Genomic DNA, 57,671 nt, shown 5'->3' on the forward strand with positions numbered 1-57,671 from the left:
CAAGCGCTATTGATCTTGGATTAGACCGAGTTCAGGCCGTCGCCTCTAAGGCAAACCTCACCAAACCTGCTCAACATGTTATTACTGTTGCCGGAACCAATGGCAAAGGCTCAACATGTGCACTGATGGAAGCGATTCTATTGGACGCTGGTTACTCAGTTGGTGTCTACAGCTCTCCTCACTTAATTCGCTATAACGAACGTGTTCGTATCAACGGCCAAGATCTATCTGATGAAAAGATGGTTCAGTCTTTCGATTTCATTGAGAAAGAGCGTGGCGAAATCAGCCTGAGTTTTTTCGAATATGGCACTTTAGCGGCGTTACGTGCATTTCAAACTGAAGCGGTTGATGTTGTGCTTTTAGAAGTGGGTTTAGGCGGGCGTTTAGACGCGACCAATATCGTTGAGCATGATGTTTCTGTGATTACTAGTTTGGCTGTCGACCATGTTGACTGGCTAGGTGATGACATCAATGTGATTGGTTTTGAGAAAGCGGGCATTTATCGTAGCGGTAAACCCGCTATCTGTGGTCAACCCAAGCCACCGGCTACGGTTGCAGCGCACGCTGATGACATTAAGGCTGAGTTCTACCAAGTCGGTATTCAATACACTTATGATGTTGACGGTGATACGTGGAACTGGCGCAGTGGTGCATTCCAACTAGAATCGCTACCTATTCCAAGCCTGCCGTTACCTAACGCTGCAACAGCGTTGATGGCATTGGGCACATCAGAGCTTAGTATTAGCGACGTGAACGTGGTTAACGGCATGAAGAATGCGCAGCTTCCTGGGCGTATGCAGCAAATTAGCGAACAACCGGTGATTGTGCTTGATGTAGCACACAACCCGCATTCTGCTGAGTACTTTGCGCAGCAAGTCGCGAAGAAGTATGCAGGCAAAAATTTACACGTTGTAGTCGCCATGCTTCATGACAAAGATATCCCCGCGACATTGGAAGTATTAGCTCCAATAACAACACATTGGTACCCAGCTTCGCTGAACGGCCCACGAGCCGCAACAGCCGCTGAATTGTGTCAAAGCTTACCTGAAGGTGTAGAGCGGTATTCAAACCCTGTTGTAGCGTTTGAAGCGGCTTTAGCTTCTGTTAAAGGTGACGATGTTGTGTTGGTTGTCGGTTCTTTCCATACAGTGGGTGAAGTGTTGGAGCATTGGCAGAAAAAAGGAAACTAAATGGCAAGTAAATTCCAAAGCCGGTTAGTCGGCACCATCATTTTAGTGGCCATTGGTGTGATTGTATTGCCCGATGTACTAGATGGTAAGAAGCTCCACTACAAAGAAGAGTTTGCAAGCATTCCAATTAAGCCTGAGCTTGATAGTAATGTTGAAGTGTTTGAAGTACTCGATCCCGTTGAAGATCAGATAGCGCTACCGGATTCTCCGGTTGAGCAAGTGGTTGAAAGTGGTCGTACTGATAATTCAAACACGCAAACCGCGTCTTCTTCTAATGATAAAGAAGCAGACAAAGTGGCAGTTGTGGTTAAGCCGGTACCTGAAAAAAATGAATACCAAGACAGTGCTTGGATTATTCAATTGATGGCTTTGAAGAATGCTGACAACGCAAAAAACGTTGTTAAGGATCTGCAAAAGCGCGGTTATCAGGCTCACACCAAGCAAGAAAAAACTTTTACGCGAGTAATTATTGGCCCGGATGTCTCTAAATCCAAACTTGAGCGACAAATTAAGGAATTAGAAAAAATTACGGGTTCAAAAGGCCAGTTGCTCAAATTTAAACCGTTAAATCCATAAGAAAACGTTTGCGTCAGCATTTTTTCTGTTAAAATGCGCGCCAACTTAAGATGAAGAATTCATGAATTGGTTAGATTTTGTCATTTTAGGCGTGATCGGCTTCTCTGCCGTGATCAGTTTAGTTCGTGGTTTCGCTAAAGAAGCCTTGTCACTCGTTATTTGGTTTGGAGCATTTTTTATTGCTAGCCAGTACTACGCTAAATTAGCGATGTACTTCACCAATATCGAAGATGAGATGTTTCGAAACGGAACTGCGATAGCAGCATTGTTTGTTGCAACGTTAGTTGTGGGTGCCTTAGTTAACTATGTCATCGGTCAACTAGTTCAGAAAACAGGCCTGTCAGGTACAGACAGAATCCTCGGTGTCGTCTTTGGTGGCTTACGTGGTGTTTTGATTGTTTCTGCAGTGTTGTTTTTCATGGATGCGTTTACTGCATTCCCAAGTTCTGAGTGGTGGAAGAATTCGCAATTGGTTCCAGAATTTAGTCGAATCATTGCGCCGTTCTTCGAGCATTTACAAGCAACATCTAGTTTCTTATCTGGCGCGCTCTAGCGCCAGTTAATGTCGAAAAATCGAGGATTAGGACATGTGTGGTATTGTTGGAATCGTGGGTTCAACACCTGTAAACCAGTCTATTTATGACGCTTTAACGGTATTGCAGCATCGTGGCCAAGATGCCGCTGGTATTTGTACCATAGAAAGCAATCGTTTCCGTCTGCGTAAGGCGAACGGTTTAGTAAAAGATGTTTTTGAAGCAAAACACATGCAGCGCCTACAAGGTGAAGTTGGTATTGGCCATGTTCGTTATCCTACTGCGGGTAGTTCAAGTGCGTCTGAAGCTCAGCCTTTCTACGTAAACTCTCCTTTTGGCATTACGTTGGCGCACAACGGTAACCTGACGAACGCAAACGAAGTTCGTGAGAAGTTGTTCGAAAAAGACCGTCGTCATGTAAACACAACCTCTGACTCTGAAGTTCTACTGAACGTATTAGCTCATGAGATCGATACTGTTAAAGGTAACGTAACTTCAGATGACGTTTTCCGCGCTGTGGCAAATGTGCATCGTACAATTCGTGGTGCTTACGCCGTAACGGCGATGATCATCGGCCACGGTATGATCGCATTCCGTGACCCACATGGTATTCGTCCATTGTGTCTTGGTAAGCGTGAAGTTCAAGGTAAAACAGAGTACATGGTTGCGTCTGAATCGGTAGCACTCGATGCTGTTGGTTTCGACTTCATGCGCGACGTAGCACCAGGTGAAGCTATCTACGCAACGTTTGACGGTGAGCTTTTCACTAAGCAATGTGCAGACAACCCACAACTAAACCCATGTATCTTTGAGTTTGTATACTTTGCACGCCCAGATTCATTCATCGACAAAATCTCGGTTTACAGCGCACGAGTTGAGATGGGTGAGATGCTTGGTATGCGTATTAAAGAAGAGTACGCAGACTTAGACATTGATGTAGTTATTCCAATCCCTGAAACATCAAACGATATTGCGCTACGAATCGCTCAAGCGATCAATAAGCCATACCGTCAAGGTTTCGTGAAAAACCGCTATGTTGGCCGCACATTCATCATGCCAGGTCAGCAACAACGTAAGAAGTCGGTTCGCCGTAAGCTCAACGCAATTCGCTCTGAGTTTAAAGGTAAGAACGTTCTTCTGGTTGACGATTCTATCGTTCGCGGCACAACATCAGAGCAGATCATTGAGATGGCTCGTGATTCTGGCGCAAATAAGGTCTTCATGGTTTCAGCTGCTCCAGAGGTTCGCTTCCCTAACGTTTACGGCATTGATATGCCGAGCGCGACAGAGTTGATTGCTCATGGTCGTGATAACGAAACGATTTGTAAGCAGATTGGCGCAGACGCCTTGATTTTCCAAACGCTACCAGATCTGATTTCTGCAGTGGGCATGGGCAATCAAGACATCTCTCGTTTTGATACTTCTGTATTTAACGGCGAGTATGTAACGGGCGATATCGACCAAGTGTACCTAGATTTCCTAGACTCTTTGCGTAATGACGACTCAAAGGTTCAGCGTGAGATTCAACAAGATCTTGCTAACTTAGAGTTACACAACGAAGGCGCTTAACTAGCGTTTCGTTAGTCATACAGAGTTTCGCTAGCGATACAGAAAATAAAAAACCAGAGCATCGGCTCTGGTTTTTTGTTTATAGAGAAGGGGATTGACCTTAATGAATGTGGTATGCGATCACAAAATCAATAAACAACCTCACTTTCTCTGGTAGATGGTCTTTGTGGTTATAAAGCATGTAAATATCACGAGGGTTAGCGCTCCAGTCTTCTAAGACTTGCACTAAGCTGCCATCTTCAATGTATTCACGAATCATCACGTCAGGCATCAGGGTGATACCTAGGCCTTCTGAGCACGCTTGTCTTACGACATTAAGCGCATTGGCGTTGAAACGGCCTTTCTCGCTATTCACCACCGTCTCTTCATTCGAATTACTCAGCTGCCACTTAATCAGCGGGTAGCCTTTGAGTAGCGAATGGTTCGCTAGCTCTTCAGCATGGCTTGGAGCTGGGTTCTTCGCTAAGTACTCAGGGCTCGCGATAAGAATATCTTTGACTTCACTGATTTTTCGAGCGATTAGGCTTGAATCACGCTGAGGGCCGACTCGGAAAATTACGTCCCACTCCGTTGGATCCAGCTGATCCGCTTGGTTGTTCATCATCAGCTCAATATTGATATCAGGGTATTGAATCATGAATTCACTGAACATTGGCATCATCATGCGCTTGGTCAGGTTTGAGGGTGCCGTAATACGAATCTTACCGGAAGCGCCTTTGCACACGTCAGTTAACTCTTCTGCAGTAGAAGAGAGACGTTGCAACAGCGGAGAGCATTCATTGAAGAAACGTTCGCCTGCCTCTGTTAAAGAAAGTTTACGCGCGTGTCTATTGAGAAGCCTAAGGTTCAAAGAATCTTCTAAGGCTTGGATGCGTCGTGTGATGGTCGCAACCGGAATCATAGTCTTGCGCGATGTTGCGGTGTAGCTCCCATTTTCAACGACGAGTCGAAAGAGGTTTAAATCATCTAATTTCATAAATCCAGACACATTTGTTTACAATCTCATCTAATTTATACGTAACAGTGAGATCAATGTTTGCGTTACGTCAACTCGTTGCACTATTTACAAGTATTCCAACCCTCGTCACGAATTACCAGTAAAGAGTGCAAATTTGTGTATTTAGCATTTTATTACTAAGTTTTATATTAGTTCTTAGAACAGATAACAATAATAATTCGACTTAGTTTTGTGAGGTTATAGATTATGTACAAAACTCACAGTCAGCCAGTAATGACCTCGGCTCAGGAAGTAATTAACCAAAAATGCGTGATGTTGGTTGATGATGATCCTATTTTTCGCCGTATAACCAGCGCGTACCTAGACAAGGTCGGTTATAAAGTGATTGAGGCTGAAAATGGACTGGACGCTTTGCAGAAACTTAGAGACTCAGCGCCAGATTTAATTGTGTGTGACTTATCAATGCCAATACTTGATGGCATAGAGCTTGTGGAAGAGCTCAGTTTAGAGTACCCGTCACTGCCTATGATCGTTGTGTCTGGCACTGATGATATGTCTGACGTGGCGAAAGCCTTGCGATTTGGTATTAAAGACTTCTTGGCGAAGCCGTTAGAGGATCACCGTCACCTAGGAAGTGCGATTGCGAATACATTGACAGATTCGTTCGATAACATTTCAGACCAACGAGATTTTTCGAGCCAATGGTTCTGTGTGGATGATGGGGGAGAGATCCCTGAAGACCAAGAACTGCATTGGCACCTGAATTACCTTCAAGATAACCCAAGCGCAGCAAAAGACTTACTGCATGCGCTGCTTCCAGAGAAAGATACGCGACAAGGCTCATGGCGTTGCAGTTACCGGTTACTGCAATCAACAGAGATGATGCCACTTGTGTTTGACTATGCGTGGATGATGAACGGGCAGTTTGCTTTTTACCTCGTCGATTCATCGTCGTCTGATAATGGCGGCTCCGCGACAACATTGTTAGTGAGAGCGCTGTTCCACGATTACATAAGAAACAGAAAAGATTTTAATGTTGATCTCAAAGATATTGCTGAAATCTTAGAGAAGGGGATTCGTTGCTCTAAATGCTCCACCCCAGTGAATGCCTTGTTTGGTGTTGCTGACCTTGCCGAGGGGACCATCTCCATTTTGCCTGCGGGTCTAGACGGGCAATGGTCGAATGGTGAATTGAATCAATATATTGCAGCAGGTGAGCGCTTGGGTGAGAACTGCAAGAAGAACTTTATTACGCGGGACCTTCCGATCGAACAGGGCTGCCAACTGTCGTTGAGCCTACTTGGAGCGGCAAGTTTTAGTTTAGACATACACCAAGGGTCTACTGATTAACCCTATATTTCCTCGGTTTTTGTGAATAATTGATTAAGGTATAGTTGCGCAAATGGTGTGGCTATGCCTTTTTTGTTAAATGTCGATTTAGCAAAGCGGGTTTGGTTCGCCGGATACTTACCTTCACTAACAAAAACAAGAAGCAATCATGGCAGATAACAAAGACTTTCAAGACCCGTTTAATGTATTCTACTTTTAGGATTTTTAGCCGCATTTTTAATGATTCCATTGCTACCAGCAACACTTACGTTGATCCGTGTATTCAATGGTTACGCAACATTCTAGTTAAGCTGTCGTCGCCGATTGGTGATAGCTAACTCAAGGAGGCCACAATTAGCGTTCGAGTTTTAAGCCTCAATATTGCTGGTGGCCTTTGTATATTTCTCGCAGTTCTAGGGATAGTTTTGCCCGTTCTGCCAACCACTCCTTTTCTCCTTCTTGCCAGCGCATGCTTCATGCGAAGCAATCCGAAAGTTCATAAATGGATGCATGAGCACAAAACGCTGGGTCCTTTGCTGAACAATTGGTATCAACACGGTGCCGTCACCAAACAAGTTAAAACGCGTGGCGTATTCTTTATCTTGTTGAGTTTTGCGTTATCCATCTACTTTGCCCCTATCATTTGGGTCAAGGCTTTCCTAATTTGTGTACTTGTTATTCTTCTCACATGGTTTATGCGACTTCCAACCCATGAGTTGGTTGCTGACAGCAAAGAAAATCACTACCATTAAGCCAGTGTGCCTGCTTGTATAGCGGGCGTTTATTATTTCAGCAATCAGAGTTATGACTCTCGTTGCAATGAATACCAATCGTACCTTTCCTTAATTCCGAGCGTTGATGTTTGATTCGTTAACGAGAGTTTGGAAAGCGGCCTAATGAAGTGCATAAGATTATGAACACAGAAAAAATCTCTCTGATCAAAGCAAGCATCAAAAGCATTCCTGATTACCCTAAAGCGGGTATTTTGTTCCGTGACGTAACAAGCTTGATGGAAGATCCAGTAGCTTACAAAGCGACTATCGACCTGCTAGCGGAAACATACAAGGACATGGGCTTTACTAAGATCGTTGGTACTGAAGCTCGTGGTTTCCTATTTGGTGCGCCTTTGGCACTTGAGCTAGGTGTTGGCTTCATTCCTGTTCGTAAGCCGGGCAAGCTGCCTCGTCAAACTGTGGCACAATCTTATGAGCTTGAGTACGGCACCGACACTCTAGAAATCCATACTGATGCTATCGTTGAAGGCGATAAAGTGTTGATGGTTGATGATTTGCTAGCAACGGGCGGTACGATTGAAGCAACAACAAAGTTGATTCGTCAGCTTGGTGGTGTGGTAGAACACGCTGCATTTGTTATTAACCTTCCAGAAATCGGTGGTGACAAGCGCTTACAAGGCTTAGGTCTAGAAGTGTTTAGCATCTGCGAATTCGACGGTCATTAATCCTTTTCGGAATTATTCATGAGCTATCTTGCGTTAGCGCGAAAATGGCGACCAACCAAATTCAAAGAAGTGGTTGGTCAAGCCCATGTTTTAACAGCATTAGAGAATGCCCTTAGCCAGAATAGGTTGCACCACGCATACCTGTTCAGCGGTACACGAGGTGTTGGTAAAACAACCATCGGTCGTTTGTTTGCTAAGGGACTCAACTGTGAAACAGGCATTACCTCAACACCTTGTGGTGAATGTGCAACCTGTAAAGAAATCGATGAAGGTCGCTTTGTTGACCTGCTCGAGATCGATGCGGCATCACGAACTAAGGTAGAAGATACCCGCGAGCTTCTGGACAATGTTCAGTACAAGCCTGCACGTGGTCGCTTCAAGGTTTACCTAATCGATGAAGTCCACATGCTTTCCAGGCACAGCTTTAACGCGCTTCTAAAGACCTTAGAAGAGCCGCCTGAGTATGTGAAATTCTTGCTCGCAACAACGGATCCACAGAAGCTTCCAGTAACGATCTTGTCGCGTTGTTTGCAGTTCCATCTTAAGCCGATCAGCGTTGATAATATTCACGAGCAGCTCGATCATATTCTTGAACAAGAAGATGTGACGTCTGAATCTCGTGCGCTTGGAATGATTGCTCATGCTGCTGATGGCAGTATGCGTGATGCGCTAAGCCTTACAGACCAAGCTATCGCATTGGGTAATGGCAATGTCGTAACAGATACTGTTGCTCACATGCTCGGAACACTGGATACCGACCAAGCTATCCACTTGCTTGAAGCGATTAGCAGTAAGCAGCCACAGCAAGCGATGGCGTGTATCCAAAGCCTTGCTGAGAACGGTGTTGAGTGGGATGGTTTGCTGAATCAGCTTGCGGCCCAACTGCATCGTCTTGCGATGTTCCAAGCTTTGCCATCTACATTAGATAAGGCACAGCCTGACGCTGAGAAGCTTGAACTACTGAGCAAAGCGCTTAGCCCACAAGACATTCAACTCTACTACCAGATCGTGTTGAAAGGTCGTGAAGACTTACCATTGTCGCCAACCGCTCGCGTTGGTATTGAGATGGTGGTTTTACGCATGTTGGCATTTAGACCAGCTGAACAAGCGGTTGCTACGGCAATCTCGACTCAGTCGGCAAGCCCAGCGCCAGTTCCAGCAGCTCAAGCTCAGAACGTTGCTCAGTCAGTGAGTCAACCTGCGCCAATGGCAGCTCCGAGACAGCCTCAGATGCAACAACAGGCGCCTCAACAGCAAGCTATGCAGCAGCAACCGGTGCAACAGGCTCCGCAGCAGAATCCAGCACAGTATTCAGATTCGCAAGGTTACGCTGATCATTCAGGTAACCAAGGTTATCCAGAACAGGATTACCCGCATAGCCAGTATGACGCGCCTCCTGCTTATGATGAGCGTCCAAGCTACGGTGCAGATCAGCCTCAGCAGCAACAAACGAATTATCAAAACCAGAGCCCGGTTCAACAGCCAAGCGTTGCACCTTCTGCTCCGCAAGAGCAGCCGGCGCGTGCAACTTCGCCTGTGAGTGGTTTACGCCACCAATTACGTTCTCAACGTAGAGGCAGCGCGGCAACAGAAAACAAAGGCTCGGCGCCAAAAAAGGCTAAAGCGACACCAGCTAAAACTTCAGTTCTTGATCGAGTTGCTCAGCAACACGGTGGTTCTGAGCGGGTGTCGCCAGCTTCTTTATCAGCCTCTTCGACAGAAAATGTGACCAACGATAATGAACCTTATCGCTGGAAACCGTCTAAACCTGTAGTGAAAGAGGTGAGCAAAGAGCTTACACCTACTCAGATCAAGCGTGCGTTAGAGCATATTAAGACACCAGAAATGGTCGATAAATTGCTTCAAGAGTCGATTGCTCAAGATGAATGGTCAGCCACGATTCAAAAGCTAGACACAGCCAAGCTTGTTGAACAGTTAGCATTGAACTCAGTGTTTGCTAAAAACGACACATCAATCACTTTAACGTTAAGAGCGAGCCAAGCTCACTTGAATACCGACCGCGCGCAGAGTGAGTTATTGCAGTCTCTCAATACTGTGCTTGGAGAAGAGTGTCATTTGAGTGTTGAAATCGGTGATGGTGGAGAAACGCCGCTAGAATTACGAGAACGACTGTATCAAGGTAAGTTGAAAGACGCGTTTACCGCTTTAGAAAACGATGCCAACGTACAGTTCATTGAAAGACGTTTTGCCGCTGAACTCGACAGAGACAGCGTTCGTCCTATCTAGAACGTTTTCTTGTTTAGTGACCGGCATATCATCCCAGATAAGCAAATCTGAGAACTGAACATCGAGGGGTTGAATCACACTGTTTTAACCCCCATTTAAGCTCGTATAGCTTAATTAATTTTAATAAACCAATTAGACCAGAGAGTATTAACATGTTTGGTAAAGGCGGTATGGGCAACATGATGAAGCAAGCCCAGCAAATGCAAGAGCGCATGCAAAAGCTTCAAGAAGAAATCGCAAATATGGAAGTTACAGGTGAGTCAGGTGCTGGCCTTGTAAAAGTAACGATCACTGGTAGCCACAGCGTTCGCCGTGTTGATATCGATGAAAGCCTAATGGAAGACGATAAAGAGATGCTTGAAGATCTTATCGCTGCTGCTTTCAACGATGCGGCTCGTCGCGTTGAAGAAACTCAAAAAGAGAAAATGGCTAGCGTAACTGGCGGAATGCAACTTCCACCAGGTATGAAGATGCCTTTCTAAGTAACTTATTCTTAAAGGTTAATTCAGGTGGTGGTTTGTGTTGAACAGGCTATTACTTGAACATTAGAACGGTTAAATATGCGTACCAGTCATATGCTGGAGCATTTGATGGAGGCCTTACGTTGTCTACCTGGGGTTGGCCCCAAGTCGGCGCAGCGTATGGCCTTTCATTTGTTACAGCGCGATAGAAAAGGCGGCCTACAATTGGCTGAAGCTCTTAGCCAAGCAATGACCGAAATTGGTCACTGTAATGAGTGCCGTACTTTTACTGAAGAAGATACTTGCCACATTTGTACCAATCCTAAACGTCAGGAAAATGGTCAAATCTGTGTAGTAGAAAGCCCTGCAGACATTGCAGCAATAGAAGCGACTGGCCAATATTCAGGCCGTTACTTTGTATTGATGGGCCACCTTTCACCACTTGATGGTATTGGTCCAAGTGACATCGGTCTCGATGTTTTGGACTACCGCCTGCGTCGTGGTGATATCTCTGAAGTAATCCTAGCGACTAACCCAACAGTTGAAGGGGAAGCGACAGCGCACTACATTGCTGAGCTATGTAATGCCCATGAAGTGAACGCTAGCCGTATCGCTCATGGTGTTCCCGTTGGTGGTGAGCTAGAGCTGGTGGATGGCACCACGCTTTCGCACTCCTTACTCGGTCGTCATAAGATCTAAAAAAGCCGCTTGGTGAAGCATCACTAAGCGGCTTTTTCTTTTATTGCTTTAGACGTTTTTCAGCGCTTAATCTGAACCTCTTACCGCTTTGTATATCATCGCGCCAATCACGGCACCAATAATCGGTGCAACCCAGAATAGCCACAATTGCGAAACGGCCCAATCACCGACAAATACAGCCACGCCAGTACTTCGAGTAGGGTTCACTGAGGTGTTGGTTACAGGAATACTGATAAGGTGAATCAAGGTCAAACAGAGACCAATTGCGATCGGTGCGAATCCAGCCGGTGCTTTCGAATCCGTCGCGCCCATAATCACGAATAGGAATACCATGGTCATGACCACTTCACAGACCAGTGCAGCGGTAAGTGAATAGCCGCCCGGTGAGTGTTCACCGTAACCATTTGAAGCAAAACCAGATGCCGCAGCGTCAAAGCCTGCTTGGCCTGAAGCAATCACAAATAACACACCACCCGCGATAATACCGCCAATGACCTGGGCAATAATGTAAGGTGCGACGTCTTTGGCATCAAAGCGACCACCGCTCCAAAGACCTATTGTCACAGCAGGGTTGAGATGACAGCCGGATATATGGCCAATAGCAAAAGCCATGGTGAGTACGGTTAAACCAAACGCGAGGGAAACCCCGAGTAAGCCGATACCTACATCGGGAAAAGCAGCGGCCAAGACGGCACTACCACAACCCCCTAACACCAACCAAAATGTACCGAACATTTCTGCGATATACCTATTCATAACGATCCTTATTAATCTGTACCAGTATCAACAAGATAGTTTAGATTTCGAAGAATTGTGAAATCTTAGATATATAGGAGGAAGAAAAGGTCAGATAATCTTAGGTAATAGCTTCTAACTCGATCAGGTTATCAAGGGCTTCTTGGTCGGTTTTACCACAAATGACAGGGCAAGCTTTGAATTGGTGACATACCTTCGGGCGTGAAGGTTGACCAAATAATTTGCAGAGATCTTGCTCATTTAATTGGATGCAGCGTACCCCAGCAGGCTTACCATTAGGCATTCCAGGAATAGCAGATGTAATACTTGGAGCGATACAGCATGCTCCACAACCTAGGCGACATTCCATCAAATTAAACTCACTAAATAACAGGGTGCGCGATAGTAGCAAAAAATGATGAGAGTGACAGCTGTTGATTGAATCAAAGAATGAACAATTATTATCCTTGAACTTTTTATGGGCTAGCGGTATAACACGCACCCCAGTAAAAGAGTAAGAAGTAATCCTATGACGAATCCATTTTGGCAAGAAAAGACACTAGAACAGATGACCGAGAATGAGTGGGAATCACTTTGCGACGGTTGTGGTAAGTGCTGCCTACATAAACTAATGGATGAAGATAGCGATGAAGTTTACTACACCAATGTGGCGTGTAGCTGGTTAAACGACAAAACATGTTCGTGTAAAGATTACCCGAACCGCTTCACTTCAGGTGAAGAGTGTTTGAAGCTGACTCGTGACAAGATCGATGAGTTTCACTGGCTACCAGACACTTGTGCTTACCGCCTTTTATCAGAATCTAAGCCGATTCCTGAATGGCACCCGTTGATCACCGGATCAAAAACAGAGATGCATGCAGCAGGTGAAAGCGTTCGTAACAAAGTGGTATACGAAATCGATGTTGTCGATTGGGAAGACCACATCTTGAACCACCCGAACCGCTAGTTAACGAAGACTAGTCAATCACCCGAATAAAAAAAAGGCTCACATTTCTGTGAGCCTTTGTCGTATTTAGGAGGGTCCAAATCAATGGACTGTGTCATGGCTAATGTCAAGCAAGCGGTAAGTCTGCAACCACCTGATTGAACGTGATACGAGCATTCTGAGCTTGCTCAGATAACTCGATCTTTTTCGCTTGTGCGGCACTAAGATTACTCTCGGCCTGCTCAAGTGCTTGTTGTAGGTTCTCTGGTAACTCGTGAGTTTCCATTTGTGAACCTTGTTCTAACACATAAGCGCGAATTTCTTTCTTCACTGCGGCAAGTTCTGTGTAAGCAACACGCTCAAGTTCTGCGGCTTCTTGTGCTGCATCTCTTTCTTTCTCAAACTGAGCCAACGCCATACCTTCAGCAGACCAAGGGTCCATGTCTGGCAGTTCTTCGATGTTGATCGTTGGCTCGATATACGCATCTTGATGGCGTAGGTCGAGGTTAGTCGCACGAACCGCTGAAATCATCAACATGACAGAGATAGCCAGCAGCGGTAAGCCACCAACAATCGCCGCCGTTTGTAGCGTACTTAGACCGCCTAAGAACATTAGAATCGTTGGTAAGAACGACAGAGTAAATGCCCAGAACATACGGTTCCAGCGCATTGGCTCTTCGGTCACGTTATTTTGTACAACAGACGCTAGGATGTATGAGATAGAGTCAAATGTTGTTGCCGTGAAAATGATACACAGCATTGTAAATACAGCGATAACCAGCGTGCTCATTGGCAATTGTGCAAGCATCGAGAAGATAGCTTTGGTTGCGCCTTCCGCATTCAAAATGGCAACGACATCTAGCTCACCAGAAAGCTGCAGTGATAGGCCGTAGTTACCTAAGATCATGAAGAACAGGAAACAACCTAGAGAACCAAAGAAGATCGACCCTGACACCATTTGTTTGATGGTTCTGCCGCGAGAGATACGCGCAACAAACAGACCCATACTCGGTGCAAATACTAGCCACCATGCCCAGTAGAAAATCGTCCAGTCTTGTGGGAAGTGAGTGTTTTCGAATGTACCGTAACCACCAAATGGTTCAGCCCACGTTGCCATCACGAAGAAGTTAGACAGTAGACGACCAATTGAGTCTAAGCCTGTTTCTAACATGAAGATTGTTGGACCCGCGATCAGAACGAAAGCCAGTAGACCCATCGCACCCCAGAAGTTGATGTTACTTAGGATCTTGATGCCTTTTTCCAATCCAGCATAAGATGAGTAAGCAAAAATCGCAGTACACACTAAAAGCACCATCACTTGCGTTAGGTTATTTTTAGGTAGACCAAATAGGTGATTTAGACCTTCAGTGATCAGAGGAGCGGCTAAACCTAATGTTGTTGCAGCGCCGCCTAATAGACCGAAAATGAATAGGATATCAACGATCTTTCCTGGTACGCCTTTACTACGGTGTTCACCAAGAACAGGCATTAATGCGCTTGAAATCTTTAGAACAGGTTGTTTACGTACGTAGAAGAAGTAAGCGATAGGAATTGCCGGGATTAGGTAGATAGACCATGCGATTGGTCCCCAGTGGAATAGGCCGTAGGTCGCAGCCCAGCGTACTGCTTCTTCACTGCCAGGTTCTAGTTGGAAAGGCGGTGATTGGTAGTAGTAAGCCCACTCAATACAGCCCCAATACAAGATACTTGCACCGATACCGCCACAAAATAGCATGGCAGCCCATGATGCAGTTTTAAACTCAGGCTCTTCATCAGCTTCGCCCAGTTTAATTTGTCCCATATCACTGAATACTACGTACACCATAAATGCACAGGCTGCGAGACCTAGAGCAAGATACAGGAATCCGAGTTGATCAGTCATGAATGTTTTCGCAACCGCAATCCAGTCTGCGCCCTGTGCAGGGAACAAAATGAGCGGGAAAACTATCGTGAGTAGGAGTGCTATAGCACCAAAAAAGGTTGGCTTATCGATAAGCTCAAAAGTGTTTTTCACGAGTATTATTCCATTAAAATGAGAGCGGAATTATGGAATGAACTCGTTTTTTAGACCTAATCGGGTCTATTGTCGTAACGATAAATCGCTTTTATTCTAGAGAATGCGATAGGTTGGCAAGGCTAAATGAGTGCGAGAAGAATACCGCCTACGGTTGCCGCTGCGGACAGGTATTGCCCCGCTGAATAAGAACCATCATCTTCTTCTTCAATCTTATCTGGGTGATCCATACCCAAGGCACCATGAGCGAATGACTCAACTTTATCGGTAACTGTCGCGTTTTCTGCTTCGACTTTCTTCGCTTCTTTATCAATTTCTTTTAGGGCAGATAAGAGTGCTTTGCCTTCATCAGAAAGCCTAACCGTATTTTGCTCAACCTTAAGCGGTGTAGGCTTTTCAGCTTCGTTAGCTGAACTCTTAGCGTTCATCTGCGAAGGCGAATACAGCTGAGTATTACTCGTTCCTACTGGCGTCATATAGCTCTCCTTACCTATCCTTAAATATAGTATCGGCAGAGGTGTGAAAAACTTGTGCAATTAATCATCGATAGTGATGTTTTTTTATTCGCACATTACATTTTCGTCTGCTTGGTTAAATCGTCTATTTACTAAGCAAGTCTTGTGCCGATAAGAATGTTTGATTTTAGATAGAGTTAGGATGAATGACGGGAACGTGATCAAGTTGTGACGATGGGCTAATTATCTAGGATTAGCCCATCGACTCTTTAGCTTAGAAGAGTGGATCAACAGATCCTACTCACACTCTAGGCTAGCGCTACGTTTTGACAGATGCTTGTATGCCTTCATTCGGTTCTCTTTCTTTACAAAGCGAGCCGGCGGCGAAAGCACTTCAAGCTGATAATCACCGCTATCCGATGAGATCGCTTCAACCGGGCTGATGATGGCGATTTTTAAATCAGGGTTACGACGTAGAATTGATGCCGCCGTCCCTAAACCACCCTCGGTGTGGAACTTGCCAGCCACGTGAATCACTTGTTTATCAGGGTTTGATGCTAGGTAATCCACAATCGACTCAGCCATGGTTTCGTCCCAGGTAACCTGAGCGGCAAACTGCTTTTCTGTTTGCTCTGGCGTACCGTGATGCATAGAAGCCATGAACTTTTCTTTGTAAGGGCTATCGCCAGTATCCACTTCGGCAGCAATCCATTGGCGTTGCTCGGTCGATAATTGGTCTAGGTAAGGCAATCCTTTACGGCCAATACACTGCACGAATGGCTTTGGTGCATTTGCCGCAATAACATCGACGTCGTTGGCTTTTGCGAACTCAACTAACGCGCGGTAATCACTTTCGTAATTTGGCCAAGCTGCCGCTTGAGACATGAGAATTTGTTCGCCAATTTCGCCGTTTAAGTATTGGTCAAGTGTGGCTTGGTGCTCTCGAGTGAACTGTTCCATTGAAAGCGCAATGTTTGATGTTGCGTTGCGGCGCGCTTTTAAGAAGTCGGTTTGGAAGCGGTGAATGGCAGAATGCGTGTGCCATTCGCCAATTAGAACCACATCAGCGTCAATCAGCTGCTCGGGTAATGCATCGAGAGAAAGTGTTTCGCCTTGTGGAGAAGCGAACTGGTAGTCATAGAATGTGGAAACGGATTCCGTTTGAGCCACTTTTTGAGAAGTGTCTTTTGCAGGTTGACTAGCACAAGCCGTGAGAAGAGTAGCTAATCCGATAAGAATAATACGTTGCATGAAATGCCTCCTTGAAGAACACGCATACTAAAGGAGGCAAGATAAGATTTCAATGCAAACGATAATCAATATCAATTAAATTTGTTTGCGGTACACTCGCAGCATAAAGTCAGCTTCACAGTTGAATTGCTCTGCCTCGGTGAGTTGTAGTTTAAACTCTTCACTCGCCTTCCAAGCAAACGGCGTCATCTGTAGCAGGTCGAATGCATCTGACCCCGATAGTTCCATCATATAGTTTAGTTGCTCTTGATGCTCAAGCGTAAAACCTTCGATCACTTCTGGATCTTCGTCGTGCAAGCGAACGCCATCATAAATTGCATCACGCAGTTGATACAGGTGTCGGCTAGCTGGTGTCACGGTGATCACCACACCATTATCTTTGATGGTGCGTTGTAACTCTTCAGCCTTGCAAGGCGCGTAAATGCGTAGAATTCCGTCTAAGCTGTTTTCAGCAAAGGGTAGGCGATGGCTTGATGCAACTGAGAAGTCGACAGCAGGGTAGCGTTTAGCGGCGTATTTGATAGCAATCTTAGAAATGTCTAGGCCAAAAGTAGCCCCTTTCTTTTCTTGAAGATTCACAGCAATTTCGTTGGTGTAATAACCTTCGCCACAACCAATATCCAATAGGCTAGGCGTCTCTTCTGGTAGATAGCGAGAACACAACGTCACCACCGCTTGGCGCATTGGGTCATAGTGGTTACCTTCAAGGAAGCGACGACGTGCCTGCATCATCTCTTTGTTGTCACCTGGATCTTTTGAGCGTTTGTGGTGCGCAGGCATCAAATTGACGTAGCCTTCTTTCGCTAGGTCGAACTGATGGTTCTTTTCACACTTAAACGTACGATCGTTTTGAGATAAAGGTTGGTGACACAAAGGGCATTGGTAAGTCATGACGATCTCAGAGGCATAGAGTTGGGCGAAGATTCTATCAAAAAGGTCTGCATCAGGCTAAATAAAAAGGCGAGAATATCCGCTTCTAGAATAGTGAGCTTATGGCTTATTACAATAAAAATCAGAGCTTAGGTTTAGGTCACGTTTATCTGCGTTTTTTCTGGGTATCGTCTACGCTTTCCTACTGTTTAATTAGAAGCTGATATGACAAAGAAAATCATTCTAGATACAGATCCGGGCATCGATGATGCAATGGCCATCCTATTTGCGGAAGCACATCCTGATATTGAGTTAGTGGGCATCACTACTGTTTATGGTAATGCGACGATAGACAACGGGACTCAAAATGCCCTTTATCTGAAGCAGAAGTTTGGAATGAAGGCGCTTGTGGCTAAGGGAACGGATAAGCCGTTAATAAGAGATCCTGTTGGAGCCACGGTTGTGGTGCATGGCGAGGCTGGATTTGGGGATGTGAAAGCGCCAAGTTCATTAGATGTTACAGCGCTTGATAAGCCGGCTTACCAGTTCATTATCGATAGTGTTCGAGCTGAACCGGGAGAGATCACTCTTGTGGCGGTTGGCCCTCTTACTAACCTCGCGCTCGCTCTGGAAGCGGACCCTGAAATTGTCGACTTAGTAAAAGAAGTGGTCATTATGGGGGGCGCGTTCGGTGAAAATGACCATCGAGGTAACGTGACGCCATTTGCTGAAGCGAATATCCATGATGATCCTCACGCTGCGGATAAGGTGTTTACGGCATCATGGCCTGTCGTGATTATCGGATTAGATGTCACTGAGGAGAGCTTCTTTACTGGTCAATACCTTGATGATTTACGAGATGATGCTGGAGAGGTAGGGCAGTTTATCTGGGATGTTAGCCGTTACTACTTAAAGTTCTATTCTGAAAAAGTAGGAATGGAGGGTTGTCATGTTCACGATCCTTCAGCCATTGCTTATGTTATCCAACCATCTCTATTTACCTGTCGTAGTGGCTCAGTCAGAGTAGTGACTGATGGCCCCGCTGAAGGGATGACAATTCAGAAAGTTGATCAACGTAAATATATGAATGATGAGTGGAGTTCATTCCCTGCACAAAAGGTCGGCGTTCAAGTGGACAACAATGCTCTATTGTCACTCTATAGAGAAACTTTAGTTCACTATTCACAGCAGTAAAGCTAACTAATCGTCATCGTAGTGTTGTAAAAAATAGCTGTAAAAAAGGCCGGATAAACCGGCCTTTGAAGAGTTTTTTGAGTCGCTTACTGAGCTGAAATCACCGTAATCAACTGGTGGTTTTCGCCAGGCTGCAATGTTTTGCCTGCTTCTAGGCTTGGTGCGTGCAGCGTTGATTCAACACATAACATGGTTAGGTAACCGTCGTCTTGCATATCACCCATACCAGCAGCACCTTCGGCCCACGGGTTCCACAGTACTGCAGAGTTATGACCGTGGTTTTCAACTGTTAGCGTGCGATCCAGCTTCTTGTCAGCAACAAAGATTTGCGCTTCTGGTTGCGTGTAAACGCGGTCAATCGTGTCGGTCAGTACCAGTTCAGATCCACCTTGGCAGATCTTGCCACCTTGCAGGCTATCAATGTACTCAGCACCCATACCAGTGGTGGTTGTGTTGTGGATATCGCCAACGTTTAGGTAAGTGTGTAGTGCACCAGAGAAAGTCCATGGCTGAGAATCAGTGTTCTTCACGTCCAGCGTTACTTTTAGTTGTTCGCCGATCTCAACATTCAAGCGAGCATCAAACTGATGAGGCCATACTGCTAGCGTCTCTTCGCTTGGCTTCAGACCTAAGCTAACAATCACGCCAGCTTCGCTTTCACGGTGTTCAACCAATTGCCATTCACTTGAACGGGCAAAACCATGTGCTGGTGCTGCAATGCGACCAAACCAAGGCCAACATACTGGAATACCACCACGCAGAGCCGTTTTACCATCGAACTTAGCTTGTTGGCTCATCCAAATTAGGTCTTCTTGACCTTGCGGTTGGAATGACACCACATGGCCGCCAAACAGTGAAATCGCTGCGTTTGCTTTATCGTGGATAACGCGAACCAGTTTTACACCTTCGTGTTCAACGATAGTGACGTTGTCAGAAAGTACCGCCAGTGCAGGTAGAGTAGATAAATCCATTACATGATCCTTCTAAGGAAATTGAATTCAAATGCTGACTAGAGTGATGCTTGTGTTTTCATGAGTAACAAGCAGAGTCAGTATTAGAATTGAATTTTGCGTTTGGGCTATCTTGATGAGCTTAGACAGACGCGGTTTAAAAGATAGCAGGCATTAAAAAGGCGACACTAAGGTCGCCTTTTTCAAAGTCTGCTCAAAACAGTCTTCGCTAATGCTTATCTAAAGCGATTTCTAAAAAGAAATTACTTAGAGATGTGAGCGATTAGGTCTAGAACTTTGTTTGAGTAACCGATTTCGTTGTCGTACCAAGATACAACTTTAACGAATTTGTCAGTTAGAGCAACACCAGCTTTAGCATCGAATACTGAAGTTTGAACTTCACCGATGAAATCTTGTGATACTACTTGGTCTTCAGTGTAACCAAGAACGCCAGCCATTTCGCCTTCAGAAGCTTCTTTCATTGCAGCACAAATTTCTTCGTAAGATGCAGCTTCTTTTAGGTTAACTGTTAGGTCAACTACAGATACGTTAGCAGTTGGTACACGGAAAGCCATACCAGTTAGAAGGCCGTTTAGTTCTGGAAGAACAACGCCTACAGCTTTAGCAGCACCAGTTGAAGATGGGATGATGTTTTGAGAAGCACCACGGCCACCGCGCCAGTCTTTAGCAGAAGGGCCATCTACAGTTTTTTGAGTTGCTGTAGTAGCGTGAACTGTAGTCATAAGACCAGACTCAATGCCCCACTTATCGTTAAGTACTTTAGCGATAGGTGCAAGACAGTTAGTAGTACAAGAAGCGTTAGAAACGATGTCTTGACCAGCGTAAGATGCTTGGTTAACGCCCATTACGAACATTGGAGTTGCATCTTTAGAAGGACCAGTAAGAACTACTTTCTTAGCGCCAGCAGTGATGTGCTTACGTGCAGTCTCGTCAGTTAGGAAAAGACCAGTTGCTTCAGCAACTACGTCTACGTCGATAGCATCCCACTTAAGGTCTTCTGGGTTACGCTCAGCTGTAACACGTACAGTTTTACCGTTAACGATTAGGTTACCGCCTTCAACTTCAACAGTACCGTTGAAACGGCCGTGAGTTGAGTCGTACTTAAGCATGTATGCCATGTACTCTACGTCGATTAGATCGTTAATACCTACTACTTCGATGTCTGCACGCTCTTGAGCTGCGCGGAATACGAAACGGCCGATACGGCCAAAACCGTTAATACCTACTTTGATAGTCATTGTAGTTGCTCCACAACTTAATTTCTGATTAAAGATAACTGGTAGTAAAATTACAGAATCCAGTATACATCTGCAATAGATAATCCGACTTAACTTGTTTAATGTCAAAAAAAAGCGACGCTTTTCTTAACAATTGGGTGTAAGTGATTGAAAATTGACCATTGCAAGTGGCTCTGTACCCTTCCAGTTGGGTAAAATACCCCTAAATGATGATTCACTTATGAGTGTATATGTACAATGTTTCCTGGTGAGAAAGTATGTGCTACAAAACGACTCATATGCAAGCCTTTATAGAAAAAAGTAAATATAATAACTGAGAATGTGGAGAGATATTAACGTGATTCAAAAGGGAGGAAATATGATAAAGCCTGATGAATACTGGCGTGAGCGCCTAACGGACGACGAATTTTCAGTGTGTCGTGAGCGTGGTACTGAAGCCCCATATAGCGGCAAGTTACTGCACAACCATAAGACTGGCGTCTATAGCTGCACATGCTGTGAAAGCCCTTTGTTTCTGTCGGATAACAAATATGACTCTGGGTGTGGTTGGCCAAGCTTTGATGCCCCAGTGAATGATGAAGCAGTACGCTATATAGAAGATCTAAGTCACGGAATGAAGCGTGTAGAGATCCGTTGTACCGCCTGTGATAGCCATTTAGGTCACGTTTTTCCAGATGGCCCGAAGACCACAGGTGAACGGTTCTGTGTTAATTCAGTGTCGTTAATTTTCAACAAAAATGACGAAAGTACGAAATAACTTGTAACTATTGTCTAATCCTTACAGGTCGCATTTGTCGATTTAGGAATGCTGAAACGCCCAAGATTTCAGATTTAACTCTAGTACAAATAAAAACAGCTACCAAAAAGGTAGCTGTTTTTATTTGAAAGCAGGTGAATAAGAAGCTTAAGTAAGAACACTATAAATCAAGCGATCAGTAACTCGGGACGATTGAAGGGCTGTAAATTCCATCCTCAATCGCTTCGACGATGTTATCTGCGTCTTTATTTAGCTTCTTATAGGTTGCCTTGTCGAAATGGTACAACACCGTGAGCTCGGCTTCAGAAGCAATCGGCACGTCAAAGTCTTTGGCAACCATTGCCCAAACGTACGCTTTTTCCATATGTCCCAGGCTGTGGTTGATACTGGCCATCGACTTGAAGATTTCAGTGTTGGCTACCGAGCCATTAGAAAGCGTTAGCGCATTATTGAGTAGCTTAAGTGTCTTTATATGATTGCGGGTGGTATAGAAGGTTGCCAAAGCATATTGCATCTCAGCTGTGTTTAACGCTTCAGAGCCTTCTAGTTGTAGGAAACTGCGTCTGGCATTGGTGTCCCCAGTTTGCGACCACAAGAAGTAAAGCGTTTCCGGTGTATCAGATTTCGATAGCTCATCAACAATGCGCTCAGACTCTTCGATACTGTGCATTAAAGAGGTAAAGCGACGCTCTTGCAGCTTAGATTGATCGATCGTTTCGATCTGTGCCGCGAGCTCTAGGCACTTTTTGTAGGCAGTGACTAATTCGAATTCTTTAATTTTGTTGATTTCGGTGGGTTGCTTCTGAACTTCAAATCGATGCCAGATGAGGTCGGTACGTGCGACACGACATTGCCCATCGTTCATGTTCAATTGTTCACACTGAAGACCCGGATTGCTTTGGCACAGTTGATCGGTATTTTTGTTCCCTTCAAGACACCCAACCAGAGTGAAAGGCAATAGGCTAATCGCCAACCATTTCATAATTTTCATATTCCTTCACTTGTGATCAGATGCACTTATTATTGGTCAGGTTCTTGACTCAATTCTGTTACGGGTTATTTTCTGGTGAAAATTGTTAAAACTAAGGCTTTACCATGGATGCAGAACAACTTCTTAGCGCAATGACACCCGAGGTCTACGAACGTTTAACCTACGCAGTTGAAACGGGTAAATGGCCAGAAGGTACGGCGCTCTCAAAAGAACAGCGCGACTCGTGTATGCAAGCGGTTATGTTATACCAATCTAAACATAACTCTGAAGCTCAACATATGACAATTGCAGCTGGTGGTGAGATTAGCTTTAAATCTAAGTCTGAACTAAAGAAACAGTTTAAGTCAGATCAAGAAGACATTGTTAGGGTTAACCCGAATCATTAAGCTTAAATTACAACAAAGGGGTGGCAATGTGCCACCCCTTTTAGTTTAACTCGTTTATTTATAAGCAATAAAACGATTTAGTTCACGTTAAGCCGCCGTTACTTTCATAGAATAACTGGCTTTAACGTGAATCCTTGAACAGGTTATAAGCTCATCTCACCGCGCAATACTTGTTGCATCTGAGCCTTCACTTCTTCGTAGCCTAGGTTTTGGCTTAATAGATAATGCAACTTCGCCAGTGCCGCTTCTGGTGTCATATCGTAACCACTCACCACGCCCGCTTCTGCTAGTGCACAACCTGTCGCGTAACCACCCATGTTGACTTTACCAGCCAAACATTGAGTTAGGTTCACCACAATAACACCGCGCTCTGAGGCATCTTTCAGGTGCTGAAGCAGTTCTGGGTTTTGTGGTGCGTTACCCACACCGAAAGTAAGCAGAATCATCGCGTTAACAGGTTGTAATAGCGTGTTACGGATAACTTCGTGTGAGATGCCTGGGTACATTGTGATTACGCCGATAGGTTGCGGAGTAATGTTATGAACCTTGAAAGCACCTTTAGGTTGTTCGTTTACCTTTACGTTATTGCTAAGTTGGATATTGATACCCGCTTCTAGCAATGGATTCAGGTTTGGAGACGTAAACGCATTGAAGCCATCTGCGTGTGATTTTGTGCTGCGGTTACCACGCATCAACTTGTTGTTGAAGAACAGTGTCACTTCGTTGATAGGGTAGTTTGCGGCAATGTGTAGCGCATTCAGCAGGTTTGCTTGTCCGTCTGAACGAAGCTCTGCTAGTGGGATCTGAGAACCCGTAACAATCACAGGTTTGCCGAGGTTTTCAAGCATGAAAGACAGTGCAGAGGCAGTGTAAGCCATAGTGTCTGTGCCATGCAGGATAACGAAACCATCGTACTTATCGTAGTTCGCGCGAATGTCATCAGCGATAGTCTGCCAATCAAGTGGCGTCATATCTGAAGAGTCCATTAATGGAGAGTATTCGTGAATGGTGTACTTAGGCATCTCTGGGCGATGGAATTCAGGCATGCCAGCTAGCTGCTTATCCATGAAACCTGCGACTGGAACATAGCCGTGGTCAATAGACTTCTGCATGCCAATTGTGCCGCCGGTGTACGCGATATAGATGTGTTTTCTTTCCATGGCGATTAATACTTAGTGTGATGTAGGGAACAGGGGGGCGATTATAGCGAATTATCATGCAATAAAAAGAGGCACCTCACACAGAGGTACCCCTTAGTCATTGAGTTATTGGCTCAACTTATTGAACTTGGCAATTTAAGCAGAAAGCGTATCGGCCTTGTGGGTCGTTAAAGCTGCCTAACAGCTGGCTATCTTGAGCTAACTGCTGAGTAACAGGCTGTAAACTGCTTGGTATCATCGATTGAATATCTAGGCCTATCGACATCTGAACTTGGTTCATAAATTCTTGAATAAATTGTTCAGTGGCCGAAAGTGGCTCTTCTACCCAGTAGATGTTGTAGCTTTCAAGCTCTGCAAGTGAAGCCGCAGCTGCAACCGCATCATCGAAATCACCAATCTCATCGACTAAGCCTTTCTGAATCGCATCTTGACCTGTCCAAACTCGACCTTGAGCAATCTTGTCGACAGCATCGACTTCTAGACCGCGATTTTCTCCAACTAGGCTGATGAATCGGCGGTATCCGTTTTCAATGCCCATTTGGAACGCGTCTTTCGCGCCATCGCTAAGTCCAGTTGTAATACCAAGACCTGAGAAAGGTGAGGTGCCAACGCCATCAGTGTAAACACCAATATCGTTCAACCCTTTTTCGAAGGTGGTGATAACACTGAAGATACCAATTGAACCCGTTAGTGTGGTTGGCTGAGCTAGGATCTTATCCGCACCCATCGAGATCCAGTAACCACCCGAAGCAGCAAGGCTCGACATCGACACAACAACCGGTTTACCCGCTTGCTTGATCGCTTCTATTTCATTACGGATAACTTCAGAAGCAAAGGCACTGCCACCTGGGCTATCGACACGAAGTACAACCGCTTTCACTTTATCGTCGTTACGTGCTTGGCGCAGTAGGGCTGCTGTGGTATCGCCGCCAACGGTGCCACGTGGTTGCTTGCCATCCATAATTGCGCCGCTCGCTACAATCACGGCAACGTCGTGTGATTCACTAGTCATGTTTGGAAGCATGGTTGTACGGTATTCGTAGTAACCAAACGCGTTGTAGCTGTCTTGGCCGTCACTGCCGAAAGCATCGGCAAGCTCTAGTCGAACTTGCTGGCGTGTCGCTAGCTCATCCACTAAGCCAAGTTTCTCGGCCAGTTTTGCAATGTCACCGTCCACAGACTTAAGTTCTTTCAAGAAGGTGTCCATGCTTGGGTTCAGTGTCTTAGCGTCTATTTGACGGTTATTGCTGACATCATCAACGTACGCACCCCATAGTTGGCTTAACCAACGAGAAGCGGACTCTTTCGCTGCGTCTGACATGTCATCACGAATGAAAGGCTCAATAGCTGACTTATAAGTGCCCACACGGAACACGTGCGTGTTGACGTCTAGTTTCTCTAACAACGTTTTGTAGTAAAGCGAGTAAGCGCTATAGCCTTTAAGAAGAACCCCACCATCTGGTGATAGGAATACCTTAGTTGCGTAGCTGGCTAGGTAGTATTGGCTTTGGTTGTAAAAGTCACCCACCGCATAAATCGGTTTGCCTGATGCTTTGAACTCATTCAATGCTTTAGCAATGTAGCGCAGCTTGGTCAGGTTGGTTTCTGGCAGCTCTTTGAGAGCTAAAACGATACCAGTAACCTTGTCATCGTCTTTTGCGTAGCGAATCGTTTCAACGATATCAAACAGGATGTTCTCTTTTGGAAGGTCTTTGCCAAGTAGTGAACCTGTGACCGAATCCATCGGATTGATATAGCGGCTTTGTTCCACAATAGGGCCAGACAGATTAAGCACTAAAGCCGAATCCTGAGGAACCGTCGGTTGAGCCGTATCTGAATGGAAGTACACAAAGTAGATGATGGCGATACTGAGTAAAAAGACTAGGTTAACCAGCGCAAGACGTACAAACGTAATGAGCTTCCAAATCCCTTTAAAGAACATGCCTATAAATTTGAATATTTTTTTCATTCTGTCTCCGCAGTGAGATCACGTCGCTTTAACAAGCCGTAGTACCATTAATCTCAATAATATGAACTGCTTAGTATCCTACGATAATTCCCAAGCTCAAACTACACCAAGAATTGTTAATCGATATATATTCTCATTAAGTGTAGTCAAATTAAGGGCTTCTGAACGATTAATACGTGCAGCATTATGATCGGTGTTACAAAAATGTAAACGGTTGTTTGAACTTTTGGTAATTGAACTATACTGTGGTCAGACCACAAGGATAAAATAATAGAAGTGATGTCTGCCATGTACCCACATTTACTTGAACCACTCGATCTTGGATTTACCCAGTTACGTAACCGTGTATTGATGGGATCAATGCATACAGGTTTAGAAGAAAATAAAGAAGGTCTCCACAAACTCGCCGCGTTTTATGAAGAGCGAGCAAAAGGAGGCGTTGGCCTTATTGTTACCGGTGGTTTCTCTCCTAATTTACGTGGCAGATTAACCCCATTTAGTGCTGAATTCAGTAAAGTGAAGCATGCAAAAGCTCACCAAGTTGTTACCGAGGCCGTGCACAAGCATGGCGGTAAGATTGCCCTTCAGTTGCTGCATGCTGGCCGCTATGCCATGCACCCATTCGCGCAAAGTGCTTCGGGTATTAAAGCGCCAATCGCTAAGTTCGCACCGAGTGAGATGAGCCCTCGTCAGATTAAAAAGACCATTGGTGCCTTTGCCAACAGTGCCGAACTCGCCCAAGTCGCGGGTTACGACGGCATTGAGATTATGGGATCTGAAGGTTACTTGATTAACCAATTCATCTGTAAACGTACCAATATGCGTTACGACGAATGGGGCGGTTCTTATGAGAAGCGCATGCGTTTCCCGCTGGAGATTGTTAAATCGATTCGCGAAGCTGTGGGTAAAGATTTCATTATTATTTTCCGATTGTCGATGCTTGATTTGGTTGAACAAGGCAGCACGTTTGAAGATGTTGTTCTTCTGGCTCAAAAGCTGGAAGAAGCCGGCGTTACCATTATCAATACCGGTATCGGTTGGCATGAAGCACGTGTTCCGACTATCGCGACGCAAGTACCACGAGGCGCATTCTCTTGGGTGACGGAAAAAGTGAAACCATACGTGTCGATCCCAGTGGTGACATGTAACCGAATTAATACGCCAGAAGAGGCCGAACGTATTCTTAGCTCTGGGCAGGCTGATATGGTGTCTATGGCGCGTCCATTCTTGGCAGACCCGGATTTTGTTAATAAAGCAGCTCAAGACCAAGCTCAGTTCATCAATACCTGTATCGGTTGTAACCAAGCTTGCCTTGATAACGTGTTTAAAGGTAAACGTGCGAGCTGTTTGGTGAACCCACGCGCTTGTTACGAGACTGAAATTGTTGTTCAGCCAGCGCAAGCGACTAAGACCATTGCGGTTGTCGGCGCAGGCCCAGCCGGTTTAGCCTGTGCAACGACTTTAGCTCAGCGTGGGCATAAGGTTGACTTGATTGAGAAAAATGACCGTATCGGCGGTCAGTTTAGATTGGCAATGCAGATTCCGGGTAAAGAAGAATTCAGAGAAACGATTCGCTACTTTGCTAACCAAATCGACGCATCAGGCGTGAACCTGAAACTGGATACTGAGGCAACGTTTGAGATGTTGTTGAAGTACGATGAAGTCGTGATGGCGGCTGGCGTAGAGCCAAGAAAGCTCGATATTGAGGGCATTGACCAAGAAAACGTGGTCGATTACCAAACCTTGATTCGTGAAAAGACACCAGTAGGCGAAAAGGTCGCGATTGTTGGTGCTGGTGGTATTGGTGTCGATGTGGCAACCATGCTGACAGAACCGACTTCACACAGCCTAGACGATTGGCTGCATGAGTGGGGCATCGATAAGAATATGGAACACCCAGGCGGACTTTACCCTTACCCTGATTCATTCAGCGATAAAACGGTGTGGGTGATGCAGCGTAAAGCGGGTCGTGTTGGTAAAGGTCCGGGCAAAACTACAGGCTGGATTCACAAACGCACACTAGAAAAACGCGGTGTTAATCTACTGGGTGGCGTGAGCTACAACAAGATTGATGACCAAGGTCTGCATATCAGCGTTGGTAAGAAAGAGCAGGTGCTGGATGTTGACTCGGTTATCGTATGTGCAGGTCAGGTGTCAGTTCGTCCATTCGAAGACATGTGGCAAGAGTTTGGTGGCAAACTGCACGTGATAGGCGGTGCCGATTATGCCGGTGAGTTAGATGCGGTACGCGCTATCCGTCAAGGTGTTGAGCTAGCGATTAAGTTATAGAATCAGCTATCAAGCTGTAATTTTATCGGTAGATATTGTTACTTAATTCGCTGAGTTAGATTTTGAACAAGGCTCCTAAGTCATAGATTTAGGAGCCTTTATTGTTTCTAATCGAGCCCAAATGGGCAGTGGTTGAGATTTATTATCGTTTGTATTCTGTGCTAAAGTTCAAGTATACAAATAATAAAGAAATAGTAAGGACTTCAAATGGATGCTTTGGATCTATTGCTCAACAGACGCTCAATCGCAAAACTCTCTGATCCGGCACCTGAAGGTGTGGCGTTAGAAAACATCATCAAAGCAGGGCTGCGTGCTCCAGACCACGGTGCACTAACACCATGGCGCTTTGTTATCGCGCAAGGTTCAGGCCTACAAAAGCTTTCAGACATCTTGGTGCGCGCCGCTGAAGCGGATGACAGCGAAGAAGCGGTTATCGAGAAAGTAAAAAAAGCGCCGTTCCGAGCTCCGATGGTGATTACTGTGATTGCCAAAGTAACTGAGCACGAGAAAGTGCCTGCTATCGAACAACATCTGTCTGCGGGTTGTGCTGCACAGGCGATGCAAATGGCCGCAGTCGCACAAGGTTTCCAAGGCTTTTGGCGCTCAGGTAAATGGATGTTCCACACAGAAGTACACCAAGCATTTGGCCTAGAAGGCGACGATGAAATTGTTGGCTTCCTATACCTAGGCACTCCAGGCTGTACACCAATGAAAGTGCCAGAGCGCGACTTCTCTAAGTTCGTTGAGTTTTTATAAAGAAAGCTGAAGCTTGAATAGTGGAATGCTAACTGTATAAACAACCAGTTTTTCTTGATTTATTAGAGCCACATTAGATAATGTGGCTCTAATTGTTTGTAGCATCTGGAAAAACATGTCTCGCCTTATTATTGCTGAAAAACCAAGCCTCGGCCGCGCGATCGCCGCTGCACTACCTAATCCACAAAAGAAAGACCAAGGGTTTATCAAATGTGGCAATGGGGATGTGGTGACTTGGTGTATTGGACACTTATTGGAGCAGGTTGAGCCGGATGCTTATGACGACCGTTATAAGAAGTGGAATTTAGCCGATCTTCCTATCGTGCCGGAGCAATGGCAGCTAAGACCGCGTAAGACTTCAAGCAAACAGCTCACGGTGATCCGAAAGCTATTGAAGGACGCCACTCAAATTGTTCACGCCGGAGACCCGGATAGAGAAGGGCAGTTGCTGGTTGATGAAGTGATTGATTACTGCAAAGTCTCTAAGGCTAAGAAAGAGTCGATGGACAGGCTACTGATCAGCGACTTGAACTTACCTGCCGTAAAACGTGCACTTTCTCAAATGCGCAGCAACCGTGACTTTATTCCGCTTTCTATTTCCGCATTAGCGCGCTCTAGAGCCGATTGGCTGTATGGCATGAACATGACTCGTGCTTATACCTTACTCGGTCAAAAGGCTGGCTACCAAGGTGTGTTGTCGGTCGGGCGAGTACAAACGCCTGTACTTGGTTTGGTGGTAAGGCGCGATGAAGAGATCGAAAACTTTATTCCGAAAGATTACTTCACTTTGCACGCTTTGATCCCTTATCAAAATCACGGCCAGAGCTTTGATATTCGTGCGCGTTGGAAGCCAAGCGAAGCATGTAAACCATGGCAAGATGAAGAAGGGCGCGTGCTCAATCGAAAGCTGGTTGAGAATGTGGCTAACCGAATTGCGAATCAACCCGCGACGGTGACGGAATCAGAGCAAAAGCAAAGTAAACAAGCTGCGCCACTGCCTTACTCGCTGTCAGCCTTGCAGATTGATGCGTCTAAGCGTTTTGGTATGAGTGCTCAACAGGTGTTAGATACGTGTCAGTCATTGTACGAGAAACACAAACTCATCACTTACCCACGTTCTGATAGCCGCTATCTACCTAAAGAGCACTACTCGCAGCGAGAATCGATCGTTGATGCTATCGCTAACAATGCGAAAGAGCTGCAAAGTGGCGCTCAAGGTGCGGACCTTTCTCTTAAATCAAAAGCATGGAACGACAGTAAGGTCGATGCTCACCACGCGATTATTCCTACTCCGAAGAAGTCATCGGTGAACGGCCTGTCTGCCAACGAGATGAAAATCTATCAGCAAATCGCTCGTCAGTATCTAATGCAGTTTTACCCACCTGCGGTTTTTGCTGATGCTAAGCTGGTCTTTGATATCGCTGGTGGCGTGTTCATCGCAAAAGGGCGTCAGCTTATCAACCCGGGTTGGAAGGTGTTGATGGGTAAAACGGATACCGAAGAAAAAGGGGATGGCACGGATACGGTTCCTCCGTTAGATAAAGGCACTGTGCTCACCTGTCGTGAAGGTGTCATTGGCGATAAGAAAACCGAGCCACCAAAACACTTTACAGAAGCGACATTGCTCCAAGCGATGACAGGTATCGCGCGCTTTGTCGCGAACAAAGATCTCAAAGCCATTTTGAAAGAAACCGATGGCCTTGGCACAGAAGCAACCCGTGCGGGTATTCTAGATACTCTATTCAAAAGGCAGCTGCTAACGCGCCAAGGTAAGAGTATTCACAGTAGCCCTGCGGGCAGAGGCTTGATTCATGCCTTACCTGAGGATTCTACCTTCCCAGACATGACGGCACATTGGGAGCACCAGCTGCAAGGCATGGCAGAACGAAATCAAGCGTATCAGCCTTTCATGCAAGCGTTAGAAAGCAAGATTGATGGTTTAATGGGTAAAGTAAAAACGGGAGAAGTTCCTGAATCACTCCGCCACCTTCCTAAAGTCGAGAGACCTGCCTTCAAACGCCGTAAAGGCGGTGGGGCGAAGAAGTCTTACGCCAAGACAGGTACGTATGCTAAGAAAGGTACTTCCGCTAAAAAGAGCACTAAAAGCTAAGACTTATTGAGGTTAGGATTAGCGACCGACTTTACGGCCACAACGTTTAAACAGTTGCTGCCAATAGTCAACATGGCGACGAGTGGATGATCGAAAGGCTTGATGTGCATCTTGGATGGGAAAGTAATAACTGTGCAGTTCAGGTTGCGCGTCAAACATTCCTAGTTGCGGGGCTATGTGCTGATAGTAGCCATCCAGTTGCGCCATGTAAGGCTGAACCTTACCTATGTATTGTTGCTCGAACACATTGTTGAGATAGCGGAACTTAGTGGTGTCTCGTTGTTTACCACAGATGATCTTGTCATCAAAAGTTGTCAGCTGTTTGGTGATGGTATCAAGCTCAACTGACGCCCGAGCGAGCGAGTAGTATAAATCCCCAAGGGTCGAACTCTTCTCTAATACTTCTTGAACCTCAGTGGTTTTGCCGGAAACGAGCGATGTGTTTAACGCTTGATTGATGTGTTCTAACGCATCACTGGTTTGTCGTACCTGATCGCCTATATCAGCGCGTAACCACTGACTACCCCGCATTTGTGACTGCATAGCATCGCTGGCATAGATGAGATTCCATTGATGCAGTGGAAACTGTGCGAGTTTCTGTTGCTCAATTTCTCTTAGTAATTCTACGATCTCTGGGTCTAATTCATTACTGGATAAACATTTGCCCACGCCTTCAAGTAGCGCGACTTGATAATCGTAATTACGAAACTCATCCGCGACCTTGCCCAGAACCGAATTTCTTTCTGCAATCAGATTGAACAATCCACACTGACGAAGCTGGTAGCTGTCTATGAGGCCGATAGAGAGTGAGGGCACGTCAAGCAGCAGTTCTCGTTTTCTCGGTAGGCTTTCAAATTCCCATTCCTCTATTATCTCGTCAGCATCTTGTACTCTGGCTATCTTTGTTTGATAGTCGTCGAACAAGTCGCCGGGGCCATCACTGAAACAGCCAGCTAGCATCACTGTTAGACAAAACAGCGTTGAGTGCTTAACTAGGTTTGAGAGATGCCCTGCATTCATCTGTGGATTACCAGTCAATTTCGCTGCCATCGAAATTGAAGAAGTGACCACTCACTTCGGTATTCGCTGACTCGATGACTTCAATCAGGCCGGAAGCTGAAGTGTCGGTGTCGATCAGAGCATTAGGGCCACCCATTTCAGTCTGCACCCAACCTGGATGCAGTGCTAACACCGTAAAGCCATCATCGGTTAAGTCGTTGCTTAGGCTCTTCACCACGGAGTTTAGAGCGGCTTTAGAGGAGCGATAGATGTAACCGCCGCCTGAGGTGTTCTCTGACATACTGCCGACTCTAGAGGATAAACAAGCGACCTTTTTGATATCGCTGTCTTTGAGTAAAGGCAATAGCGTTTCGACAAGCTTTAGTGGAGCGATGGTGTTGACTTCGAATACACGACGCCACTCTTCAACATCGGTATTACCCAGCCCGTAGCCTTTAGGGCCATAGTAGCCAGCGTTGTTGATCAAGATATCAATCGACTTTATTTGCGAAGGGAGTTGGCTTACTGCTTGGTAATCGGTTATCTCTAATTGAATACAGGTAAGGTTGGTGTTGTGGTCTGCGAGTGAGAGCAGTTCTTTTGCTGAATTGTCATCACGATAAGTCGCGTACACCTTGTGATTACTTTCCAAGTATTGTCGAGTCAGGCTTAAGCCAATGCCGCGGTTCGCTCCAGTAATAAAAATAACGCTCATGGTGATTCCTTTTCAGTTCAATTAGTTAAGTTTGATGGCTTAACACGAGAAAATCAACGCTCCACCAACTGGCCATTAGCATTCCTACAAAAATCATTACTGCTGCCGCTGAGCCACAGATCACCCCAAAGATGAGTATTACGTTTTTCATTGTTGTCTCTTTTTGAAAATCAAGTTAATGATAACTATTATCATTAATTAAGGTTGTCGCCTAGGCTGAGACTGTTATGATTTTGAGAAAGATACGCAATTAACCTGATTATGATTCCTTTAATTTACCACCCAATCTATTCGCAGTTACCTTTACCAGAAGGTCACCGTTACCCGATTAACAAATATCAGTTGTTACACAGTGCTGTTGAGGCGTTAATGGATCGTGATCCTCTATGGAAGCGTCAGTTTGAAATCTTCCAACCAACGCCGGTTTCGGTTGAACAGGTAAAACAGGTTCACGATAGTGAGTATGTGGATTTGCTTGTTTCTGGTAATTTGCCCGCAGCAAAGATGAGACGTATCGGTTTCCCCTGGAGTGAACAACTTATTGAGAGAACACTCTACTCAAGTGGTGGAACCTGCTTGGCCGCTGAAATGGCAATAGAGAGTGGTTTAGCGATTCATTTGAGTGGTGGTTATCATCACGCACACCATGATTTTGGTAGCGGCTTTTGTTTGTTGAACGATCTGGTGTTAGCGGCAAAACATGCGTTGACCTTTGAACACATCGATAAAGTGCTTATCGTCGACAGCGATGTTCATCATGGTGATGGCACAGCGACTCTTTGCCAAGAGAATGACGACATCATTACTCTGTCATTCCACTGCGACAAAAACTTTCCTGCACGAAAACCGCTGTCTGATTTAGATGTACCGTTAAGTCGTGAAACAGAAGATGAAGAGTTCTTACGTTGTTTTGAACAAGTCACTAAGTTAGCGATTGCTCACCATCAACCTGATCTGATTATTTATGATGCGGGGATCGATATCCATCAAGACGATGAACTGGGTTACTTGAATGTCTCGACACAAGGGATATTCGAGCGCGACTGTTTGATGATTGAATTAGCGAAATCAGAGTCTATTTCGATGGCATGCGTAGTCGGTGGCGGGTACCGCACTAAACACCAAGATCTGGTGCCGATTCACATGCAGCTGTTAAAAGCGGCTTATCATGTTTACGGTTAACCTCTCAAATTAGCGCCTGATAGCTCATTGAAATGATGGTGTGAAATAAGCGCATCCTGCACCATAAAAGACACGGTTGCACCATTTTGATTCATATAAAGTGCTTTTTTATTAATTAGTTACGTATTTGTGTGATTAATTGTGGTCTGTAAATTGCTTTACCCATGTGTCTATAAAAACACAAGGGATAAAAATGAACCTGACGGACAAGGAACGTAGTTGGCTTAATTGGTTTGGCGCAACAGGAAAACTGGCTATGCGCAGAGCTTGTTTCCTCAATAGAAGTAGGACGGAAGAGCTTGAACAAGCTTTTGAAAGTATTGCTCACACGCGAGTTCAACTTCTTCATAATTGGGTCAAGAATCAATGGGATTTTTTAGAAGACTCTGCGGTTTATTTAGCTAGTCGCACGGAAGAACAAGCTCAGGGGACGTTAGCTAGCCTTCTTAAACGCAGTACGGATTTATCTGAGTTGGCGATCGTCGATGCTAAGGGGATAGCACAAGCATCGAGTTATCATGAGCATGTCGGGGTTACTCTTGGAGATAAGAAGGCTTTAGTTGAAGGGGCTTCAAAGCGTTATCTGCATGGGCCGTATATGGATCAGCGCACGTTGAACGTAGGGGCTTCGAGTTCATCGTTTCATGACCAAGTAACGCTGATGTTTTATGTCCCCTTTTCTCGGGATGAAGGGGCGCCGCAATTCCTATGTGGTCGTGTTCCAAATGATGTTATTGGTGACATTATTCAAAGAGAAGCGGGGCATATTTATAGCGAGTCGGGTGATAACTATATCTTTATGGTCGACTCCATTCATGATCCTAATACTCAGCCGGGTGTTGCGCTCTCTCGTTCTCGCTTTGAAGATAATACCTTTTCACACGGCGAGAACTTAAAGCAAGGGATTCATACTGATTGGGGAACGGTTAAGATCCAGCACCACACCGAATTTGAGATTCGCTTTACGGACCCAGCCACTAATCAGCTTCACCCAGGCGTAAGAGAAACCATTAAAAATGGCAATAACTTGTTTATTGGTTATCCGGGGTATTCTGACTATCGCCACATACCCGTTATTGGCAAAGGTATCACTTTTCAATTGGATGGTTCACCAGATACCTTTGGCATGATGTGTGAGTCCGATTTAGAAGAGGTCTACAGAGACCGAAGTCTAAGTTATACCTTATCTAAGCACTTTATCAGCTGCATGCTACTGCCTCTATTTGTTCCATTACTGTTTGCCAACCTTTATACACTCACACCTTTTATGCAGAGTGGCATTATGTTCGCTTGCGCGTTGCTTTCATTGGGCTTATTCCGTTTAGTTAGCGCCAAACCACTAGCGAAGAAGATTCATGAAATGACCGGGGTAATGCAGACCTTAGCTGAAGGTGATGGCAACTTAAGTCGGAGACTTGATCCCACCACATTCAGTCATAATGAACTTGGCAACTTAGGGCGCTGGACTAACAGTTTTATCGACAATTTAGATAACACGGTGAGTGAGTTGATCCATGCGAGTCACGAAGTTAGAGAGGTTTCGGAATCGATGTTTCGTCGCAGTGTCGTGATGAAGCAAACCAGTGATGATGCATCACAAGCGTTAAGCAATATGCTTCATTTGAGTCAGTATCAACAGAGCGAAATTACTCATGCGAGTGTCTCAGCAACGCAAATGGACACGGTGATGAAACAAGCCTTCCTGAGCGCAGAGAAGGAGTACAATCAGTCCGTCGAAGGCATGGAGATTGTTCGCAATATCGTAGAAAGCTCGGCGCATAGCGTGAATGAGGTGAATAATGAAATGACTAAGGTGTCTGACATTATAGATATCATTACTGACATTACCGCGCAGACTAACCTTTTGGCCTTGAATGCGGCCATTGAGTCGGCAAGAGCAGGTGAACACGGGAGAGGGTTCTCTGTCGTCGCTTCTGAAGTAAGAACTCTGGCTGACCGAACTTCACAAGCTGCTAACCATATTAGTGACCTAATGAAAGAGCTGCATAGTAAGTCTCGCAGTGCTGTTGAGTCCATGGAGCGAGGTGTCGAGAATGTGAGTAAAGGAAACTTAACAGTCGACTCAAATGCTCGCAGTGAGCAAATTCAATCAGCGGTGAGTGACCTCTTTACCACGATGTCTAACTTAGATGAAAACAGTCAGAAAAATGGACAAACGGCAGATAAAGCCCAACGTTCAATATCTGACTTACAACTGTCTACTAAGCAACTCGCACGTCGAGTGTCCTTGATGGGCAATGCGTTGAGCCGTTTAGACCAATTGATTGGGCGTTTTGAAGTGAGCCGAAAGGTGGCGTAGTGGAAAATACGTAAGTTCTTTACGCAAACGCCAGATACAAAAAAGCCGCTGATTTCTCAGCGGCTTTCTTTAATGTGGTGGAGGGATAGGGATTTGAACCCTAGAACCGCTATTAACGGTTGCCGGTTTTCAAGACCGGTGCTTTCGACCACTCAGCCATCCCTCCAATGGCGCGTATAATATAAGGGTGGCTTTCGCTTGTAAATACCCTTATTAACTGACTGCTTTTTTTATGAACGCTTTTTGGTGTTTTTGTTCTGAATGATTATTTATTGTTCGGTTTATTAAGAAGCCGACAAAATCTAATATTCAATAAGCCAAGTATTCCCAACTTTTGTTATACGTGAAGTGTTTCTGTGCTATTAAAAAAGAAAGTATCTAATTGGCTTGCAGGTAAAGTTATGAGGGGAGTGGCTTAGGCGCATGAACTTTTAGTTTAGAACGGTGAGATCGGAATTTAAAACTAGGTATAAAGTGAATGGGTTTGAAACTGGGACTGTAGAGAGTTTTGTTAGATGAGCTTTATATTTTAAAAAGCTTCAGATGCAAAAAAGCCGCTGATTTCTCAGCGGCTTTCTTTAAAGTGGTGGAGGGATAGGGATTTGAACCCTAGAACCGCTATTAACGGTTGCCGGTTTTCAAGACCGGTGCTTTCGACCACTCAGCCATCCCTCCAGTGGCGTGAATAATATAAGGGGTGGAGGATCTTGTAAACCCTTAATTTTCATAATTTTGTTTTGTTGCTTGTTTTCTAATCATTCACGGCAATAAAAAAGGGAAGCCATTGGCTTCCCTTTGCTGTTTGCTGATTATTTAGTCATTTTTTGTGTAGAAACGCTGTAGCTCTGTCAGGCCTTGCATCAACACAGGTAAGCGAGGGCTTACGTTTTTCAGGCGCTTGTAATTTTGGTCGTACAATTTGTAGTTACCAAATTTATCCAACACCGTTGTTTGCTGGTCAGTAACAAGAGCAAGTTCACGAGAGTCGCCCGCGAGAATCCACTTTCTGTTACGTTCATTAAACAGGCTGCGACCACTACTGAAATCTGTTGGGTTCGAAGATACACCCAATAGCTCTTGCATCAGTGTTACTGACACGTCTAGATGACTAGAACGGTGGGTGTATTCAGAAGCAGACTTGCCAGGCCAGCTGATAAACAGTGGTACTTGTAACTGATAACGACTGTAGTTGGAGTTTGCACCCCAGCTGTTGGTTTTGGTTTCGTTAAACTCAGTACCGTGGTTAGAGGTAATGATAACCACCGTGTTATCGGCAAGCTCTAAGCGTTCCAGTTCAGCGTAGATAGTTGCTAGCTGAGCATCGGCCGCTGTCGCCGACTTTTGATAGTCTGCTGCAAAACGCTCTGCTGTCGTTAGCGTAGAGTCCGACTCTGAACTTGAATCGTAGCTGGCGAAGTTATCCAGTGTGGTTAATTCAATAAAGTTAAACCAAGGGCGTTTAGCTTGCGGTGATTGAATCCAGTTAGACCAAGCTTTTATGGCACTCTGGTCATCATAAGTTGCTTGCTCTGGCATCACATCACGGCCTCGGAAGATAATATCCGAGTAAAGTGCATCGCTAAAGTTGTCGCCACTGAAAGCAGCGAACTTGTAATCGTGATTCTCTAAAACATCGAGCAATACTGCGCTTGACCCCTGAGCTTCAATGCTGCTTGCGTAGCTGCTCGGTAGGCCGTAGAACAAGCCAAAAATACCGAACATATCGTTACTTGAACTGTAGTGGTTGGTGAAGTTGATCGACTGTTGCGCGTAGGCATAGCTGTTTGGCATCGCCGTCGCATTAAGTGCGTCAGAGCGAAGGTTGTTCACACTCACCATCAGGATATTAAGATCATCACTGCGGCGGTTGTATTGAATTTTTTCTAGCGGGTAGCTAACTAGGTTTACGTTCTCTTTGTTCGCTTCTAAACGCTCAAGGTACTCTTCACGGTCTAATAGGCCATGTTTTTCCATAAAGCTTTTCGCTGTCATTGGATAAGACAGTGGGAAGTTCGCTTTCTGGCTAGTAATTGGGTTATAGAAGTACGCATCAGCCCACATGTAGGTCAAGTGGCTGCTGATGAAACACAAGAAGAAGACGGCAGTAATCGGACGGCCAATGTGTTTATGAGACAGTTTACGCTGCTTACGCCAAACCCACTCAGACAGACCAAGCTGTAGTAAGAAGATAAATGGCATAACAATGAAGAGGTGCTGCAAATCAGACGTGAATGCAGATTCCTCTCCACTGAATAAAACCTCCCACACGACAGGCGTCAGGTGGAGGTTTATATTTTGATACGTTTGGGTATCAATCAGTAGGACAGTTAAACCTATGGTCGCGAAGATAACGGCAACCAAACGTAATAACTTCCTCGACGGAAGAATAAAAGTGAGCGGGAACAGCACTAATAGATAGAGCGCGAACACTAAAAAACCAAAATGACCAACCCACGATGCAGCCAAATAGAATTGGCCTAGCAAGGTTTCTGGCCAAGCAGATTGAGTAATATAACGAGTACCAATCAACATCGCAGCAATGATGTTGAAAAATGCAAACCAGTGACCCCAACCAACCAGTCGAGATACACGATCGCTATATGAGTTTGCGCTGTCTACCATTTATAATTCTTTTATCCGTCAATCAAATTTAGTGAGACTTTTTATCTTCAAGAGAAGAAATTAAAGCCTCGGCAAATTTTTCAGCAATTCCTTTGCGTTGTGAAGCAGCAACATTCTGATTTAAGACATTGGTTGCGATATTTCCAGCGATCATCAGTGAAAGTTCTGGCGAAGCTTTGTGCTTAGTTAGTACAGCACCTACTTCAGCTAGGATTTTTTCAACTTGATCATCTGTGTATTTAGATATAATCGGCATAAGGACTCTAATAATGATAGTAAAAGCGGCTTATGATAACCTACTATGCACGACAACTGAAACCTGAACGGTAATATTTTCACTATGAGCCTTCACCTTTCCAACGTAATTTTACACCAGCTGAGCAAGAACGATCAGGATGAGCTGATTGTTAACTATCGTGCTGAATCTCTAGAAAACGATGCTTCATCTGAAAGCCTAGTTGCTGAACTTCACCGTGTTTTTAATTCAAAAGCAGGCAAAGGGTTTGGTTCTTTCAAATCTGACAGCGAATTCCAGCAGTGGTTGCATCAACTTCGTGCTGGTGAGACAAACTTTTACGATTTTTCTCAAAAGAGTGCGCAACGTCTAAAAGACGAACTATCAAAGTACCCATTCGCTGACGAAGGTATCTTGGTAATGGCTGAATATCAGTCACTTGCAACAGATTACCTTTTCATTGGTTTATTGCCTTCAAACCAAAGCCTAAAGGTAACTGAAGGGCTTGATATTAGTGCGACTGACTACCTTGATATCTCAAAAATGGATATCGCGGCTCGTCTAGACCTTTCAACTTATGAGACTGATAAAGAGTCAAACCGTTACTTAACTTACATTAAAGGACGTGTTGGCCGTAAAGTCGCGGATTTCTTCTTAGATTTCTTACAAGCTGAAGTTGGTTTGGATGCGAAACAGCAGAACCAAGTACTGATGCAAGCGGTAGAAGACTTCGTTTCTGACTCTAAATTAGAGAAAGAAGAAGCGATCAGCTACAAAAAGCAGGTTGCGGATTACTGTAACGAGCAGCTTAAAGCGGGCGATGAAGTACAAGTTCGTGAACTTTCTGGTGAGTTGCCAGCAAGCACAGATGGCACAAGCTTCTTTGACTATACTAGTGAGCAAGGCTACGAGTTAGAAGACAGCTTCCCAGCCGATCGCGCAACTATGCGTAAACTAACAAAATTTGTTGGTGCTGGTGGCGGTTTGAATGTTAGTTTTGATAGTCTGCTTCTAGGCGAACGTATCTTTTACGATCCGGAGACAGACACGCTAACGATTAAAGGCACTCCACCGAACTTACGTGACCAACTGACTCGCAATAAGTCATAGTCCGAAGTTAACGGATAAAAGCGGCAGCAGGACGTTGTCGCTTATTTTGTGCTTAATCTTTTAGCTACGGTCATGGCTTCAAGTTAACACGCACAAGGAATATAGATGGAACAATCAGTAGCAAAGCCCAAACGCTTTAAAAAACCAGCCACCTTTTTGGTTGTGCTCTTGGCTCTGTGGTTACTTCCTTCATTGGCTCTTCTTAATCTAAGCCGTTCCTACACCAATTCTCTAGCTCAAATCGAAGAGCTCGGTATTCGAGTCAACGAATTGAGGCAATCGCTTTATTTCTCAGAACCGCTTCGAGTCTCTCGTATCAATGATCTCGCACTCGATGCTCAGTTGGTTTATTCGATCCGACTGCAGATTGAATCTGATTTCCAACACGCCTTGTTTCGTCCTGATGTCAACCAACTGTTGTACGTAGCTGATCAGTTCCTAGAAAAGTTCGATGAGTTCATTCCAATAGAAAGCCAAGTTCAAGACATCGTTGATAACATTAAGATCTTGCGTGCTGATAAAGAGCTTTCCCCTCAGCTAAAACCGCTCCTCAACGAATTCGGTGTTGTGGTATTTGAAGCCATGTATTCTGAAAATCAAAGTTCGTCAGCGACTTATCGCGCCTTTGATTCCATTCTAGAAAAATCTTATTCCTTAGAAAACGAAGAACAAGATGCACTCCAACAACTACTGGCTGATGCGTCAGCATTGTTGAGTGATTACGCTCAGCTTAACTATTTGGTTGATAAGATTAAGAAAAACTCAGTAAATGAACAGATCATAAAACTCGAAGCTGAGTTCCATGATCGTCAATTCAACCTATTGTTGGTGATGCTAGGCTTAAGCTTGGTGGCGATGAGCGGGATAGTGTTTTGGGGCGTTAGGTCCACAAAAACGATGAAAGAAGCAGACCAAGAACTCAGCTCTGAACTAGAAATTAATTCAAGTAAGGAAGACGCTTCTTATAGCGATGTTGTTTCCTCAGCAGTGAAACAAGCAGATAGTGACGCTTATGTATCCGAGAACAAGCCAACGCGCCAGTCTTCCGACTCTCAACCTCCGCAGAGCGTTAACGTTACAAGCCAACCCGTTGTACCGCAATACTCTATTCAGCAAGTCCCTGAACAGGCGCCAGTAGTAGAGAAACACGTTGCCAGTGTCACAGATTCAAAGCCTGCGATTGATATCGAAGACATGTTAGAAACGCTCGATGGTGATGCTGAGTCTGTCGAACTCTTGCTTGGTGTGTTTGTACAAGACCACGCAGGTGACTACGAGAAGTTTAAGTCTTTGTTGACTAAAGATGAAACCTCCGCGGCTCGCATTGTACATAGCTTAAAAGGCGTGGCTGGCAGTATTAAAGCGTCTCGGTTAGCCATCATTGCCGCAACCATTGAAATGACAATGAAGCAGTCCAGTGCGATCAGTGAACATGATTTAGCTGAACTAGAGCAGGCTATAAAAGCCTCTGTGGATTCTGCTCATGAATATTTAGACAGTCAGCGTTAACTTTTACAGGATTTTTGACAATACTCTGACGAAGCGCTCATACAATCAGCGCCCTTAGTCTTTGTCAGAGGTTTATATGTTACGAGTTTCGAGTCGAAGTTGGATGGTGTTGGTGCTTAGCATTGTGCTAAGTGGTTGTTCTCTCTTAGAAGTTAAGTTAGATAGTCAAACGACGCCTCTCACTCAACAAGAGTTAAATGCTCGGCTCATGACGCGTGAATACGCCAAGATGTTTTTTACACGAGTAGAAGACTCGGCTGATTTAATCGCGCAATTTTATCCTGCTGATGACACTTTACATCAATCTTATGTGTTGCTTTGGAAGATCCATGCAGAGCAGGGATTACAACAAGCGGCTTACCAAACTTCCCCAATGTCTGCGTTAATTGACTCGTGGGTTTTCACTGCCCAAATGAATCAGTTTTATAGCCAAGGCGACGGCGCGGATCTGTTCGCGACGGATGATGCAGTAGAGACCGCTCGTTTTCTTGATCAAGAAGCCGAGAAGCTGGCAAAGGGTGTATTGAGCTCGAGTGATTTCAAAAACAGCAAAGCGTTCGTTGCGCAGTTTTCTGCTAGCCACCCATTTAAAGACCTCACATTCAGAAGCACACCTGCTTACCGTGAATGGCTAAATTACCTTGGTAAAGACGAATCGCAAATCGTTCAGAGCTTAGGCACCATGCCAGAAGCAATGAGTGACGCATCTGATCGTTTAAGCCTTATGGCTGACCAGACACCAAAACTGATGTCGTGGAAAGCGGAGTTGGTTGCATTGAATAGCTCACTAACGGGTGAAGACCTATCGATGACGCTGGAAAGCCTTCGTCAAACATCAGCAAGCATGCAAGACTTCATTGAGAACAATCCGGAGTACATGCAAACACTGGCTTCTATTATGTCGACAGAAATGCAACCATTGCTCAACGACCTCAGTGATAAAACCGACCAAAAATTAGCGATGCTGAGTGATGAACGTGTGGCATTAGAAAAAATGGTGACACGTGAGAGAGAAGCTCTAGTAGAGATGATTGCGAAAGAGCGCATCGAGATTGCCGGCATTGTGACTTCAGAAAGAGAACTGTTCACGCAAGACCTTGATCGCGTCTCTCAAGAGGTGGTGGTACTGGCGATTGATAAGCTAATGGAGTTAATCAAAGGTGTGATTATCTACTTCATCCTGTTTATCTTAGTAGTGTTCTTTGCACCGTTAGGCATCGGTTACTGGTTGGGTAAACGAACCGCCAATAAATAGATAAATAAGTAAATCAGCAGATCAAAAAAGAGCGCTCTAGGGCGCTCTTTTTGCATTTATCCATTAACGTTTTGAGTTACGTTCGAAAGCGTTAGCTCCTGAACTTAAGCTTGTTGCTTGCTTAACTCGGTCGCTTCTTCAGCTTCAAACGCTGGTGCTGTTGGTTCACACTTATCAACGAACCAACCCATGTAAGATGTCACGATAGTCACGATGATACAGATGAAGCTTAACCACATGAAGGGTGCGTAAGACAGCGTCGCAACACCAAGAATACTCGCCATGTAGATACCGTTATCACTCCAGGGAACCATACCCGACGTTAGCGTGCCACCAAACTCAGCATTACGAGATAGGTTCTTACGCTTGTAGCCTAAACGGTCGTAGTTTTTCGCACAGATTTTTGGCGTAAGGATTAACGATACGTACATTGCAGAACCGAACACGTTACCCATGAAGGCCGTACCAATTGTGCTCGTCGCTAGTGAGCCTGCGCTGTTTACGCGGCGCTCAAACACCTTAGCGATTGTCTCTAGTACGCCCACTTTATCCAGTAAGCCACCGAAACCTAGACCAAATACGATAACCGCAACTGAACCTAGCATTGAAGACATGCCGCCACGGTTAAGAATCGAATCAATAAACTCTACGCCAGATGAGATTGAGAACGGTGCCCAAGCAGTGTTGAATGCCGTTAGGAAGTCGATATCTTGGATCATGACTGCCCAGATAATACCCAGCAGAGAACCAAAACTGATGACCGGGAATGAAGGCATACGGAAAGCCAACAGACCAAGCACGATAAGTACCGGAACGAATGAGTAAGGCGTGATGTAGAACTGAACTTCCATTGCTTTGATTACAGAGTCTACTTGGCTCATGTCAACGTTGCCCGCGTAGTGGAAACCAAACGCAGTAAACATGATGCCTGTAATCACGTAGCTGATTAACGCAACTGGAAGCATGCCCTTGATGTGTTCAACCACTTCAACACCAGACATTGAAGAAGCCAGAATCACTGAATCAGAAAGAGGAGACATCTTGTCACCGAAGTAACAGCCTGACAGCACGGCACCTGCAGTAATCGGTGCTGGAACACCTAGGCCTTGGCCGATACCCATCATCGCGATACCTGCTGTACCCGCAGCACCCCAAGAAGTACCGGTCGCCAATGCAGTTAGAGAACAGATGATCATGGTCGCTAAAAGGAAGATAGAAGGGTGGATAGCTTTCAGACCATAGTAAATGATAGTAGGTACGATCCCGCCTGAGATCCAAGTACCAACAAGAGCGCCAACGGCTAAAAGTATTAAAACCGCGCCTAAGCCATTGGATATTCCTTTGAGTGCTGCTTTTTCTAAGTCTTTGTATTGGTGTCCAAGACGAATACCAAGAACCATGATAATGAACCAGCCAATATACAAGGCAAGTTGAATTGGAAGGTCAAGCTTTGCAGTAAAGGAAAAAGCAAGGGATAGAAATAGTCCTAACGCGATGAATACCTGCAATAGGTTCGGTAGGCGAGTTTTACTCTGCTTCATAAAAGCCTCTTGTGATTTCGAGCATTTATAGTGCTTCGTTATAGTGTGTGGTGCAAAACGGACACTACAGTAATTAGTTTATTATATCGAAAAAATACGCCCAAGTTGTGATATTTGACTGTTAACTCAATCAATTGTGGTTTCATAATCTAAATTTTTGTTACATTCATGATTGTTACATGTTGAAATCTGTCGCGCGTTGTTTTCGTTTTGTAAAATAAAACTCTGATTAACCTTGGTTTAAAAGAGGGATTTACTGTTTGTGATGAGCGTCGATTGAATCGACTTTGGCGATGTAAATGTTTGAATTTGACGATAATGGACGCTTAATCAATGAGGTGGAGATGGAATGTCGATACAGAGATAACTGCACGATTCATTACGTTCACTTAAAAGAAACGAAAAAGTTACACTTTTTGACAAAAAGCACTTGAGTTCTGTTTCTGAAAAACTTATAGATGGGGGAGAGCAATTTTTAATTTATACATGGAGAGTGAGCGATGAGAGTAGGTCTAGTTGGTTGGCGCGGTATGGTTGGTTCTGTACTGATGCAACGTATGGTTGAAGAGAAAGACTTCGACTTGATTGAGCCTGTTTATTACAGCACATCTCAGATTGGTATTCCTGCCCCTGTTTTAGGTGGTAAAGATGCGGGTCTACTTCAAGACGCTTTTGATATTGATAGCCTAAAACAGCTTGATGCTGTGATTACCTGTCAAGGCGGCGATTACACATCAAAAGTATACCCAGCACTGCGTCAAGCAGGTTGGAAAGGTTACTGGATTGATGCAGCATCTACTCTGCGTATGGATGCTGATTCAATCATCACTCTTGATCCTGTTAACTTGGCTCAAATCCAGCAAGGCATTCACAGCGGCACCAACACGTTCGTTGGCGGTAACTGTACTGTGAGCTTAATGCTTATGGCTCTAGGTGGTCTGTACGAGAAAGGCATGGTTGAGTGGATGAGTGCCATGACTTACCAAGCAGCTTCTGGTGCGGGTGCTAAGAACATGCGTGAGCTGATCTCACAAATGGGTGTGATCAACGACAGCGTAAGTTCTGAGTTAGCAAACCCTTCAAGCTCAATTCTTGATATCGATAAGAAAGTGGCTGATACGATTCGTTCATCTTCATTCCCAACAGACCAATTTGGTGCTCCGCTTGCAGGCTCACTGATTCCTTGGATCGATGTGAAGCGTGAAAACGGTCAGAGTAAAGAAGAGTGGAAAGCCGGTGTTGAAGCGAACAAGATTCTTGGTCTAGATGGTCAGCCAATCCCAATTGATGGTACTTGTGTACGAATCGGTGCAATGCGTTGTCACGCTCAAGCACTAACGATCAAGCTTAAGCAAGACGTGCCAATGGACGAGATCGAAGAGATCATCGCAACGCACAATGATTGGGTTAAAGTGATTCCTAATGACCGCGACATCACGGCACAGGAGCTAACACCAGCGAAAGTAACAGGCACAATGTCTGTACCTGTCGGTCGTCTGCGTAAGATGTCGATGGGTAACGACTTCCTAAACGCCTTCACGGTTGGTGACCAACTACTTTGGGGTGCTGCAGAACCACTACGTCGTACTCTACGCATTATCCTTGCTGAGAAATCGTAATAGGCAAGATTGCTTAAATTCTATTAGCTGATAAACCGAAAGGGTTGACGACAAACGTCAACCCTTTTTAGTTTATTGCTACCTCGTTATTCGGCCCTCGAAACTGCCCTTAAATCTCTTCGCATCTCGCTACTCGAATCTCGTGTCTGCTTTTATTTCTCGTCGGTGACGACACGCTTGTCTGGATCCGCTAATTCGCTAGCACAGTGCTTGCAATACATGGCGTCTGAATCATGACCCGCTCGGTTACAGTTCGGGCACTTAACCAATTCTTTGTGCGAGTTCATCTCATTACTGAGTTCTGCAGTAATGATCCCGGTTGGCACTGCTAAGATAGAGTAACCCAATAGCATGGTCAGTGATGCTATGGCTTTACCAAGCGCGGTCTGCGGCACCATGTCACCATAACCTACCGTAGTGATAGTCACGATGGCCCAATAGATACTGTGAGGAATACTGGTGAAGCCATTGTCAGGACCTTCAATAACAAAGATCAAGGCGCCAAAGATAACCACCAAGATGCCGACGGTGCTAAAGAAGATCAGTATCTTTCGTCGTGCCATTAATAGTGAGCGCAACAGAATATTGGAATCTTGCAGGTAGCGAACCAGCTTTAGAATTCGGAAGATACGCATCACACGCAGCAGTCTCACCACACCCATAAATGAAGCGCCTGGGAAGATGATTGCTAGGTAGGTCGGAAGAATCGCCAATAGGTCAACGACACCATAAAAACTGGTGGCGTAAGATTTTGGCTTTGGGGAGCAATAGAGCCTTAACAAATACTCAAGAGTGAAGAGTGCAGTGAAGGTGTATTCGATATAACGCAGCTGTTGTGACCATTCGGTCATCACATTAGGGATGGATTCTAAGATCAGAACCAACAGCGAAGCCAAGATTGCAACGATCAGAGTTATATCAAATGCACGTCCGGCTGGCGTGTGAGTACCAAAGATAATGACGTACAAATGATGCTTGAGTGGCTTGCGTGACATAAGGAGAGGTTCGTCTTCTGTTAAATGCATTAACAGTCATTATACAAGCTTCATAATAACGAGGCGAGTGAAAGCCCAATTGCTTTACTCGCCTCATCTATATTTCAATATTGTTGCCCTTTATAGAGCAACCGAAATGTTGTTAAACGTTATGCCAAGCCTGGGAACAGATTACGTAGGCCATTGGCGATGAACTCGATGCCCAATGCGCCAAGAATCAGACCCATGATACGAGTGATCACGTTGATACCCGTTTGACCTAAAAAGCGAACGATAACCGGCGCTGAACGGAACAAAAGCCAAGAGCACGTTGCGAATGCGATGATGCTAATGCCGATGCCGACCGTATCAATAGCAGCAGGGTAGCGAGAACCATAAACAATGGTCGAGCTGATTGCACCTGGGCCTGCCATTAGCGGCATAGCAAGTGGAACAACGCCGATCTGCTCTTTGCTGATGTATTCAGACTTCTCTTGTTTGTTCTGCTTATCTTCACCGAGCTTACCGCTCATCATCGAAAATGCGATGCTCAATAACAGTAAGCCACCAGCAACGCGGAATGAATCCAACGAGATGCTAAACATATCAAGAAGCATTTGCCCTGCAACAAGTGACATAATCAAGATCACGGCAACAGCAATATTTGCTTGTAAGGCTGTCCTGTTCCTCTCTTCTGGCGGCATATGAGCAGTAAGAGAAACAAAAACAGGCATGATGCCGATTGGGTTTACGGCAGCAACAAGCCCAAGGAAGAATTGCATAAAAATTGCGAGTTCTAAGCCTTGCATGAGAGCGATCTCCAGTTAGCGTACTTAAGGTTGAAGGGTTGATCTGTGAATAGTTTAGGCGCGTAATGTAAGGGACAAACTCAATTTACGCGAATGAAAAAAACTAACTTGAAATGGGTGATTCTTTTTAGAAAAACTAATTGAATCTCACTTTTGTTTTAAGCCTGTTGCAAGCTAGTTGGTAGTGTTTCATTTTGTAATTTATTATTGAGTAACTGTTAACCGACGCACGAAATTAATAAAAATTATGTCAGAATCTAGCCCGTACAACGCTATGGATATACTCTCAGTAGCACGAATATAGCTGTATACATGTAATTTAACGGACTAAAAATGAAACTTTTTTACAGTTTATTACGCTATGTAGAAAAAAGTTGTCTGTTTGCTTGTTTTTTGCGCGAACGAAAAGTGTGAGTTTAATCTATATAAATCATGCTCTTAAGTTCATTTTTGCGATTGCCTTACTACTTTCTGGTTAATTCTTTTTGGGTAACTGATCTGGGTCAATTTTTTTCACACAGTGAAATAATATACTCAGCCCTGAAAGCAATTTACTAAGAACGCTGGTGTTTAAGGTTAACGGCAAGCAGCGAATTTAATAAAAAGTTTTTAATATTTATTATTTTAGGAGATCCACCATGCCTGTAACTAACTTAGCGGAACTTGATGCTCTAGTAGCTCGCGTTAAAGCAGCACAAGAAGAGTTTGCAACATTCTCTCAAGAGAAAGTAGACGCAATCTTCCGCGCAGCTTCTCTGGCTGCTAACCACGCTCGTATTCCACTTGCTCAACAAGCAGTTGCTGAATCTGGAATGGGTATTGTTGAAGATAAGGTTATCAAAAACCACTTTGCATCTGAATTTATCTACAACAAATACAAAGACGAAAAAACATGTGGCATCTTAGAAGAAGATGACAACCTAGGCACAATGACTATCGCTGAGCCTGTAGGTATCATCTGTGGTATCGTTCCAACAACGAACCCAACTTCTACAGCAATCTTCAAATCTCTAATTTCTCTTAAGACACGTAACGGCATCATCTTCTCGCCACACCCACGTGCAAAGAACTCAACTAACGACGCAGCGAAACTAGTTCTAGACGCAGCTGTTGCAGCTGGTGCTCCACGAGACATCATCGGTTGGATCGACCAACCATCTGTAGAGCTTTCTAACGCGCTTATGAAGCACGACGGTATCGCACTTATCCTTGCTACTGGTGGTCCAGGCATGGTTAAAGCAGCATACTCTTCAGGTAAGCCTGCTATCGGTGTTGGTGCTGGTAACGTTCCTGTCGTTATCGATGAAACAGCTGACATCAAACGTGCTGTAGCATCTATCCTTATGTCTAAGACTTTCGATAACGGCGTAGTATGTGCTTCTGAGCAAGCTGCAATCGTAGTTAGCGAAGTATATGACGAAGTTAAAGAGCGTTTCGCTTCTCACAAAGCTCACGTTCTATCTAAAGCTGACGCTGATAAAGTACGTAAAGTTCTGCTTATCGACGGCAACCTAAACGCTAAAATCGTAGGTCAACCTGCTCCAGCAATCGCTGAAATGGCTGGTGTTAAAGTTCCTGCTGATACAAAAGTACTTGTAGGTGAAGGTCTTGGTAAAGTTTCTTACGATGACGAATTCGCTCACGAGAAACTATCTCCAACTCTAGGTCTATTCCGTGCAGATGACTTCGAAGACGCAGTTGCTCAAGCGGTAACTATGGTTGAAATCGGTGGTATCGGTCACACATCTGGTCTTTACACTAACCAAGATACTAACGCAGACCGCATCCGTTACTTCGGTGATAAGATGAAGACTGCTCGTATCCTAATCAACATCCCGACTACTCACGGTGGTATCGGTGACCTGTACAACTTCAACGTTGCACCTTCTCTAACTCTAGGTTGTGGTTCATGGGGTGGTAACTCTATCTCTGAGAACGTAGGTCCTAAGCACCTTATCAACAAGAAAACTGTAGCGAAGCGAGCTGAAAACATGTTGTGGCACAAACTACCTAAGTCTATCTACTTCCGTCGTGGTAGCCTTCCAATCGCAATGAGCGACCTAGAAGGTAAGAAACGCGCATTCCTAGTAACTGACCGTTTCCTATTCAACAACGGTTACGCAGATGACGTAGTTAGCTTGCTTAAAGCACAAGGCATCGAAGTTCAAACTTTCTTCGACGTAGAAGCGGATCCAACGCTATCTGTTGTTGAGAAAGGCGCTGAAGCAATGAAGAGCTTCCAACCTGACGTAATCCTTGCTCTAGGTGGCGGTTCTCCAATGGATGCTGCTAAGATCATGTGGGTTATGTACGAGCACCCAGAAACTCACTTCGAAGAACTAGCAATGCGCTTTATGGACATCCGTAAACGTATCTACAAGTTCCCTAAAATGGGTCAAAAAGCTGAGCTTGTATGTATCACTACAACTTCAGGTACAGGTTCAGAGGTTACTCCATTCGCTGTTGTTACTGACGACAAGACTGGTGCTAAATACCCACTAGCTGATTACGAAATCACGCCAAACATGGCTATCGTTGATGCGAACCTAGTAATGAACATGCCTAAGTCTCTAACAGCGTTCGGTGGTTACGATGCAGTAACTCACGCTCTTGAAGCTTACGTATCTGTTCTAGCGAACGAGTACTCAGACGGTCAAGCTCTTCAAGCTCTTAAGATGCTTAAAGAATACCTACCATCAAGCTACAAAAATGGTGCGGCTGACCCAATAGCTCGTGAGAAAGTACACAACGCAGCAACTATCGCTGGTGTAGCATTTGCGAACGCATTCCTAGGTGTGTGTCACTCAATGGCTCACAAAATTGGTGCTGAGTTCCACCTACCACACGGTCTTGCTAACGCACTACTTATCTCAAACGTTGTACGTTACAACGCGAACGATAACCCAACTAAGCAGACTGCATTCTCTCAGTACGACCGTCCACAAGCACGTCGTCGTTACGCTGAAGTTGCTGACCACCTAGGCCTAAGCCAAGCTGGTGACCGTACAGCTCAGAAGATTGAACGTCTACTGACTTGGTTAGAAGAGCTTAAAGTTGACCTAGACATCCCACTATCTATCCAAGCTGCGGGTGTTAACGAGTCTGACTTCATCGCTAAACTAGACGAGCTAGCTGTTGAAGCGTTCGATGACCAGTGTACAGGTGCTAACCCACGTTACCCTCTAATCACTGAGCTAAAAGAAGTTCTAACAACTTCTTACTTCGGCCAACCATACGTTGAAGGCGAAACTTTCGAAGGTACTACAGTTATCCTTAAGAAAGCAGACCAAAAGCCAGCTGAAGCGAAAGCGCCAAAAGCTAAAAAAGAAAAAGCTAACGCATAATAAGTAAGCATTAGTTTTGAGATAAGTTTTCGCTAGCACGATACTTATCTATCGGGAAAAGATGAAAGCCCCAGTCGAGAGACTGGGGCTTTTTTTATGTTTGGTTCGTTTGTAAAACGGATTGAGAGGCAATAGCTCTGCTACTTAATATGAGCTGAGCCAGTCATGTTCAATTGGAATAGGGAGTTAAACCTCTGCCGCGACAACTCGCCCACTGAAGTAGTCATTCGAGACAATGTATTCGGTTGTTCTGGTCAGCTCGTCTTGCAGCTGCGCCCAGTGACATCGGTTGAGCTTGCCATCGGAGTTATGAACGGCGGGAACAACGCCACCGACTCGAATGCCAAAGGGAGTCAGCTCTTTCGCCCAACTATGGGTAAAGCCAGTGATCATTGAGTTTGCGCTCTCTAAGCCAGACACATCGTGAAAGTCATCATGAGATATCACATTCACAATCACGCCTTCCTTATCTTCCTCTCGCAATCTCTCAGCACTGATTTGCCCAAATGCGAACAGGGTCGATGCCATCGATGAGAGATCATTAATAAAGCTGCTCACAGGCTGATCGCCAATTAGGCTAGGCATTGGGGAGCTTATCCAGTTATTGACCAGCACATCGGGTGTCGTGTTGAAGGTGGTTTGAATAAAATCATATACGCTGAGAATCGCTTGGCTGTCATTGCCTTTGAGCGTGTAGTGGTAAACAGAGTCAGAAAACCGGGCACACTGTAGATACGTCGCTTTAAGTGCTTCCGTGTCTTTATCACAAAGGATGACGGTGGCTCCAAGGTTAACAAAGTGGTTCGCAATCGCCCCCCCCAGTAGCGAGCCGGCAGATGTCACCAATATGATTGAGCTTTTTATTTCCATCCCAGTACCTAAACAAATCGTCCATGTCGGATAAGGATGGGTTAAAATTTATACAACGGGTGTGAATTGGTTCAAACTAAGGTGTGCCAATTAATAAGTTTTTATGAACTTAGTGGCACGTCACATTTTGTAGTAACTTCAAGCGGTAACCGACATCAGGTGTTTTTAGGTTGCCTAAGGCTAGTGGTTCATATCATTCGTGTGAATACTTTGAAGTGTGCGAGTTAGTCGAAGAAGAGCTATGGATAGACAGCGAAAAAGGGAAAGGTAGGTGATCGCTATACTTGAGCTTGAATTTGATACCGACGTTGCGCGGTGGTTAGCTCATTGTAGAGCGTGGCATGTGGCAAATCAGGTAAATGCTTGTTTGCGAGTTTGCGTCGGTCATGACCAGAAAGGTTTTGGTAAACCTCTTCGGGTAAGTCGGCTGTATCTTCAGGCATGAAGGCAAGCGCTTCAGGTTTCAAGTAATGGCTGAGTTTGGCGCTGGCAAGGCTAGCTTGATGAAAATGATTAGATTGCTGAGCTGAAATCTCATATGAAGACTGGTTTGAACGCAGTTGTTGAGGTTCTGCTACGCCAAATTGTTTGCGCAGGCGATCTTCATTTGTCTCTGTGATTTCAATGGTGTCAATTGGCGTGCAATCACGGACATCATTAGAAAACATAGATAGCAGCAACGCGAAATCTGCACGGCGACCTTGCTCAACCGCTTGGCTGATCCCGATGCCGAACTTCAGTTCGTTGATGATTCCTGCTTTGTCTAAAGTATGTATTTGCATGTCGCCTCTCATTGGATACACCTTTAACGGCATGGAGTCGGCAAACTTTAGTGTTTAATTACAGGCAAATAGAGAATTTATGTAGGGTTGGGAAGAAGGCTATCAATAGTTCGAGAAGTAAGCGCTATTGGCGGGTTTATTACGAAATGTTTAGATTTTGTGGAACACGACAGATACAAAAAAGCTCACGCCGAGGCATGAGCTTTCAATAGATAACTCGCTATAAATAGCGCAGCGTAAGCAATAATTACTTAGCTAGGTTCTCTTCTACGAAAGACCAGTTTACTAGGTTCCAGAATGCAGCCATGTAGTCAGGGCGAACATTGCGGAAATCGATGTAGTAAGCGTGTTCCCATAGGTCAACAGTTAGAAGTGGAGTAACACCTTCTTCTGTTAGAGGAGTAGCAGCGTTAGAAGTGTTAACGATGTCTAGAGAACCGTCAGCTTTCTTAACTAACCAAGTCCAAGAAGAACCGAAGTTGTTGATTGCTGAATCAGTGAATTTCGCTTTGAATTCTTCGAAAGAACCGAATGCAGCGTTGATAGCTTCTGCAACAGCGCCAGTTGGTTCGCCGCCCGCTTTAGGAGCAAGACAGTGCCAGTAGAACGTGTGGTTCCAGATTTGAGCAGCGTTATTGAAAACACCACCAGTAGAAGTCTTAACGATCTCTTCTAGTGTTTTGCCTTCAAACTCAGTACCTGGGATAAGGCCGTTTAGCTTAACAACGTAAGTGTTGTGGTGCTTACCGTGGTGGAAATCTAGCGTTTCTGCTGAGATGTGTGGTTCTAGCGCGTCTTTCGCGTAAGGAAGAGCCGGTAGTTCAAATGCCATTGCTCAATTCTCCATTGATATGAAAGAGTTAACTCTTTCGATTGCTTCCAGTGATATTATTATTCATGGCTCGCTATACTGCCAACCATGGTCAATTTGCTGACTTGCGATATAGTTTAGCAAGTTTTTACTTTATTAAAAGCTTATTTCATTACTTTTGTGTGAATTGTTAGCTTAGCTTGTTAACCGCTTTTTTTATATGGTTTTTATTCTTTTAGTTTGGGGTAGAATAAAGGCAATAAAAGCCGTAATCCATTAACGAGGAAGCAATGGAAACTATCGATAAAATCAAACAGCAAATTGAAGAAAACACTATTCTACTGTACATGAAAGGTTCTCCTAAGCTACCTAGCTGTGGTTTCTCTTCTCAAGCGTCTCAAGCTCTAATGGCATGTGGCGAAAAATTTGCTTACGTAGATATCCTACAAAACCCTGATATCCGTGCAGAGCTTCCTGCTTACGCACAGTGGCCAACTTTCCCACAACTTTGGGTTGAAGGTGAGCTAATCGGTGGTTGTGACATCATTCTTGAGATGTTCCAAAAAGGCGAACTTCAGCCAATCATCAAAGAAGCAGCGGCTAAAGTTGCTGGCGATGACGCTGAATAAGTTCTAGCCTTTGCGCTGAATAGTTAAAATGAGGGGCCTTAATCAGGCTCCTTTTTTGTTTGAATTGATCGAATCATTGACTCGATAAGGAATGAACAATGAACGTAAAACTTCATTATGTGCATGATCCAATGTGCAGCTGGTGTTGGGGTTACAAGCCAACACTTGAGTTATTGAAACAACAATTGCCTGCGAGCATTGAGTTTAACTATGTAGTGGGTGGTTTGGCCCCGGATTCTGATGAGCCAATGTCAGAAGAGATGAAAGGCAAGCTGCAAGCGATTTGGAAGCAGATCGAAGCTAAGTTGGGTACTGAGTTTAACCATGATTTTTGGACAAAGTGCCAACCTGTTCGCAGTACTTACCCTGCGTGCCGTGCCGTGATTGCTGCAGGTTTTCAAGACCACTACGAAGCGATGCTTGAAGCGATTCAACATGCTTACTACCTTCGTGCGATGTTGCCACATAGCCAAGACACACATTTGCAGTTGGCTGAAGAGCTAGGTATGAATGTTCAACAGTTTGAAAATGACCTTTCTAGCAAGTTATTGGAAAGTGAGTTAGATGACCAGCTAGGCTTTAAAGAAGCGATGGGTGTATTTTCTTACCCGACCTTAATGCTTGAAGTGAACGGCATCTTTAGTGAAGTTGAATTGGATTATCATTCAACGGAAGCGACGCTTAAGTCTATTCGCGAAATTTTAGTGAGTAATGCTCCCGCTGCGTAATTCAGCGAGAGTCATCTGTATTCGCAATGATTTCTAAGGCTTACTCATCAGAGTAAGCCTTTTTTGTTTGGTGTCGCTAGTTCAATGAGAGTGAGCGGAAGGAAGAGTAGAATGAATCTCAGAGACAAAAAAGACCGCACGAGGCGGTCTTTATAAAAGTGAGCGTAGGACTGTTTAACTACAGAACCTAATTACAGAACCATGGCTGCAATCCAACCGAATACGATCAGTGGGATGTTGTAGTGCAGGAACGTCGGTACTACGGTTTCCCATACGTGCTCGTGTTGACCATCAGCATTTAGACCAGACGTTGGACCTAATGTTGAGTCAGAAGCCGGAGAGCCCGCATCACCAAGTGCAGCAGCTGTACCTACTAGAGCGATTGTTGCCATTGGCGAGAAGCCAAATGCTGCTGCTAGTGGAACGTAGATAGTTGCAAGGATTGGAATCGTAGAGAACGAAGAACCAATGCCCATAGTAACCAATAGACCAACAATTAGCATAAGTAGTGCTGCTAGAGGCTTGTTGTCGCCGATGCTTGTTGAAAGTGCTTCAACCAAAGATTCAACGCCACCTGTTTGCTTCATAACTGCCGCGAAACCTGCTGCTGCAATCATGATGAAACCGATCATTGCCATCATGTGAACGCCCTTGGTGAAGACATCTTGTGTCTCTTTCCAAGCAATAACGCCACCGAAGGTAAATACCATGAAACCCGCTAGAGCACCGATGATCATAGAGCCAGTCGATAGTTGAACTGTTAGCGCTGCTACGATACCAGCTGCTGCTACTAGGATGTGCTTCTTGTTGATCTCTTTCACTTCTGTTGAAACAACAGTGTGAGAGGTTTCTTTGTATTGGCGAGGCTTACGGTAAGTAAAGAATACTGCAGTAAGAAGACCGAAGATCATGCCCGCAGCGGGTAACAACATCGCCATTGGCACTTGGCTTGCTACTACGTTTTCAAGACCATTGTCGTGAAGGTTTTTAAGCAGAATGTTGTTTAGGAAGATGCCACCAAAACCAATCGGTAGCACCATGTAAGGTGTAATCAGACCAAAAGTAAGTACACACGCAACTAGACGGCGGTCTAGGTTCATTTTTGCGAATACGCCTAGTAGAGGTGGGATTAAGATTGGGATGAAGGCGATATGTACTGGAATCACGTTTTGCGAAGACATGGTCACTAAGATCAACGACGCAAGCATGCCGTATTTAAGACCAGTCGATGCCGCACTGTTCTCTTTGCCGTGAATGCGTTTGATAACACTTTGAGCAAGGAGATCTGTGATACCAGAACGTGAGATAGCAACAGCGAATGTACCAAGCATAGCGTAGCTAAGTGCAATCGTTGCACCGCCGCCTAATCCACTTTCGAAAGCCGCGACTGCGTCGTTCAAGCTCATACCAGAGGCTACGCCACCGATAATTGCACTGAACGTCAGAGCAACGACTACGTTTACGCGCATCAAAGCTAAAACAAGCATGATGCAAACTGAAATTACAACAGGATTCATATTATTCTCGGGATGTTGTGTTTTTTATGAAGGCAATACGAAAAAACGTTTACCGACTCTATTTTTTATTCTTCGTCAACAAGAGGCCAACCACCAAGGGCTTTCCATTTGTTTACAATGCCGCAAAATAACTCTGTGGTTTTTTGCGTATCATACAAAGCAGAGTGTGCTTCTTTGTTGTCAAATTCCATCCCTGCAGTGCGGCAAGCTTTAGCCAAAACGGTTTGACCGTAGGCAAGACCACTAAGAGCTGCAGTGTCAAAAGTAGCAAATGGATGGAAAGGGACGCGTTTAAGCTTACAGCGCTCACTTGCCGCATTAACGAAGTTCAAATCGAATGTAGCGTTGTGAGCAACCATGATTGCGCGACTGCAATCTGAAGCTTTTTGTTCTTTTCTCACTAGCTTGTAGATTTCTTTAAGGGCTTCTTGTTCCGACACAGCACCACGTAATGGGCTAAATGGGTCTTTAATTCCGTTAAAGTCTAATGCTGCCTGCTCTATATTTGCGCCTTCAAAAGGCTCAATGTGAAAATGAAGCGTTGATGCAGGGTGCAGATCTCCGTTCTCATCCATTTTTAATGTAATGGCACAGATTTCTAATAATGCATCGGTTTCAGCGTTAAACCCTGCGGTTTCCACGTCGATGACCACTGGAAAATAGCCGCGAAAGCGTTTTTTTAGGGTCAGAGCTTCGTTTTCTACAGTCATGTTAGCCCAAATAAGTGTGATTAAGGCTGCATTATTGCAGATAATAGCAGTGATAAAAACTAGGGAAGGGCAATAAATCTTAAATTACCCAACCCATTACGGCTTGATAATTGCATATTTAAACGTGAGAGAAAAATGCGGCAATTGGCTGCATTGTTAAACGAATTGCTTAAGAGATACTCCACTTTATGAAGAAACAACTCATAACAGGTTCAATGCTATTTTCGCTACTTGTGTCGTCATCGGTCATGGCACAAGAAAAGCGTTACGGAGCATC

Annotated in this window: 52 protein-coding genes and 2 tRNA genes (1 of these 54 running past the window's edge); 27 read left to right on the forward strand and 27 right to left on the reverse strand. The window is 44.8% G+C overall.

The features are described 5' to 3' along the window. From folC to purF, 4 genes are all read left to right on the forward strand, one after another. The coding region (gene folC, locus A136_RS16805) for a bifunctional tetrahydrofolate synthase/dihydrofolate synthase (protein WP_017063431.1) at positions 1-1,190 on the forward strand (1,190 nt) is incomplete at its 5' end. Then, the gene (locus A136_RS16810) at positions 1,191-1,766 is read left to right on the forward strand and encodes an SPOR domain-containing protein (RefSeq protein WP_017063432.1); all 576 of its coding nucleotides are present in this window, start codon (positions 1,191-1,193) and stop codon (positions 1,764-1,766) included. It begins immediately after the preceding gene. A gap of 61 nt (positions 1,767-1,827) precedes the next feature. Then, positions 1,828-2,319, forward strand: coding sequence for a CvpA family protein (locus A136_RS16815; RefSeq protein ID WP_009848678.1), 492 nt, complete (start codon positions 1,828-1,830; stop codon positions 2,317-2,319). 34 nt (positions 2,320-2,353) lie between these two features. After that, the gene (purF, locus tag A136_RS16820) at positions 2,354-3,868 is read left to right on the forward strand and encodes an amidophosphoribosyltransferase (RefSeq protein ID WP_017062345.1); all 1,515 of its coding nucleotides are present in this window, start codon (positions 2,354-2,356) and stop codon (positions 3,866-3,868) included. Positions 3,869-3,968: 100 nt separating this feature from the next. Here the strand turns inward: purF and A136_RS16825 are convergent, their stop codons facing one another. Next, positions 3,969-4,844 (reverse strand): LysR family transcriptional regulator, encoded by an 876-nt coding sequence (locus A136_RS16825; RefSeq protein ID WP_017062344.1) that lies wholly within the window; start codon positions 4,842-4,844, stop codon positions 3,969-3,971. A 228-nt stretch (positions 4,845-5,072) separates the two neighbouring features. On the opposite strand from A136_RS16825, the gene A136_RS16830 reads away from it, so the two are divergent. From A136_RS16830 to recR, 6 genes are all read left to right on the forward strand, one after another. Then, positions 5,073-6,176, forward strand: coding sequence for a response regulator (locus tag A136_RS16830; protein WP_017063433.1), 1,104 nt, complete (start codon positions 5,073-5,075; stop codon positions 6,174-6,176). 359 nt (positions 6,177-6,535) lie between these two features. Then, positions 6,536-6,907, forward strand: a complete 372-nt coding sequence (locus A136_RS16835) for a YbaN family protein (RefSeq protein WP_029225617.1) — start codon at positions 6,536-6,538, stop codon at positions 6,905-6,907. Between the two features lie 161 nt (positions 6,908-7,068). Continuing rightward, positions 7,069-7,614, forward strand: coding sequence for an adenine phosphoribosyltransferase (apt, locus tag A136_RS16840; protein ID WP_017062340.1), 546 nt, complete (start codon positions 7,069-7,071; stop codon positions 7,612-7,614). An 18-nt stretch (positions 7,615-7,632) separates the two neighbouring features. Further along, on the forward strand, positions 7,633-9,861 hold the full coding sequence (gene dnaX / locus A136_RS16845) for a DNA polymerase III subunit gamma/tau (protein WP_017063434.1): 2,229 nt from the start codon (positions 7,633-7,635) through the stop codon (positions 9,859-9,861). Positions 9,862-10,013: 152 nt separating this feature from the next. Next, on the forward strand, positions 10,014-10,343 hold the full coding sequence (locus tag A136_RS16850; protein ID WP_017062338.1) for a YbaB/EbfC family nucleoid-associated protein: 330 nt from the start codon (positions 10,014-10,016) through the stop codon (positions 10,341-10,343). A gap of 78 nt (positions 10,344-10,421) precedes the next feature. Further along, positions 10,422-11,021 (forward strand): recombination mediator RecR, encoded by a 600-nt coding sequence (recR, locus tag A136_RS16855; RefSeq protein ID WP_019823189.1) that lies wholly within the window; start codon positions 10,422-10,424, stop codon positions 11,019-11,021. Positions 11,022-11,087: 66 nt separating this feature from the next. On the opposite strand, the gene aqpZ is transcribed toward recR, so the two are convergent. After that, entirely contained in the window at positions 11,088-11,777 is a 690-nt protein-coding gene (aqpZ, locus tag A136_RS16860; protein WP_017063435.1) for an aquaporin Z, read from the reverse strand. Between the two features lie 100 nt (positions 11,778-11,877). Further along, positions 11,878-12,126, reverse strand: coding sequence for a YkgJ family cysteine cluster protein (locus A136_RS16865; protein ID WP_017059389.1), 249 nt, complete (start codon positions 12,124-12,126; stop codon positions 11,878-11,880). Positions 12,127-12,285: 159 nt separating this feature from the next. Between A136_RS16865 and A136_RS16870 the strand changes: the two genes are divergently transcribed. Beyond that, a complete protein-coding gene (locus tag A136_RS16870) occupies positions 12,286-12,723 on the forward strand; it encodes a YcgN family cysteine cluster protein (RefSeq protein WP_017059388.1) in 438 nt (145 codons plus the stop codon). Positions 12,724-12,829: 106 nt separating this feature from the next. On the opposite strand, the gene A136_RS16875 is transcribed toward A136_RS16870, so the two are convergent. From A136_RS16875 to rlmA, 4 genes are all read right to left on the reverse strand, one after another. Continuing rightward, the gene (locus tag A136_RS16875; protein WP_017063436.1) at positions 12,830-14,716 is read right to left on the reverse strand and encodes a BCCT family transporter; all 1,887 of its coding nucleotides are present in this window, start codon (positions 14,714-14,716) and stop codon (positions 12,830-12,832) included. Positions 14,717-14,838: 122 nt separating this feature from the next. Continuing rightward, the gene (locus A136_RS16880; protein WP_017059386.1) at positions 14,839-15,192 is read right to left on the reverse strand and encodes a hypothetical protein; all 354 of its coding nucleotides are present in this window, start codon (positions 15,190-15,192) and stop codon (positions 14,839-14,841) included. A gap of 276 nt (positions 15,193-15,468) precedes the next feature. After that, complete coding sequence (locus A136_RS16885) at positions 15,469-16,422, reverse strand: ChaN family lipoprotein (protein ID WP_017059385.1); 954 nt, start codon at positions 16,420-16,422, stop codon at positions 15,469-15,471. A 75-nt stretch (positions 16,423-16,497) separates the two neighbouring features. Beyond that, positions 16,498-17,313 carry a 23S rRNA (guanine(745)-N(1))-methyltransferase gene (gene rlmA, locus A136_RS16890; RefSeq protein ID WP_017059384.1) on the reverse strand — a complete coding sequence of 272 codons (816 nt, stop codon included), beginning with the start codon at positions 17,311-17,313 and terminating at the stop codon, positions 16,498-16,500. A 204-nt stretch (positions 17,314-17,517) separates the two neighbouring features. Here rlmA and A136_RS16895 point away from each other — a divergent pair, with 204 nt between their 5' ends. After that, positions 17,518-18,486 carry a nucleoside hydrolase gene (locus A136_RS16895; protein ID WP_017063437.1) on the forward strand — a complete coding sequence of 323 codons (969 nt, stop codon included), beginning with the start codon at positions 17,518-17,520 and terminating at the stop codon, positions 18,484-18,486. An 86-nt stretch (positions 18,487-18,572) separates the two neighbouring features. Here the strand turns inward: A136_RS16895 and A136_RS16900 are convergent, their stop codons facing one another. Both A136_RS16900 and gap read right to left on the reverse strand, forming a co-directional pair. Next, entirely contained in the window at positions 18,573-19,457 is an 885-nt protein-coding gene (locus A136_RS16900) for a D-hexose-6-phosphate mutarotase (protein WP_017063438.1), read from the reverse strand. Between the two features lie 242 nt (positions 19,458-19,699). After that, entirely contained in the window at positions 19,700-20,695 is a 996-nt protein-coding gene (gap, locus tag A136_RS16905; RefSeq protein WP_017059382.1) for a type I glyceraldehyde-3-phosphate dehydrogenase, read from the reverse strand. Between the two features lie 319 nt (positions 20,696-21,014). On the opposite strand from gap, the gene msrB reads away from it, so the two are divergent. Next, a complete protein-coding gene (gene msrB, locus A136_RS16910) occupies positions 21,015-21,452 on the forward strand; it encodes a peptide-methionine (R)-S-oxide reductase MsrB (RefSeq protein ID WP_080582205.1) in 438 nt (145 codons plus the stop codon). Positions 21,453-21,627: 175 nt separating this feature from the next. Here msrB and A136_RS16915 read toward each other — a convergent pair whose 3' ends face one another. Then, positions 21,628-22,434: a DUF2989 domain-containing protein gene (locus tag A136_RS16915; protein ID WP_017059380.1), complete on the reverse strand. Its 807-nt coding sequence runs from the start codon at positions 22,432-22,434 to the stop codon at positions 21,628-21,630. A gap of 113 nt (positions 22,435-22,547) precedes the next feature. On the opposite strand from A136_RS16915, the gene A136_RS16920 reads away from it, so the two are divergent. Then, entirely contained in the window at positions 22,548-22,829 is a 282-nt protein-coding gene (locus A136_RS16920; RefSeq protein ID WP_010437067.1) for a YeaC family protein, read from the forward strand. 143 nt (positions 22,830-22,972) lie between these two features. Here the strand turns inward: A136_RS16920 and ansA are convergent, their stop codons facing one another. Further along, positions 22,973-23,989, reverse strand: a complete 1,017-nt coding sequence (ansA, locus tag A136_RS16925; RefSeq protein WP_017063439.1) for an asparaginase — start codon at positions 23,987-23,989, stop codon at positions 22,973-22,975. A gap of 118 nt (positions 23,990-24,107) precedes the next feature. After that, a complete protein-coding gene (gene sppA / locus A136_RS16930) occupies positions 24,108-25,958 on the reverse strand; it encodes a signal peptide peptidase SppA (protein ID WP_029235133.1) in 1,851 nt (616 codons plus the stop codon). 279 nt (positions 25,959-26,237) lie between these two features. Between sppA and A136_RS16935 the strand changes: the two genes are divergently transcribed. The 3 genes from A136_RS16935 to A136_RS16945 all read left to right on the forward strand — a co-directional run bounded on the left by A136_RS16935 (position 26,238) and on the right by A136_RS16945 (position 31,113). Further along, positions 26,238-28,247, forward strand: a complete 2,010-nt coding sequence (locus A136_RS16935; RefSeq protein WP_017063441.1) for an NADPH-dependent 2,4-dienoyl-CoA reductase — start codon at positions 26,238-26,240, stop codon at positions 28,245-28,247. Between the two features lie 207 nt (positions 28,248-28,454). Beyond that, the gene (locus A136_RS16940) at positions 28,455-29,003 is read left to right on the forward strand and encodes an NAD(P)H nitroreductase (protein WP_017063442.1); all 549 of its coding nucleotides are present in this window, start codon (positions 28,455-28,457) and stop codon (positions 29,001-29,003) included. 115 nt (positions 29,004-29,118) lie between these two features. Next, positions 29,119-31,113 (forward strand): DNA topoisomerase III, encoded by a 1,995-nt coding sequence (locus tag A136_RS16945; protein ID WP_017063444.1) that lies wholly within the window; start codon positions 29,119-29,121, stop codon positions 31,111-31,113. Positions 31,114-31,131: 18 nt separating this feature from the next. On the opposite strand, the gene A136_RS16950 is transcribed toward A136_RS16945, so the two are convergent. From A136_RS16950 to A136_RS23130, 3 genes are read right to left on the reverse strand one after another with little or no spacing between them, the layout of a single operon-like run. After that, entirely contained in the window at positions 31,132-32,163 is a 1,032-nt protein-coding gene (locus A136_RS16950; protein ID WP_017063445.1) for a DUF3080 domain-containing protein, read from the reverse strand. Next, a complete protein-coding gene (locus A136_RS16955) occupies positions 32,141-32,827 on the reverse strand; it encodes an SDR family oxidoreductase (RefSeq protein WP_017063446.1) in 687 nt (228 codons plus the stop codon). Before A136_RS16955 ends, A136_RS16950 begins: the two co-directional genes overlap by 23 nt. A 25-nt stretch (positions 32,828-32,852) precedes the next feature. Further along, complete coding sequence (locus tag A136_RS23130) at positions 32,853-32,978, reverse strand: hypothetical protein (protein WP_017063447.1); 126 nt, start codon at positions 32,976-32,978, stop codon at positions 32,853-32,855. 110 nt (positions 32,979-33,088) lie between these two features. On the opposite strand from A136_RS23130, the gene A136_RS16960 reads away from it, so the two are divergent. Continuing rightward, positions 33,089-34,009 (forward strand): histone deacetylase family protein, encoded by a 921-nt coding sequence (locus A136_RS16960; RefSeq protein ID WP_017063448.1) that lies wholly within the window; start codon positions 33,089-33,091, stop codon positions 34,007-34,009. A 193-nt stretch (positions 34,010-34,202) separates the two neighbouring features. Beyond that, a complete protein-coding gene (locus tag A136_RS16965; protein WP_017063449.1) occupies positions 34,203-36,329 on the forward strand; it encodes a methyl-accepting chemotaxis protein in 2,127 nt (708 codons plus the stop codon). Positions 36,330-36,404: 75 nt separating this feature from the next. On the opposite strand, the gene A136_RS16970 is transcribed toward A136_RS16965, so the two are convergent. From A136_RS16970 to A136_RS16985, 4 genes are all read right to left on the reverse strand, one after another. After that, positions 36,405-36,495 (reverse strand) — tRNA-Ser (locus tag A136_RS16970). A gap of 418 nt (positions 36,496-36,913) precedes the next feature. Continuing rightward, positions 36,914-37,004: transfer RNA gene (locus A136_RS16975), tRNA-Ser, on the reverse strand. 138 nt (positions 37,005-37,142) lie between these two features. Next, positions 37,143-38,951, reverse strand: a complete 1,809-nt coding sequence (locus A136_RS16980; RefSeq protein WP_017063450.1) for a DUF3413 domain-containing protein — start codon at positions 38,949-38,951, stop codon at positions 37,143-37,145. 28 nt (positions 38,952-38,979) lie between these two features. Further along, complete coding sequence (locus tag A136_RS16985; RefSeq protein ID WP_004734063.1) at positions 38,980-39,207, reverse strand: YejL family protein; 228 nt, start codon at positions 39,205-39,207, stop codon at positions 38,980-38,982. A gap of 84 nt (positions 39,208-39,291) precedes the next feature. Between A136_RS16985 and yejK the strand changes: the two genes are divergently transcribed. The 3 genes from yejK (at position 39,292) to A136_RS17000 (ending at position 43,060) form a co-directional block, all read left to right on the forward strand. Next, positions 39,292-40,296, forward strand: coding sequence for a nucleoid-associated protein YejK (gene yejK / locus A136_RS16990; RefSeq protein ID WP_017061190.1), 1,005 nt, complete (start codon positions 39,292-39,294; stop codon positions 40,294-40,296). 105 nt (positions 40,297-40,401) lie between these two features. Further along, positions 40,402-41,805, forward strand: coding sequence for an Hpt domain-containing protein (locus tag A136_RS16995; protein WP_017063451.1), 1,404 nt, complete (start codon positions 40,402-40,404; stop codon positions 41,803-41,805). Positions 41,806-41,881: 76 nt separating this feature from the next. Beyond that, positions 41,882-43,060 (forward strand): hypothetical protein, encoded by a 1,179-nt coding sequence (locus A136_RS17000; protein WP_017061188.1) that lies wholly within the window; start codon positions 41,882-41,884, stop codon positions 43,058-43,060. A 104-nt stretch (positions 43,061-43,164) separates the two neighbouring features. Here A136_RS17000 and nhaC read toward each other — a convergent pair whose 3' ends face one another. Then, positions 43,165-44,601, reverse strand: a complete 1,437-nt coding sequence (nhaC, locus tag A136_RS17005; RefSeq protein WP_017063453.1) for a Na+/H+ antiporter NhaC — start codon at positions 44,599-44,601, stop codon at positions 43,165-43,167. Between the two features lie 500 nt (positions 44,602-45,101). Here nhaC and asd point away from each other — a divergent pair, with 500 nt between their 5' ends. Next, complete coding sequence (asd, locus tag A136_RS17010) at positions 45,102-46,220, forward strand: aspartate-semialdehyde dehydrogenase (protein ID WP_017061186.1); 1,119 nt, start codon at positions 45,102-45,104, stop codon at positions 46,218-46,220. 152 nt (positions 46,221-46,372) lie between these two features. Here asd and A136_RS17015 read toward each other — a convergent pair whose 3' ends face one another. Further along, entirely contained in the window at positions 46,373-47,215 is an 843-nt protein-coding gene (locus A136_RS17015) for an ion transporter (RefSeq protein ID WP_029235134.1), read from the reverse strand. 149 nt (positions 47,216-47,364) lie between these two features. Then, positions 47,365-48,003, reverse strand: coding sequence for a YchE family NAAT transporter (locus tag A136_RS17020; protein WP_017061184.1), 639 nt, complete (start codon positions 48,001-48,003; stop codon positions 47,365-47,367). Positions 48,004-48,641: 638 nt separating this feature from the next. On the opposite strand from A136_RS17020, the gene adhE reads away from it, so the two are divergent. Next, complete coding sequence (adhE, locus tag A136_RS17025) at positions 48,642-51,347, forward strand: bifunctional acetaldehyde-CoA/alcohol dehydrogenase (RefSeq protein ID WP_017061183.1); 2,706 nt, start codon at positions 48,642-48,644, stop codon at positions 51,345-51,347. A gap of 186 nt (positions 51,348-51,533) precedes the next feature. Here adhE and A136_RS17030 read toward each other — a convergent pair whose 3' ends face one another. The 3 genes from A136_RS17030 to sodB all read right to left on the reverse strand — a co-directional run bounded on the left by A136_RS17030 (position 51,534) and on the right by sodB (position 53,831). Beyond that, a complete protein-coding gene (locus tag A136_RS17030; protein ID WP_017063454.1) occupies positions 51,534-52,217 on the reverse strand; it encodes an SDR family oxidoreductase in 684 nt (227 codons plus the stop codon). A 278-nt stretch (positions 52,218-52,495) separates the two neighbouring features. Then, the gene (locus A136_RS17035; RefSeq protein ID WP_276202729.1) at positions 52,496-52,999 is read right to left on the reverse strand and encodes a VC2046/SO_2500 family protein; all 504 of its coding nucleotides are present in this window, start codon (positions 52,997-52,999) and stop codon (positions 52,496-52,498) included. A gap of 247 nt (positions 53,000-53,246) precedes the next feature. Next, positions 53,247-53,831 (reverse strand): superoxide dismutase [Fe], encoded by a 585-nt coding sequence (sodB, locus tag A136_RS17040; protein WP_004734050.1) that lies wholly within the window; start codon positions 53,829-53,831, stop codon positions 53,247-53,249. Between the two features lie 269 nt (positions 53,832-54,100). On the opposite strand from sodB, the gene A136_RS17045 reads away from it, so the two are divergent. Continuing rightward, a complete protein-coding gene (locus tag A136_RS17045) occupies positions 54,101-54,439 on the forward strand; it encodes a Grx4 family monothiol glutaredoxin (protein WP_004741702.1) in 339 nt (112 codons plus the stop codon). Between the two features lie 98 nt (positions 54,440-54,537). Further along, on the forward strand, positions 54,538-55,167 hold the full coding sequence (locus tag A136_RS17050; RefSeq protein ID WP_017063456.1) for a DsbA family protein: 630 nt from the start codon (positions 54,538-54,540) through the stop codon (positions 55,165-55,167). A 191-nt stretch (positions 55,168-55,358) separates the two neighbouring features. Here the strand turns inward: A136_RS17050 and A136_RS17055 are convergent, their stop codons facing one another. Continuing rightward, complete coding sequence (locus tag A136_RS17055) at positions 55,359-56,684, reverse strand: Na+/H+ antiporter family protein (protein ID WP_029235135.1); 1,326 nt, start codon at positions 56,682-56,684, stop codon at positions 55,359-55,361. A gap of 65 nt (positions 56,685-56,749) precedes the next feature. Continuing rightward, entirely contained in the window at positions 56,750-57,394 is a 645-nt protein-coding gene (gene rnt, locus A136_RS17060; protein WP_017061178.1) for a ribonuclease T, read from the reverse strand. 188 nt (positions 57,395-57,582) lie between these two features. Here rnt and motY point away from each other — a divergent pair, with 188 nt between their 5' ends. Then, a protein-coding gene (motY, locus tag A136_RS17065) for a flagellar protein MotY (protein ID WP_017063457.1) crosses the window boundary here: on the forward strand, positions 57,583-57,671 show its 5' portion. 793 nt of this gene lie beyond the right edge of the window; the window shows 89 of its 882 coding nt (coding positions 1-89); it begins with the start codon at positions 57,583-57,585; the stop codon falls past the right edge of the window.

This window comes from Vibrio crassostreae 9ZC13 (assembly GCF_000272045.2).
In the GTDB taxonomy this organism is placed as follows: domain Bacteria; phylum Pseudomonadota; class Gammaproteobacteria; order Enterobacterales; family Vibrionaceae; genus Vibrio; species Vibrio crassostreae_C.

Bases quoted from the DNA above. Each gene is read 5' to 3' on its own strand.
- A136_RS16810 (WP_017063432.1), top strand. From the start codon at position 1,191: ATGGCAAGTAAATTCCAAAGCCGGTTAGTCGGCACCATCATTTTAGTG.
- A136_RS16815 (WP_009848678.1), top strand. From the start codon at position 1,828: ATGAATTGGTTAGATTTTGTCATTTTAGGCGTGATCGGCTTCTCTGCC.
- purF (WP_017062345.1), top strand. From the start codon at position 2,354: ATGTGTGGTATTGTTGGAATCGTGGGTTCAACACCTGTAAACCAGTCT.
- A136_RS16825 (WP_017062344.1), bottom strand. From the start codon at position 4,844: ATGAAATTAGATGATTTAAACCTCTTTCGACTCGTCGTTGAAAATGGG.
- A136_RS16830 (WP_017063433.1), top strand. From the start codon at position 5,073: ATGTACAAAACTCACAGTCAGCCAGTAATGACCTCGGCTCAGGAAGTA.
- apt (WP_017062340.1), top strand. From the start codon at position 7,069: ATGAACACAGAAAAAATCTCTCTGATCAAAGCAAGCATCAAAAGCATT.
- dnaX (WP_017063434.1), top strand. From the start codon at position 7,633: ATGAGCTATCTTGCGTTAGCGCGAAAATGGCGACCAACCAAATTCAAA.
- A136_RS16850 (WP_017062338.1), top strand. From the start codon at position 10,014: ATGTTTGGTAAAGGCGGTATGGGCAACATGATGAAGCAAGCCCAGCAA.
- recR (WP_019823189.1), top strand. From the start codon at position 10,422: ATGCGTACCAGTCATATGCTGGAGCATTTGATGGAGGCCTTACGTTGT.
- aqpZ (WP_017063435.1), bottom strand. From the start codon at position 11,777: ATGAATAGGTATATCGCAGAAATGTTCGGTACATTTTGGTTGGTGTTA.
- A136_RS16865 (WP_017059389.1), bottom strand. From the start codon at position 12,126: ATGGAATGTCGCCTAGGTTGTGGAGCATGCTGTATCGCTCCAAGTATT.
- A136_RS16870 (WP_017059388.1), top strand. From the start codon at position 12,286: ATGACGAATCCATTTTGGCAAGAAAAGACACTAGAACAGATGACCGAG.
- A136_RS16880 (WP_017059386.1), bottom strand. From the start codon at position 15,192: ATGACGCCAGTAGGAACGAGTAATACTCAGCTGTATTCGCCTTCGCAG.
- A136_RS16885 (WP_017059385.1), bottom strand. From the start codon at position 16,422: ATGCAACGTATTATTCTTATCGGATTAGCTACTCTTCTCACGGCTTGT.
- rlmA (WP_017059384.1), bottom strand. From the start codon at position 17,313: ATGACTTACCAATGCCCTTTGTGTCACCAACCTTTATCTCAAAACGAT.
- A136_RS16895 (WP_017063437.1), top strand. From the start codon at position 17,518: ATGACAAAGAAAATCATTCTAGATACAGATCCGGGCATCGATGATGCA.
- A136_RS16900 (WP_017063438.1), bottom strand. From the start codon at position 19,457: ATGGATTTATCTACTCTACCTGCACTGGCGGTACTTTCTGACAACGTC.
- gap (WP_017059382.1), bottom strand. From the start codon at position 20,695: ATGACTATCAAAGTAGGTATTAACGGTTTTGGCCGTATCGGCCGTTTC.
- msrB (WP_080582205.1), top strand. From the start codon at position 21,015: ATGTGGAGAGATATTAACGTGATTCAAAAGGGAGGAAATATGATAAAG.
- A136_RS16915 (WP_017059380.1), bottom strand. From the start codon at position 22,434: ATGAAATGGTTGGCGATTAGCCTATTGCCTTTCACTCTGGTTGGGTGT.
- A136_RS16920 (WP_010437067.1), top strand. From the start codon at position 22,548: ATGGATGCAGAACAACTTCTTAGCGCAATGACACCCGAGGTCTACGAA.
- ansA (WP_017063439.1), bottom strand. From the start codon at position 23,989: ATGGAAAGAAAACACATCTATATCGCGTACACCGGCGGCACAATTGGC.
- sppA (WP_029235133.1), bottom strand. From the start codon at position 25,958: ATGAAAAAAATATTCAAATTTATAGGCATGTTCTTTAAAGGGATTTGG.
- A136_RS16935 (WP_017063441.1), top strand. From the start codon at position 26,238: ATGTCTGCCATGTACCCACATTTACTTGAACCACTCGATCTTGGATTT.
- A136_RS16940 (WP_017063442.1), top strand. From the start codon at position 28,455: ATGGATGCTTTGGATCTATTGCTCAACAGACGCTCAATCGCAAAACTC.
- A136_RS16945 (WP_017063444.1), top strand. From the start codon at position 29,119: ATGTCTCGCCTTATTATTGCTGAAAAACCAAGCCTCGGCCGCGCGATC.
- A136_RS16950 (WP_017063445.1), bottom strand. From the start codon at position 32,163: ATGGCAGCGAAATTGACTGGTAATCCACAGATGAATGCAGGGCATCTC.
- A136_RS16955 (WP_017063446.1), bottom strand. From the start codon at position 32,827: ATGAGCGTTATTTTTATTACTGGAGCGAACCGCGGCATTGGCTTAAGC.
- A136_RS23130 (WP_017063447.1), bottom strand. From the start codon at position 32,978: ATGAAAAACGTAATACTCATCTTTGGGGTGATCTGTGGCTCAGCGGCA.
- A136_RS16960 (WP_017063448.1), top strand. From the start codon at position 33,089: ATGATTCCTTTAATTTACCACCCAATCTATTCGCAGTTACCTTTACCA.
- A136_RS16965 (WP_017063449.1), top strand. From the start codon at position 34,203: ATGAACCTGACGGACAAGGAACGTAGTTGGCTTAATTGGTTTGGCGCA.
- A136_RS16980 (WP_017063450.1), bottom strand. From the start codon at position 38,951: ATGGTAGACAGCGCAAACTCATATAGCGATCGTGTATCTCGACTGGTT.
- A136_RS16985 (WP_004734063.1), bottom strand. From the start codon at position 39,207: ATGCCGATTATATCTAAATACACAGATGATCAAGTTGAAAAAATCCTA.
- yejK (WP_017061190.1), top strand. From the start codon at position 39,292: ATGAGCCTTCACCTTTCCAACGTAATTTTACACCAGCTGAGCAAGAAC.
- A136_RS16995 (WP_017063451.1), top strand. From the start codon at position 40,402: ATGGAACAATCAGTAGCAAAGCCCAAACGCTTTAAAAAACCAGCCACC.
- A136_RS17000 (WP_017061188.1), top strand. From the start codon at position 41,882: ATGTTACGAGTTTCGAGTCGAAGTTGGATGGTGTTGGTGCTTAGCATT.
- nhaC (WP_017063453.1), bottom strand. From the start codon at position 44,601: ATGAAGCAGAGTAAAACTCGCCTACCGAACCTATTGCAGGTATTCATC.
- asd (WP_017061186.1), top strand. From the start codon at position 45,102: ATGAGAGTAGGTCTAGTTGGTTGGCGCGGTATGGTTGGTTCTGTACTG.
- A136_RS17015 (WP_029235134.1), bottom strand. From the start codon at position 47,215: ATGTCACGCAAGCCACTCAAGCATCATTTGTACGTCATTATCTTTGGT.
- A136_RS17020 (WP_017061184.1), bottom strand. From the start codon at position 48,003: ATGCAAGGCTTAGAACTCGCAATTTTTATGCAATTCTTCCTTGGGCTT.
- adhE (WP_017061183.1), top strand. From the start codon at position 48,642: ATGCCTGTAACTAACTTAGCGGAACTTGATGCTCTAGTAGCTCGCGTT.
- A136_RS17030 (WP_017063454.1), bottom strand. From the start codon at position 52,217: ATGGAAATAAAAAGCTCAATCATATTGGTGACATCTGCCGGCTCGCTA.
- A136_RS17035 (WP_276202729.1), bottom strand. From the start codon at position 52,999: ATGCAAATACATACTTTAGACAAAGCAGGAATCATCAACGAACTGAAG.
- sodB (WP_004734050.1), bottom strand. From the start codon at position 53,831: ATGGCATTTGAACTACCGGCTCTTCCTTACGCGAAAGACGCGCTAGAA.
- A136_RS17045 (WP_004741702.1), top strand. From the start codon at position 54,101: ATGGAAACTATCGATAAAATCAAACAGCAAATTGAAGAAAACACTATT.
- A136_RS17050 (WP_017063456.1), top strand. From the start codon at position 54,538: ATGAACGTAAAACTTCATTATGTGCATGATCCAATGTGCAGCTGGTGT.
- A136_RS17055 (WP_029235135.1), bottom strand. From the start codon at position 56,684: ATGAATCCTGTTGTAATTTCAGTTTGCATCATGCTTGTTTTAGCTTTG.
- rnt (WP_017061178.1), bottom strand. From the start codon at position 57,394: ATGACTGTAGAAAACGAAGCTCTGACCCTAAAAAAACGCTTTCGCGGC.